Origin of the sequence: Peteryoungia wuzhouensis (assembly GCF_003205195.1) — a bacterium.
Lineage (GTDB): Bacteria > Pseudomonadota > Alphaproteobacteria > Rhizobiales > Rhizobiaceae > Allorhizobium > Allorhizobium wuzhouense.
The window spans coordinates 168,541-224,703 of the sequence record NZ_QJRY01000002.1 but is presented as its reverse complement, the minus strand read 5'-3'; the positions used below and the strand labels follow the sequence as shown (position 1 = coordinate 224,703).

General features: G+C 62.0%; 55 protein-coding genes (2 of these 55 cut by a window edge). 35 read left to right on the top strand and 20 right to left on the bottom strand.

The features are described from left to right. The 3 genes from DMY87_RS06965 to bcp all read right to left on the bottom strand — a co-directional run. Window positions 1-1,059: the 5' portion of a M23 family metallopeptidase gene (locus tag DMY87_RS06965; RefSeq protein WP_110790579.1), read on the bottom strand. Its footprint begins 240 nt before the window's first position; only the first 1,059 of its 1,299 coding nucleotides appear in the window; its start codon is at window positions 1,057-1,059; its stop codon lies beyond the left edge, outside the window. 142 nt (window positions 1,060-1,201) lie between these two features. After that, window positions 1,202-2,044 carry a ferritin-like domain-containing protein gene (locus DMY87_RS06960; protein WP_110790578.1) on the bottom strand — a complete coding sequence of 281 codons (843 nt, stop codon included), beginning with the start codon at window positions 2,042-2,044 and terminating at the stop codon, window positions 1,202-1,204. Further along, window positions 2,044-2,511 carry a thioredoxin-dependent thiol peroxidase gene (gene bcp / locus DMY87_RS06955; protein ID WP_110790577.1) on the bottom strand — a complete coding sequence of 156 codons (468 nt, stop codon included), beginning with the start codon at window positions 2,509-2,511 and terminating at the stop codon, window positions 2,044-2,046. Before bcp ends, DMY87_RS06960 begins: the two co-directional genes overlap by 1 nt. 122 nt (window positions 2,512-2,633) lie before the next feature. On the opposite strand from bcp, the gene DMY87_RS06950 reads away from it, so the two are divergent. Next, window positions 2,634-6,062: a hypothetical protein gene (locus tag DMY87_RS06950; protein ID WP_110790576.1), complete on the top strand. Its 3,429-nt coding sequence runs from the start codon at window positions 2,634-2,636 to the stop codon at window positions 6,060-6,062. A gap of 16 nt (window positions 6,063-6,078) precedes the next feature. Here the strand turns inward: DMY87_RS06950 and DMY87_RS06945 are convergent, their stop codons facing one another. Next, window positions 6,079-6,792: a cobalt-precorrin-6A reductase gene (locus tag DMY87_RS06945; RefSeq protein ID WP_110790575.1), complete on the bottom strand. Its 714-nt coding sequence runs from the start codon at window positions 6,790-6,792 to the stop codon at window positions 6,079-6,081. Further along, complete coding sequence (locus tag DMY87_RS06940) at window positions 6,782-7,912, bottom strand: cobalt-precorrin-5B (C(1))-methyltransferase (protein ID WP_110790989.1); 1,131 nt, start codon at window positions 7,910-7,912, stop codon at window positions 6,782-6,784. Before DMY87_RS06940 ends, DMY87_RS06945 begins: the two co-directional genes overlap by 11 nt. Before the next feature lie 107 nt (window positions 7,913-8,019). On the opposite strand from DMY87_RS06940, the gene cobA reads away from it, so the two are divergent. The 5 genes from cobA (at window position 8,020) to DMY87_RS06915 (ending at window position 12,701) form a co-directional block, all read left to right on the top strand. Continuing rightward, window positions 8,020-8,877 carry a uroporphyrinogen-III C-methyltransferase gene (gene cobA, locus DMY87_RS06935; RefSeq protein ID WP_205908151.1) on the top strand — a complete coding sequence of 286 codons (858 nt, stop codon included), beginning with the start codon at window positions 8,020-8,022 and terminating at the stop codon, window positions 8,875-8,877. Next, complete coding sequence (locus DMY87_RS06930; protein ID WP_110790574.1) at window positions 8,874-10,178, top strand: cobyrinic acid a,c-diamide synthase CobB; 1,305 nt, start codon at window positions 8,874-8,876, stop codon at window positions 10,176-10,178. The genes cobA and DMY87_RS06930 overlap by 4 nt, the downstream gene beginning before the upstream one ends. Next, window positions 10,175-11,179, top strand: a complete 1,005-nt coding sequence (gene cobD, locus DMY87_RS06925; protein ID WP_110790573.1) for a threonine-phosphate decarboxylase CobD — start codon at window positions 10,175-10,177, stop codon at window positions 11,177-11,179. The genes DMY87_RS06930 and cobD overlap by 4 nt, the downstream gene beginning before the upstream one ends. Further along, window positions 11,176-12,150, top strand: a complete 975-nt coding sequence (cbiB, locus tag DMY87_RS06920) for an adenosylcobinamide-phosphate synthase CbiB (protein ID WP_110790572.1) — start codon at window positions 11,176-11,178, stop codon at window positions 12,148-12,150. The genes cobD and cbiB overlap by 4 nt, the downstream gene beginning before the upstream one ends. Before the next feature lie 125 nt (window positions 12,151-12,275). Beyond that, complete coding sequence (locus DMY87_RS06915; protein WP_110790571.1) at window positions 12,276-12,701, top strand: L,D-transpeptidase; 426 nt, start codon at window positions 12,276-12,278, stop codon at window positions 12,699-12,701. 15 nt (window positions 12,702-12,716) lie between these two features. Here DMY87_RS06915 and DMY87_RS06910 read toward each other — a convergent pair whose 3' ends face one another. Next, window positions 12,717-13,442 carry a Crp/Fnr family transcriptional regulator gene (locus DMY87_RS06910; protein ID WP_110790570.1) on the bottom strand — a complete coding sequence of 242 codons (726 nt, stop codon included), beginning with the start codon at window positions 13,440-13,442 and terminating at the stop codon, window positions 12,717-12,719. Window positions 13,443-13,639: 197 nt separating this feature from the next. Between DMY87_RS06910 and hemN the strand changes: the two genes are divergently transcribed. The 8 genes from hemN (at window position 13,640) to DMY87_RS06870 (ending at window position 21,411) form a co-directional block, all read left to right on the top strand. After that, entirely contained in the window at window positions 13,640-14,989 is a 1,350-nt protein-coding gene (gene hemN / locus DMY87_RS06905; RefSeq protein WP_110790569.1) for an oxygen-independent coproporphyrinogen III oxidase, read from the top strand. Between the two features lie 105 nt (window positions 14,990-15,094). Further along, window positions 15,095-15,373, top strand: coding sequence for an acyl carrier protein (locus tag DMY87_RS06900; RefSeq protein WP_027675812.1), 279 nt, complete (start codon window positions 15,095-15,097; stop codon window positions 15,371-15,373). A gap of 27 nt (window positions 15,374-15,400) precedes the next feature. After that, window positions 15,401-15,874, top strand: a complete 474-nt coding sequence (locus DMY87_RS06895) for a 3-hydroxyacyl-ACP dehydratase FabZ family protein (RefSeq protein ID WP_110790568.1) — start codon at window positions 15,401-15,403, stop codon at window positions 15,872-15,874. 105 nt (window positions 15,875-15,979) lie between these two features. Continuing rightward, window positions 15,980-17,182, top strand: a complete 1,203-nt coding sequence (locus DMY87_RS06890) for a beta-ketoacyl-ACP synthase (RefSeq protein ID WP_110790567.1) — start codon at window positions 15,980-15,982, stop codon at window positions 17,180-17,182. A gap of 13 nt (window positions 17,183-17,195) precedes the next feature. After that, the gene (locus tag DMY87_RS06885) at window positions 17,196-18,485 is read left to right on the top strand and encodes a beta-ketoacyl-ACP synthase (RefSeq protein ID WP_110790987.1); all 1,290 of its coding nucleotides are present in this window, start codon (window positions 17,196-17,198) and stop codon (window positions 18,483-18,485) included. A 59-nt stretch (window positions 18,486-18,544) separates the two neighbouring features. Beyond that, window positions 18,545-19,573 carry a zinc-binding dehydrogenase gene (locus DMY87_RS06880; protein ID WP_110790566.1) on the top strand — a complete coding sequence of 343 codons (1,029 nt, stop codon included), beginning with the start codon at window positions 18,545-18,547 and terminating at the stop codon, window positions 19,571-19,573. A gap of 4 nt (window positions 19,574-19,577) precedes the next feature. Continuing rightward, window positions 19,578-20,507: a lipid A biosynthesis lauroyl acyltransferase gene (locus DMY87_RS06875; RefSeq protein WP_110790565.1), complete on the top strand. Its 930-nt coding sequence runs from the start codon at window positions 19,578-19,580 to the stop codon at window positions 20,505-20,507. Between the two features lie 166 nt (window positions 20,508-20,673). Next, a complete protein-coding gene (locus DMY87_RS06870) occupies window positions 20,674-21,411 on the top strand; it encodes a PAS domain-containing protein (RefSeq protein ID WP_110790564.1) in 738 nt (245 codons plus the stop codon). 57 nt (window positions 21,412-21,468) lie between these two features. Here DMY87_RS06870 and DMY87_RS06865 read toward each other — a convergent pair whose 3' ends face one another. Further along, window positions 21,469-22,014, bottom strand: coding sequence for a hemerythrin domain-containing protein (locus DMY87_RS06865; protein WP_245408845.1), 546 nt, complete (start codon window positions 22,012-22,014; stop codon window positions 21,469-21,471). A 236-nt stretch (window positions 22,015-22,250) separates the two neighbouring features. Here DMY87_RS06865 and ccoN point away from each other — a divergent pair, with 236 nt between their 5' ends. The 10 genes from ccoN (at window position 22,251) to DMY87_RS06815 (ending at window position 33,319) form a co-directional block, all read left to right on the top strand. After that, the gene (gene ccoN / locus DMY87_RS06860; RefSeq protein ID WP_110790563.1) at window positions 22,251-23,894 is read left to right on the top strand and encodes a cytochrome-c oxidase, cbb3-type subunit I; all 1,644 of its coding nucleotides are present in this window, start codon (window positions 22,251-22,253) and stop codon (window positions 23,892-23,894) included. An 11-nt stretch (window positions 23,895-23,905) separates the two neighbouring features. Beyond that, the gene (ccoO, locus tag DMY87_RS06855) at window positions 23,906-24,637 is read left to right on the top strand and encodes a cytochrome-c oxidase, cbb3-type subunit II (RefSeq protein ID WP_110790562.1); all 732 of its coding nucleotides are present in this window, start codon (window positions 23,906-23,908) and stop codon (window positions 24,635-24,637) included. Between the two features lie 10 nt (window positions 24,638-24,647). After that, window positions 24,648-24,800 (top strand): CcoQ/FixQ family Cbb3-type cytochrome c oxidase assembly chaperone, encoded by a 153-nt coding sequence (locus DMY87_RS06850; protein WP_062278494.1) that lies wholly within the window; start codon window positions 24,648-24,650, stop codon window positions 24,798-24,800. A gap of 3 nt (window positions 24,801-24,803) precedes the next feature. Continuing rightward, window positions 24,804-25,670 (top strand): cytochrome-c oxidase, cbb3-type subunit III, encoded by an 867-nt coding sequence (gene ccoP / locus DMY87_RS06845; RefSeq protein WP_110790561.1) that lies wholly within the window; start codon window positions 24,804-24,806, stop codon window positions 25,668-25,670. Window positions 25,671-25,845: 175 nt separating this feature from the next. Continuing rightward, entirely contained in the window at window positions 25,846-27,426 is a 1,581-nt protein-coding gene (gene ccoG, locus DMY87_RS06840; RefSeq protein WP_425353486.1) for a cytochrome c oxidase accessory protein CcoG, read from the top strand. Next, window positions 27,423-27,911 (top strand): FixH family protein, encoded by a 489-nt coding sequence (locus DMY87_RS06835; RefSeq protein ID WP_110790559.1) that lies wholly within the window; start codon window positions 27,423-27,425, stop codon window positions 27,909-27,911. The genes ccoG and DMY87_RS06835 overlap by 4 nt, the downstream gene beginning before the upstream one ends. A 2-nt stretch (window positions 27,912-27,913) precedes the next feature. Beyond that, window positions 27,914-30,223 carry a cation-translocating P-type ATPase gene (locus DMY87_RS06830; protein ID WP_110790558.1) on the top strand — a complete coding sequence of 770 codons (2,310 nt, stop codon included), beginning with the start codon at window positions 27,914-27,916 and terminating at the stop codon, window positions 30,221-30,223. Then, window positions 30,220-30,375, top strand: coding sequence for a cbb3-type cytochrome oxidase assembly protein CcoS (gene ccoS / locus DMY87_RS06825; protein ID WP_110790557.1), 156 nt, complete (start codon window positions 30,220-30,222; stop codon window positions 30,373-30,375). The genes DMY87_RS06830 and ccoS overlap by 4 nt, the downstream gene beginning before the upstream one ends. 99 nt (window positions 30,376-30,474) lie before the next feature. Continuing rightward, on the top strand, window positions 30,475-31,896 hold the full coding sequence (gene gndA, locus DMY87_RS06820) for an NADP-dependent phosphogluconate dehydrogenase (protein ID WP_110790556.1): 1,422 nt from the start codon (window positions 30,475-30,477) through the stop codon (window positions 31,894-31,896). A 244-nt stretch (window positions 31,897-32,140) separates the two neighbouring features. Continuing rightward, the gene (locus DMY87_RS06815) at window positions 32,141-33,319 is read left to right on the top strand and encodes a GGDEF domain-containing protein (RefSeq protein WP_165826167.1); all 1,179 of its coding nucleotides are present in this window, start codon (window positions 32,141-32,143) and stop codon (window positions 33,317-33,319) included. A gap of 61 nt (window positions 33,320-33,380) precedes the next feature. On the opposite strand, the gene DMY87_RS06810 is transcribed toward DMY87_RS06815, so the two are convergent. Beyond that, a complete protein-coding gene (locus DMY87_RS06810) occupies window positions 33,381-34,412 on the bottom strand; it encodes a LacI family transcriptional regulator (protein WP_110790554.1) in 1,032 nt (343 codons plus the stop codon). Window positions 34,413-34,861: 449 nt separating this feature from the next. On the opposite strand from DMY87_RS06810, the gene DMY87_RS06805 reads away from it, so the two are divergent. The 9 genes from DMY87_RS06805 (at window position 34,862) to DMY87_RS06765 (ending at window position 46,911) form a co-directional block, all read left to right on the top strand. After that, window positions 34,862-36,097: an ABC transporter substrate-binding protein gene (locus DMY87_RS06805; protein WP_110790553.1), complete on the top strand. Its 1,236-nt coding sequence runs from the start codon at window positions 34,862-34,864 to the stop codon at window positions 36,095-36,097. Between the two features lie 165 nt (window positions 36,098-36,262). After that, window positions 36,263-37,165 carry a carbohydrate ABC transporter permease gene (locus DMY87_RS06800; RefSeq protein ID WP_110790552.1) on the top strand — a complete coding sequence of 301 codons (903 nt, stop codon included), beginning with the start codon at window positions 36,263-36,265 and terminating at the stop codon, window positions 37,163-37,165. After that, window positions 37,158-38,102, top strand: coding sequence for a carbohydrate ABC transporter permease (locus tag DMY87_RS06795; protein ID WP_110790551.1), 945 nt, complete (start codon window positions 37,158-37,160; stop codon window positions 38,100-38,102). The genes DMY87_RS06800 and DMY87_RS06795 overlap by 8 nt, the downstream gene beginning before the upstream one ends. Window positions 38,103-38,106: 4 nt before the next feature. Then, window positions 38,107-39,195 carry an ABC transporter ATP-binding protein gene (locus DMY87_RS06790; protein WP_110790550.1) on the top strand — a complete coding sequence of 363 codons (1,089 nt, stop codon included), beginning with the start codon at window positions 38,107-38,109 and terminating at the stop codon, window positions 39,193-39,195. Between the two features lie 60 nt (window positions 39,196-39,255). After that, complete coding sequence (locus tag DMY87_RS06785) at window positions 39,256-41,715, top strand: beta-mannosidase (protein ID WP_110790549.1); 2,460 nt, start codon at window positions 39,256-39,258, stop codon at window positions 41,713-41,715. Window positions 41,716-41,776: 61 nt separating this feature from the next. Then, a complete protein-coding gene (locus DMY87_RS06780) occupies window positions 41,777-42,538 on the top strand; it encodes a sugar phosphate isomerase/epimerase family protein (RefSeq protein WP_110790548.1) in 762 nt (253 codons plus the stop codon). Window positions 42,539-42,564: 26 nt separating this feature from the next. Beyond that, complete coding sequence (locus DMY87_RS06775) at window positions 42,565-43,698, top strand: Gfo/Idh/MocA family protein (protein WP_110790547.1); 1,134 nt, start codon at window positions 42,565-42,567, stop codon at window positions 43,696-43,698. Between the two features lie 170 nt (window positions 43,699-43,868). After that, window positions 43,869-44,921: an L-glyceraldehyde 3-phosphate reductase gene (gene mgrA, locus DMY87_RS06770; RefSeq protein WP_110790546.1), complete on the top strand. Its 1,053-nt coding sequence runs from the start codon at window positions 43,869-43,871 to the stop codon at window positions 44,919-44,921. A 364-nt stretch (window positions 44,922-45,285) separates the two neighbouring features. Further along, window positions 45,286-46,911 carry a glycoside hydrolase family 43 protein gene (locus DMY87_RS06765; RefSeq protein ID WP_110790545.1) on the top strand — a complete coding sequence of 542 codons (1,626 nt, stop codon included), beginning with the start codon at window positions 45,286-45,288 and terminating at the stop codon, window positions 46,909-46,911. Between the two features lie 3 nt (window positions 46,912-46,914). Here the strand turns inward: DMY87_RS06765 and DMY87_RS06760 are convergent, their stop codons facing one another. The 11 genes from DMY87_RS06760 to DMY87_RS06710 form a co-directional block, all read right to left on the bottom strand. After that, the gene (locus DMY87_RS06760; RefSeq protein ID WP_110790544.1) at window positions 46,915-47,421 is read right to left on the bottom strand and encodes a hypothetical protein; all 507 of its coding nucleotides are present in this window, start codon (window positions 47,419-47,421) and stop codon (window positions 46,915-46,917) included. A gap of 222 nt (window positions 47,422-47,643) precedes the next feature. Continuing rightward, the gene (gene fghA / locus DMY87_RS06755) at window positions 47,644-48,477 is read right to left on the bottom strand and encodes an S-formylglutathione hydrolase (RefSeq protein WP_110790543.1); all 834 of its coding nucleotides are present in this window, start codon (window positions 48,475-48,477) and stop codon (window positions 47,644-47,646) included. 27 nt (window positions 48,478-48,504) lie between these two features. Continuing rightward, entirely contained in the window at window positions 48,505-49,152 is a 648-nt protein-coding gene (locus tag DMY87_RS06750; protein WP_110790542.1) for a DUF1345 domain-containing protein, read from the bottom strand. A 42-nt stretch (window positions 49,153-49,194) separates the two neighbouring features. After that, a complete protein-coding gene (locus DMY87_RS06745) occupies window positions 49,195-49,641 on the bottom strand; it encodes a YaiI/YqxD family protein (RefSeq protein ID WP_110790541.1) in 447 nt (148 codons plus the stop codon). Between the two features lie 4 nt (window positions 49,642-49,645). Then, window positions 49,646-49,945 carry a type II toxin-antitoxin system RelE/ParE family toxin gene (locus DMY87_RS06740; protein WP_110790540.1) on the bottom strand — a complete coding sequence of 100 codons (300 nt, stop codon included), beginning with the start codon at window positions 49,943-49,945 and terminating at the stop codon, window positions 49,646-49,648. Window positions 49,946-49,948: 3 nt separating this feature from the next. After that, the gene (locus tag DMY87_RS06735; protein WP_110790539.1) at window positions 49,949-50,200 is read right to left on the bottom strand and encodes a ribbon-helix-helix domain-containing protein; all 252 of its coding nucleotides are present in this window, start codon (window positions 50,198-50,200) and stop codon (window positions 49,949-49,951) included. A 77-nt stretch (window positions 50,201-50,277) separates the two neighbouring features. Next, window positions 50,278-50,730 carry a GNAT family N-acetyltransferase gene (locus DMY87_RS06730; RefSeq protein WP_205908150.1) on the bottom strand — a complete coding sequence of 151 codons (453 nt, stop codon included), beginning with the start codon at window positions 50,728-50,730 and terminating at the stop codon, window positions 50,278-50,280. Next, on the bottom strand, window positions 50,730-51,857 hold the full coding sequence (locus DMY87_RS06725) for an S-(hydroxymethyl)glutathione dehydrogenase/class III alcohol dehydrogenase (RefSeq protein ID WP_110790537.1): 1,128 nt from the start codon (window positions 51,855-51,857) through the stop codon (window positions 50,730-50,732). Before DMY87_RS06725 ends, DMY87_RS06730 begins: the two co-directional genes overlap by 1 nt. 105 nt (window positions 51,858-51,962) lie before the next feature. Beyond that, the gene (locus DMY87_RS06720) at window positions 51,963-52,586 is read right to left on the bottom strand and encodes a GNAT family N-acetyltransferase (RefSeq protein WP_110790536.1); all 624 of its coding nucleotides are present in this window, start codon (window positions 52,584-52,586) and stop codon (window positions 51,963-51,965) included. A 55-nt stretch (window positions 52,587-52,641) separates the two neighbouring features. Further along, window positions 52,642-53,913 (bottom strand): zinc metalloprotease, encoded by a 1,272-nt coding sequence (locus DMY87_RS06715; protein ID WP_110790535.1) that lies wholly within the window; start codon window positions 53,911-53,913, stop codon window positions 52,642-52,644. 108 nt (window positions 53,914-54,021) lie between these two features. Next, complete coding sequence (locus DMY87_RS06710; protein ID WP_110790534.1) at window positions 54,022-54,954, bottom strand: DMT family transporter; 933 nt, start codon at window positions 54,952-54,954, stop codon at window positions 54,022-54,024. Between DMY87_RS06710 and DMY87_RS24020 the strand changes: the two genes are divergently transcribed. Further along, window positions 54,945-55,220 (top strand): hypothetical protein, encoded by a 276-nt coding sequence (locus tag DMY87_RS24020; protein ID WP_133253006.1) that lies wholly within the window; start codon window positions 54,945-54,947, stop codon window positions 55,218-55,220. The genes DMY87_RS06710 and DMY87_RS24020 overlap by 10 nt on opposite strands. Window positions 55,221-55,287: 67 nt before the next feature. Next, window positions 55,288-55,725 (top strand): helix-turn-helix domain-containing protein, encoded by a 438-nt coding sequence (locus DMY87_RS06705; protein WP_110790533.1) that lies wholly within the window; start codon window positions 55,288-55,290, stop codon window positions 55,723-55,725. Between the two features lie 19 nt (window positions 55,726-55,744). Here the strand turns inward: DMY87_RS06705 and lipB are convergent, their stop codons facing one another. After that, window positions 55,745-56,163: the 3' portion of a lipoyl(octanoyl) transferase LipB gene (gene lipB, locus DMY87_RS06700; protein ID WP_110790985.1), read on the bottom strand. 298 nt of this gene lie beyond the right edge of the window; only the last 419 of its 717 coding nucleotides appear in the window; the start codon falls outside the window, past its right edge; it ends in the stop codon at window positions 55,745-55,747.

Sequence of the window (56,163 nt, the reverse complement as noted above, 5' to 3'; positions counted from 1 at the left end):
GCCACCGGAAAAACCTGCGGCCACGACCTTGCCGGCACCCGTGGTCCGGATCTCGGTGCCGGTCGGGGCACGAAAATCGATGCCTGCATGCATCGCGAGGCCACCGAAGAAGGGATCCGGCCGATTGCCGAAGCGGCTGGTGATGTCGCGGCCCGGAGCGGGGTTGGCAAAGGGCAGGCGGCGCGCTGTGTCGCGCACGGATTCCAGCCGTGTCAGGGCGGCATCCAGCTGGTTCAGCGAGGCGTTGAAGTCCTTTTCCGATCGCGGGGCGAGATAAGGTCCGCCGACGGCATCCTGCGTTTCCAGCGCCGCCTGTTCTTCAACCGGCACGCCTTGGCGCTTCAGGATGCCGGCGATTTCGTCGGCAGTGGCGGAGGCGCCGCTGGCAAGCTGGTCGATCCGTTCCAGTTGCTCGGCCTCGATCTCCTTGAGCGAAAGCGTCATGTGCGAAAACAGCCGATCGGCGCGATCGGCGACATTCTCCTGCGTCATCGGCACATAGCCGAGCGCAAGGCTGGACGATGTCGATGTTTCCTTTCGCTCGCCCTTGCCGAGCAAAGCTGCGAATGCCGGCGCATCTGCACCAATCAGCGATGCTTCGTCTCCCCCTGTTTTCGGCTTGTCTGCCGGTACCGGCCCGTCGCCAGGAAGTGTCGTTTCACCCGCCCCCTGCAGCAGTGCCCCTATGCGACCGTGGCGGGATGTCAGTGCCATCTGCTGTTCCAGCAGTTTTTCGACCTTGTCCTCCACCACCTGCTGGTCGAGCAGTTGCCTTGACGTGACACGGTCAACCTGGGCACGGAGCGCCGCGATCCGGTCTTCGTATTCGTGTTGCATGCGTGCCTGGCGCGCCATGGTGGCGCCGATCAGGTTGTCGCGCAGGACGAGATATGTGGTGGCGCCGAGGTAGCCGAGAGCGAGCGTGCCGAGAAAACAGACGGCGAGGAGGGTCATCCAGGGACGGATCGTCATGTGGCGAATGCGGTCGCCGCTGGCCAGAATGACGACGTGCTGCAGCTTACGTTTCCCGAAAACCTGGTTGTTCGATCCCGTCGCCACGCCTGTTTCCCTTCTCCTGCGACCCTTGCGCCGTTCTGGGCAAATGGCTGCATGACCGCGAGTCGTCTTATTTGGACTCGCTGAAACGATTACGCATTATTAGGGTTAACAAACATTCAATGGTGGGCGGGGCGTGCCTGCTTCAGGAGTTGTTTTTGGAGGAAAGCACCCTGTAGAAGGATGGCGTCAGCCCTGCTTCCGCGCGGGCCACATCGTTGAACGGCGCCTTCAACTGGCCACGAAAATTCGCCCGCACCAGATCCTGGAATGTTGCTGCCGGATCGCGCTTTGCGCGGGCGCAGAGGAAGCGGAACCACTTGGCACCGACGGCGACATGACCTTTCTCGTCTTCATAGATGATCCGCAGCACTTCTGCGCTTTCGAGATCGCCGGTCTGACGCATCTTGTCCTGTAAGGCGGGGGTCACGTCGAGGCCGCGTGCCTCCAGGATGAGCGGCACCACCGCCAGGCGGGCGGTGAGATCGTTGCGGGTCGAATGCGCCGCCTGCCACAATCCATCATGGGCCGGCATGTCACCGTAATCCGCGCCCAGCGTCCGCAGGCGGTCACGCACCAGCCGGAAATGTTTGGCCTCTTCATAGGCGACCTTCATCCAGCCGTCGAAGAACGAGTGCGGCACCGGTTCGCTGGCAAACCGCGCGACGATGTCCAGCGCCAGATCGACGGCATTCAGTTCGATATGCGCGAGTGCGTGGAGGAGTGCGATGCGCCCCGGCAGGGTGTGCAGGGAGCGCTTTTCCACCGCCTTGGGCGGCACCAGTTCCGGCTTTTCCGGTCGGCCAGGCCGATCGGGCATGGCAGGGTCGAGCGGCGATCGCAAGGACAGGCGCCGTTCCTGCCAGCGGATCGCTGCGGTTTGCGCAAGCGCCGTCTTCTCGTCGAGGTCGGCGCTCAGGATTGCGAGCGTCGCTGCCCCGCGCAGCGAGTGGAAAGGGGTGGCCGGCGGGGTCAGCGTATCGGACATCAGAGAGCCTGGGTCGCCTTCAGAACGGCCTCGGCATGGCCGGGCACCTTCACCTTGCGCCAGACCTCGGCAATCTTGCCCGATCCGTCGATCAGAAAGGTCGTGCGTTCAACGCCCATATACGTCTTGCCGTACATGCTCTTCTCCTTCCAGACGCCATAGGCCTCCAGAGCCGCATGGCTTTCGTCGGCGGCGAGCAGGACGGAGAGATTGTGTTTGGCGGCGAACTTGTCGTGGCTCTTCACCGAATCGGGCGAGACCCCCACCACCGTTGCGCCAATGGCCGCGAAATCCGGCGAAAGATTCGTGAAGTCAACGGCTTCGACGGTGCAGCCGCTGGTGTCGTCTTTCGGATAGAAATAGAGGACCAGCGGTTTGCCGGCGAATTGCTGGAGCGACACGGTGGCGCCACCACTGGCGGGCAGGGTGAAGTCGGGGGCTTTGTCCCCGGCAGTCAATTCCGTCATGGGATAACCTTTCTTTTGCCTGTTTTGTGGGTGATTGTCGGCGCACTCGATATATAGTCCGCTCCGAAGTCGTCCAGAGCGACTTGATAGCGGCATCGATCGACGGAGACAATCACCAGGACATGTCAGAGATCCGGGGCGAAAAGCTACGGTTTCGCAAGCGGGACATCGTGCCGCTGCATGCCCTCCCGTCCGCGCAGGTCGAGGATCCCCTTATCGTGCATACACCGCCGCCGCGCCGGTCGGTCCTGCGCCGGGTCCTGCGCGTGCTCGGCGGCCTGTCCGCTCTGTGGCTTGTGGTGCTGATGGGGGTCTACGCGGTGGTCGAGAGCGGAACGCTCGACCAGGCGCTTGCCCGTCGTGCCCAGGCGGTCCTCGCGGATGCTGTTGCACCGCATTTCCACGCCGAGGTCGGTTCCACCGAAGTGCGATTTTCCGCCAATATGGAGCTGACGGTCGAGGCGCATGATGTCACCCTGACCGAAGCCGATCTCGGACGCCAGGTTGCGCTCACGAAATCGGTCAAGTTCATCGTCGAGCCGCTGGCGCTGCTCGGCGGCCGTTTTTCGGTGCGCGAGGTGGTGAGCGACGGCATCAGCCTGGACGCCAGGCTGTTGCCGAAGCGAGAGCCGCTCGACCTGAACAAGGTGCGGATCGATTCGATGCCGGCCTTCCTCTCAGGCGCTTTTGACGAACTGGATCGGATCCAGGCCTTCTTTGCTCGTGGGGGGCTCGACCGGATGCGGATCGGCGGGCTGGAAGTGTCTGCCACCAGTGCCAGCGGCCGGCCGCTCACGCTTGCCATCGACGACATTGCCATGGAGCGCGGCGAGGACGATTCTCTGTCGATCTTCGGGGCGATTTCCGTCAACGGGCAGCAGACCGAGCTTACCGCGCTTACCAACAATGTCGAAGGACGGGCGCAGTCGCTGACGATGCGGGTCGCAGACTTCCGGTTGACCCCGTTCATGCTCCGTCGTTCGATGAATGGGGACCCGAGACAGGGCATCGACGGCTCGGCGGAACTGCTGTTGTCGGCAAAACGCGGGGGTGGCAGTGTGCCCCGCGCACTGTCGTTTGGCGTCAACATGCAGGGCGCCACCTTCTATTCCGATGGCCAGCCACAAGAGATCACCAACGCCAACCTCAACTTCGCCTACGACTTTGCCAAGGACACCGTCGAGATTGCCGACTCGAACGCCCAGCTCGACAAGACGATCCTGCCGATTTCGGGTGGACTGATCGATCTCGACCGGTTGCCTGAGGGCCCCGAATTCGGCAAGGGTTTCGGGATCGACCTTCTGGTTTCCAATGGACGCGCCGATGTCCCCGATGCCGGCGAGACGCCTTTTCCATTTTCGCTCAAGGGGTATGGTCGTTATCTGGTGGACGACAACATGCTGCAGCTCGACACGCTTGATGCGTCGACGCCGAACGGCAATCTTGACGGCAAGCTGCAGATCCGCTTCGGCGGCACCGGACCCGAAATTCGCTTCAATGCCGCCGTGGAGAACCTCAAGACGTCCGCGCTGAAGCAGCTCTGGCCCTATTGGATCGCCTCGAAACCCCGTCGCTGGGTTCTGCAAAACATCTTCGGCGGTGTCATTCCGCGTGGCACCATCGACGTGTTCATTCCGCAAAACCGCTTGTCGCTCGAGCCGCAAGCCGTGCGGCTCAATGTCGATGAACTGCGCATCGGGTTCGATATCGAGGATGCGCGCATGAACCTGACCGGCGAGATTCCGCCCCTGCGCGATGTCTATGGCCGGTTCGACATGGTCGGCGAACGGGCAGAGGTGAAGATCAAGTCGGCGGGATCCTATTTCCCGTCTGGACGTGTCGTGAAGCTCGATGGTGGCAGCCTCGTGCTGGCCAATGTCTATGACAAGCCGCTGATGGCCGATCTCGTCGTCGATGTCAGCGGGGCTGCAGACGCCATCGCCGAACTTGTCTCCGTCAAGCCGATCCAGGCGATGCAGCGAACCGAATTTTCGCCCGCTGATCTCTCAGGTCCGGTGACCGGCCACGCCGAAGCACGGTTCGGCCTGATCGATGACCAGTCGCCGCCGCCTCCGGAATGGACCGCAGCCGTCGTCCTTGATGGTGTCGATATCAAGAAGCCGTTCGACGGCCGCAACGTCACCGATGTCTCGGGATTGCTGGTGGTCGATCCGGAAGCGGCGCGCCTGGAGGGGACCGCAAAGGTCGAGGATGTCCCCATGGATATCCGTGTCACCGAACCGGTGCGCAAGGGGCCGGATGCCGTCGCACGGGAACGGGTGATCAGTGCCAAACTCGATGATGCCGCGCGCAACAAGCTGGTGCCTGGACTGAGCGGTATTCTCGACGGACCCGTCTCGGTCGAAATGACCTGGCTCGGAGATCGCAAGCAAGGGGTGTCGGTCGATCTTCGCTCGGCAACGCTGACCGTGCCGTGGCTTGGCTGGACGAAGGGGCAGGGGATTGGGGCCACTGCGAAATTCGATCTGACCAGCGACAATAACAACCAGTCGTTGATCGAGAATTTTGTTCTGGCGGGCGACGGGTTCGGCGCCAGCGGCGATCTTCAGATCAACCGCGACGGATTGCTGGCGGCGAATTTGTCCAAGGTCCGATTGGCGCCAGACGACAATGTTGCTTTGACCGTGCGCAACACGAAGGGCGTCTATTCCGTCAAAGCGAGCGGTAGCGCCTTTGATGCCCGTTCCCTCATCTCGAAGTTGAAGCAGCCGGAAGGCGGCGACGGTGGGGGGAGTGATGACGGCAACCGTTCAGGACCGTCCGTTCGCATCGAGGGAAAGATCGACCGCGTGGTCGGTTTTGGCAATGAAGCGCTGTCCGGCGTGTCGATCATCTATTCGGGCAGCAAGGGGCGCGTCAATGCGGTCGACTTCTCCGGCGTGACCGGCAGCGGCCAGGCGGTTGTTGCCAAGCTGCGCGCCCCCGAGGGCGCGCGCGAACTCGCCTTTACCAGCAGCGATCTTGGGGCTGTCGTGCGGTTCCTCGACGTCTACAATCGCCTGAGCGGGGGCCTCGCCAACCTGCGCCTGACGGAAATCCGCAGCGGCTCCTGGAGCGGCAACATCGATGTCCGCAATGTCCAGGTCAACAACGAGGAGCGGCTGCAGTCGATCGTCTCGACGCCTGCCGGGGCCGACGGACGCAGCCTCAACAGTGCCGTCCGCAAGGACATCGATGTGAGTTCGGCCAGCTTCCAGCGCGCCTTTGCCCGCATCTCGGTGGTCGATGGCACGCTGAGCGTGGAGAACGGCATCGTGCGCGGCGAGCAGATCGGGGCCACCTTCCAGGGCATCGTGCGCGATCGTTCCGGGCAGATCGACCTCACGGGCACCTTCATGCCGGCCTATGGGCTCAATCGCCTGTTTGGCGAACTGCCGGTCATCGGCGCGCTTCTCGGCAATGGCCGGGATCGCGGACTGCTTGGCATCACCTTCAAGCTGACCGGGGCGAGTGCCAAGCCGAACCTCGTGATCAATCCGCTGTCGATCATCGCCCCCGGCGTCTTCCGCCAGATCTTTGAATTCCGCTGATCTCCGCCCGGTTGGCTCAATCCCGTTCCAGCATGATAACTGGCAGCTCCAGTTGGCGCGCGGCGACGAGCTTGGCGTAACCAGCCGGTCCGCCTGAATTGCGGCAGACCAGATGGGTTACGCCATGGGCGGTGAACAGGTCGACCTCACGTGCCGGATCGCTCGCCGGCTTGCCCAGCACGAGACTGTAGTCGTTGATGGCGAACGCCACCTCCGGTGGGTCGACCATGCGGATCACGAAGCGGCAGTCCTCGCGGATCGAGAAGGCATCGAGATATTGCCGACCGAGCGCGAGAAAGACGGTTGCGCCTGGGGGCAGGGCGCGTGCCGCCGCTTCAAGCGACCTTACCGGCTGCCAGCGATCGCCCGGCTGTTTGCGCCAGCGGGGGCGCACACTCTGTTCGAGCGGCACACCTGTCATCGCGGTTGCCTTGATGGCGTTCTCGCTGATCCTTCGAGCAAAGGGGTGCGTGGCGTCAATGATCCGGTCATAGCCGTTTTCGCGGATGTGGTTCGCCAGTCCTTCCGCCCCGCCGAAGCCGCCGATGCGGACCTCGCCGACCGGGAGGATCGGATCGAGGGTGCGTCCGGCGAGTGAGGTGGTCACCGCATGCCCAGCCTCCACCAACTGGCTTGCAAGCGCACGCGCCTCGGCCGTGCCGCCGAGGATCAGGATCTTCTGCGGCCTGTCGCTGCCGGGCTGCGGATCGGTCGTGCCGTCACCTTGCATGGGCAATGATGATTCCGCTGCGGTCGATGACGATCACGTCGACCTCGACCGGCGCATCCCTGAGAACGGACAGGGCCGTGCGGCGAGCGCCTTCGGCGATATCTGAGGCGATGTCGATGCCAAGTTCGTTCATGATTCCAAGTACCTCCATTGCTGTGTTGGCATTTTGAATCCGCTCACGCATAGTTTGAGTCAGGTTTTCCGCGCAAGGCAATGAAAGAAAATGGAGATTGTCGATCTGACTGCGGCCGGAATGGAGGTCGAGCGCGCCCTGGGCGAGTTTGGCCATCTTGGCAAAACCGCCGGCGATAGTCAGGCGTGAAACCGGGTGAGCGCGCAGATATTTGAGCAACCCTCCGGCGAAATCGCCCATGTCGAGCAGCGCGCCATCCGGCAGGTGGTAGAACGCCTGAGCTGCCTTTTCCGAGGTCGATCCGGTCGCGCCGAGCACGTGCGTGAGGCCTTCAGCGCGGGCAACATCGATGCCGCGATGGATGGAGTGGATCCAGGCGGCGCAGGAAAACGGATGCACGACACCGGTCGTGCCGAGGATGGAAATGCCGCCGAGGATTCCGAGGCGGGGGTTCCAGGTGTCCTTGGCCAGCATATCTCCACCGGGGACCGAGATGGTGACTTCCACATCGGCCGCGATGCCATGTGCCTCGGCCAGCCGTTCGACTTCAGCCGCCATCATGGCGCGCGGCACCGGATTGATCGCGGCTTGACCGACCGGGATCGGCAGGCCGGCCTTGGTCACTGTGCCAACACCGTCGCCGGCCACAAAGCGGATGCCGTTTCCGGGAGCGAGCCGTCGCACGCTCGCGATTACGGTGGCACCATGGGTCACATCCGGATCATCGCCGGCATCCTTGACGATGCCCGCAAAGGCAGCGCCGCCATCGAAACCTTCGGTCGCCAGCGCGAAAGCCGGCGTTTCGCCGCGCGGCAGGGTGATCGTGACGGGGTCGGGAAAAGCGCCGGTCAGCAGGGCAGAGAACGCGGCCTTGGTCGCGGCCGTGGCGCAGGCACCCGTCGTCCAGCCGGTGCGCAAGGCGCTGCCTTCGGGCTTTTCCACCCGTTCGCCGTCCGGCCGTTCCTGCTGATGATCCGTGCTGCTCATGGTTTGCTTATAGGCGAGTGCCACGCGGTGCGGAAGGCTGAGGCGGTGGTGAGGCTGCGGAAAGCCGCCAAGCCACAATTGCAATTTGAAGGCCCGGAGCCTAGACCATGGGTATGAGTGACACGACGCGTCTTGCCCTGCCCATGTGCCTGCCGGCGATCGAGCCCGGCCATGTGTGGCTTGCGGGCGCCGGACCGGGCGATCCCGGACTTCTGACGCTGCTGGCCGCCAAGGGGCTGGCGGAGGCCGACGTCATCGTGCACGACGCCCTCGTCAATGAGGAATGCTTGAAGCTCGCGCGCACGGGTGCGATCCTTGAATATGCGGGAAAGCGCGGCGGCAAGCCGTCTGCCAAGCAGCGCGACATCTCGCTCCGTCTCGTTGAACTCGCCAAGGCCGGGCATCGGGTTCTGCGGCTGAAAGGTGGAGATCCCTTCGTCTTCGGCCGTGGTGGTGAAGAAGCCCTGACCCTGATCGAGCATGGCGTGCCGTTCCGCATCGTGCCCGGTATCACTTCCGGGATCGGTGGTCTCGCCTATGCCGGCATTCCCGTCACCCACCGCGAAGTCAACCACGCCGTTACCTTCCTCACCGGCCATGATTCCTCCGGTGTCGTGCCAGACCGGATCGACTGGGACGCGATTGGGCGTGGTTCGCCTGTTATCGTCATGTATATGGCGATGAAACATATGGGCCAGATTGCCGCCAACCTGATCGCTGCCGGCCGTCGGCCTGACGAACCTGTCGCGTTTGTCTGCAATGCGGCGACTGCCGATCAGACCGTTTTGGAGACCACGCTCGGCCGCGCCGAGGCGGACATGATCTCGGCCGGCATCGAACCGCCGGCCATCGTCGTGATCGGCGAGGTTGTCCGTCTGCGGCCTTCGCTCGATTGGCTCGGTGCTCTGTCTGGCCGAAAGCTTCTGCCCGACCCCTTCGCCGTGGATCGGAAAGACACGGCATGAGCGGGCTTCTGATCGCGGCCCCGTCCTCCGGTTCCGGCAAGACGGTGGTGACGCTCGGGCTGATGCGGGCGCTGTCGCGCCGCGGCGTCGTCGTCTCGCCGGGCAAGGCCGGACCCGATTATATCGATCCCGCCTTTCATGCAGCCGCCTCGGGCCGGACCTGTTTCAATTTCGATCCCTGGGCGATGCGAGCGGCCTTGCTGCGCGCCCAGGCCGCCCGGTCCTCTGACGAAGGCCTGCTGGTCATCGAGGCGATGATGGGGCTCTTCGATGGCGCCGCAGATGGCACCGGGAGCGCCGCCGATCTCGCCGCCCTTCTGGCACTTCCCGTCATCCTCGTGATCGATTGTGCACGAATGTCACAATCGGTCGCCGCCATCGCCACCGGCTTTGCCTGCTTCCGCCCAGATGTCCGGGTTGCGGGTGTGATCCTCAACAAGGTCGGCAGCGTGAGGCATGAAGGCATGCTGCGCGCTGCCTTGGCGGATACCGGCCTTCCGGTGCTGGGCGTGTTGCGCTCGAACCCCGATCTGCATCTTCCGGAGCGGCATCTCGGTCTCGTCCAGGCCAGCGAACACGCCGGTCTTGAAACATTTATCGAGGCTGCTGCGACGGCTGTGGAGGAAGGCTGTGACCTCGCCGCGTTGATGGCGCTTGCGAAAGGGTCAACTGGGTCTGCACCTCCTCCTGAAACGGCAACCGTCCCGCCACTCGCCCAACACATCGCCGTTGCCCGCGATATCGCCTTCGCCTTTTCCTATCCCCACCTGCTCGACGGTTGGCGGCGGCAGGGCGCAGAGATCTCCTTCTTCTCGCCAATCGCCGATGAGGCCCCCTCGACAGACGCGGGCGCGGTCTATCTGCCGGGTGGCTATCCGGAGCTGCATGCCGGCCGGATTGCGGGCGCGCTCACCTTCAAGGCCGGCATGAGCGAGGCGGCCACGCGTGGGGCGCGCGTCTATGGCGAGTGCGGCGGCTATATGGTTCTGGGGGACGGCCTTATCGATGCCGATGGCCAGGGCCATGCCATGCTGGGCCTGTTGCCGCTGACGACCAGCTATGCGCAGCGCTCGCGCCATCTCGGCTATCGCCGGCTCCGCTCGCTGGTACCAGAGATGTTTGCCGGTGCTTTCTCCGCCCATGAATTCCACTATTCGACCGTGATCTCGGAAGGCGATGCCGAACGCCTGTTCGAGGCTGAGGATGCGACGGGCCAGGCTCTTGGTGCGGTCGGCTTGGTCAGGGGCCGTGTCTGCGGGTCCTACATGCATCTGATCGACCGGATCGGAGAAGCCGCATGAGCGCGCCGATCCAGCATGGTGGCGGTCTGGCGGCTGCGGCGGACCTCTATGGCGGCCGGATCGAAGACTGGCTCGACCTGTCGACCGGCATCAATCCATGCCCGCCGCCGCTGCCCGAGATCTCCCCGCGCGCCTTCCACCGCTTGCCGGATCGGGAGCTAGAGCAGGCCGCGCGCCTCGCCGCCCGCCACTATTACCGCTCCGGCGAACGGTTGCCGCTGCCGGTCCCCGGCACCCAGTCCGTCATCCAGCTTCTTCCACGCCTTGTGCGCCCCGGCGCGCGTGTCGCCATTCTCTGGCCGACCTATGGGGAATATGCCCGCGTCTTCGAGCAGGCCGGTATGGCCGTCGATCGCATCGCCGATCTCGATTCCGTCACGCCAACCCATGGCCTCGTCATCGTCGTCAACCCGAACAATCCCGACGGGCGGGCCTATCCGCCGGAACGGCTCGCCCGACTGGCCCAGGATCTCGCCCGCGATGGCCGCTATATCGTCGTCGACGAAGCCTTCGGGGATGCGCTGCCGGAGCTCAGTGTGGCGGCTGCCACGCAGCGGAACCTCATCGTCTTTCGCTCCTTCGGCAAATTCTTCGGCCTTGCCGGCATCCGGCTCGGCTTTGTCATCGCCGACGATGATCTTGTCGCGCAAATTGCCGACTGGCTCGGTCCCTGGGCCGTATCAGGGCCGGCTCTTGCTCTGGCTGCCCATTTCCTCGGCTCCGATGTCGCGCCGATTCGAGCCGGCATCGCGGAACGGTGCGCTTCTCTCCATCGCGTCTTGCGCGGTACGGGCCTCGTCGTCCGTGGCGATGCCGGGCTTCTGACACTTGTCGAACATGCCAGGGCAGGGGAACTGCACACCCATCTCTGCCGTCACCACATTCTGACCCGCAAGTTCGATTACCGACCGGACTGGCTGCGCTTCGGATTGGCGGCCGATGAAGCGGGTGATCGCCGGCTTGCCGAAGCGCTTGCGATATGGACTAAGTCCGGCGCATGATCCATCTGCTTTTCCTCCTTGCCGCCCTCATTCTCGATCGTCTCGTCGGAGATCCGCCCTGGTTGTGGCAGCGGTTCCCGCATCCGGTCGTGGTTTTCGGCAAGGGCATTGATTTTTTCGAGACGCGGCTGAACCGGCCAACCTTTACCGCCATCGGCCGGCGCCTCAATGGTGTCGTGAGCATCCTCGTGCTTCTGGCGCTTGCCGCACTTGGCGGGGCGGCCCTTTCGCATCTGGCCCCGGCACTCGGTCTGTTTGGCGCTGTCTGTGAGATCGTCGTCGTCGCCGTCTTTCTTGCGCAAAAAAGCCTCGGCGATCATGTGCTTGCCGTGGCCGATGGTTTACGCATCGGCGGTCTGTCAGGTGGGCGCCAGGCGGTGGCGATGATCGTCGGGCGCGACCCGAACACGCTGGATACATCCGGCGTCTGCCGTGCGGCCATCGAAAGCCTGTCGGAGAATTTTGCCGATGGGGTCGTGGCGCCGGTCTTCTGGTATGCGGTCGCGGGCTTGCCGGGACTTCTCGCCTACAAGATGCTCAACACTGCCGATTCGATGATCGGGCACAAGAATGATCGATTCGTCGATTTCGGTTGGGCCTCGGCCCGGCTCGATGATCTCGCCAACTGGCCGGCTGCACGGCTTTCGGCGGGCCTGATCGCGCTTGCCGCATCGATCAGGCTCGGTGCTTCGGCGGGCCGGTGCTCGTTCTCGGCGGCATTGCGTGACAGCGGCCTGCATCGCTCGCCGAATTCCGGCTGGCCGGAAGCGGCCATGGCCGGTGCCCTCGATCTTCAGCTTGCCGGTCCGCGCATCTATGGCGGCGTGCGGGTGAGCGAGCCGATGATGCATGCCGGCGGGCGAAACGATGCCACGCTTGTCGATATCCATAGGGGAGTCTCCGTCTTCTATGCGGCCGGCAGCCTTCTGACCGCGTTGATCGGGCTTCTGGCGCTGCTCTCCTACGGCTGATCTCGTCATCGGTGCTGGTTCCGCCTCTGCTGACCCTTTTTGGGCAACCGGCTTCGTCGGATTTCCTTTTGGACGCCGGGATCTACACTGCTGCTGGGCAAAGGGGTGCCCTGGCGGGGGAAGGCATGCGCGCGATTGCGGCGTTGGGAGCATTGATCATTGCGGCTTCACTGCCGGTCATGGCTGAAGCGCGTTCTCTGGTCGCCAAAGTCAGCATTTCCGCGCAGACGATGACGGTGTCTGAAAACGGGATCGTTCTCTATCGCTGGAAGGTGTCGACCGGGCGTTCAGGTTATTCGACGCCGACCGGTTCCTGGCGTGCCAAGTGGGCCTCGCTTCATCATCGCTCGCGCAAGTATGACAATGCGCCGATGCCATATGCGGTGTTTTTTAACGGGGGCTATGCGGTGCACGCCACGTATGACGTCAAACACCTCGGGCGACCGGCATCGCATGGCTGCGTGCGGCTTCATCCGGACAATGCCGCGCAGTTTTACACGCTTGCGCGGCGGAATGGCCTCGGCAATACCCGGATCCTGATTTCCCGTTGAGCGGCTTGCGACGGCTCAGTCGATTCCGGCTGCGTCGCGCAGGCGGTCGATCTTCGGAACGATCACGTGACGATTGTTCTCGATGACGATGATTCCGTCCTTGCGAAGTTTGGTCATCTGACGGCTTACCGTCTCGATCGTCAGGCCGAGGAAGTCGGCGATATCGGCGCGCGAGAGCGGCAGGTCAAACGTTTGCGTCTTGCCGGTTTCGGGATCGATATGCGTTGCGATCAGATAGAGGAAGCTCGCCACCTTTTCCTGTGCGGTCTTGCGGCCCAGCGTCAGCATCCAGTCGCGGGCCTCATCCAGCTCCTTCAGGGACTGGTTGTGCAGCTTGCGCTCCATATCCGGCACTTCGCCGACCATGCGGTCGATGACATTGCGCGGAAATGTGCAGATCTCGGTATCGGTTGCGGCTTCCGCCGTGATCGTGCTTTCGCCGAGGAAGGGGCGGCCGAGAAAATCGGGGGCAAATTGCAGGCCGACGATCTGCTGACGGCCGTCCGCCATCATTTTCGACAGCTTGATCACGCCCTTGAGAATGTTGCTGTAGCTGCCGACGGTTTCGCCCTGTCCGATCACCTCGTTGCCAGCTTCGATGCGGCGGCGAATGGAGTGCCGATTGAGTTCGCCCAACTGGCTCGCTGTCAGAACCGAGCAAAGTCCGCCATGACGCGCCTCGCAAGAGCGACAGACGGCCGGCGCTTCGCATTCCGGCAGGTGCTTCAGGTAAGTGTCCATTGTGTCATGCCGCCCCGTCGTGCCCGTCGGTGGTTTTGCACCAGCCAACGGCGACCCATATGGCCGTTTCGGCCTCTGAGTTTCTCAAAAACTCTACTCAAGAAATGTATCAGCAAATTGATCGAAGTCAAAGGCTGCCGTGTCGCAGGCCTCTATCTTTGGTCGCAGATCGAGATCGTTTCGAGGCATCCACCGTCATGCAGAATTCACTCCTTGCCAGATATTCCGGGGCCGTGCCGCGCTACACGAGTTATCCCACCGCACCGCATTTCCACGAGGGCATCAATCCGGGTGTGTATGCCGACTGGCTGGGGTCGATCACCGGTGACCAGCGGCTCTCTCTCTACCTGCACATCCCCTATTGCGATCGTCTCTGCTGGTTCTGTGCCTGCCATACCAAGCACACATTGAAATATGAGCCGATTACGATCTACCTGGAATCGTTGAAGAAAGAAATTGCCGCTGTCGGCGGCCTGGTGTCGCAGGACGCCTTGGTCAGCGCGGTGCATTTCGGCGGTGGATCGCCGACCATGCTGCGGCCCGAGGATCTCATCGGACTGATGGCGGCGCTGCGCGAAGCCTTCCATTTTGCCGAAGACGTCGAGATCAGCGTCGAGATGGATCCGAACGATCTCGATGAGCCGCGCTACGATGCGCTGGCCGCGATCGGGATGACGCGGGCCAGCCTCGGCGTTCAGGACTTCCACCCAGAGGTGCAGCGCGCCATCAACCGGATCCAGACCTTCGACCACACGAAATCGGTGGTGGATGCAGTCAGGGCGCGTGGTGTGCATTCGGTCAATTGCGATATCCTTTACGGCCTTCCGCACCAGACCGAAGAGACCCTTGCTGAAACAGTGCGCGACATTCTCTCGCTCGCCCCCGATCGCATCGCGCTTTTCGGCTATGCCCATGTGCCGTGGATGAAGAAGCATCAGACGATGATCAGGCAAGAGGTGCTGCCGGGCATTGAGGCGCGGTTTGCCCAGATGAACCTTGCGGCCCGCATGCTGGTTGAGGCCGGCTACGAACCTGTCGGCATCGACCATTTCGCCCGGCCGACCGACAGCATGGCGGTGGCGCAGCGGGAAGGGCGCCTGCGCCGCAATTTCCAGGGTTATACCGACGATACGGCCGAGGCCCTGATCGGGCTTGGTGCATCCTCGATTGGGCAGTTGCCGCAGGGCTATGTGCAGAACATGCCGGCAACCGGAGAATACCAGCGCATGGCCGACAATGGCGGCCTGGCTGTGGTGCGTGGGGTTGCCGTCACCGACGACGACCGGATGCGCCGTCGGGTGATCGAGGAGATCATGTGCCGCTTTGAGCTCTCCTTCGATGCCCTGCGCCAGGAATTCGGCACGGCTGTCGAGGAGATCGTCAGGGAGGCCCGTGCGTTCGCCCAGTCGAACCAGGACGACATCTGTCGTCTGGACGGTGATCGCTTCGTCGTCACGGAGGCCGGACGGCCATTCGCGCGCACGATTGCCGCCGTCTTCGACAGCTACCTCTCGAACGGCAAGGGGCGCCATTCCATTGCTGTTTAGGCAACACCTCAGGGGCAAATGTCGCGGTCGCGAAAAACGACCATTGGCATTTCCCTGTGTTTTCCCTATGTGGAACACAGAATTTGAGACATATGAGGTACTGGCGTGACCGCTACATTCGACAAAGTTGCAGACATCATCGCAGACACCAGCGAAATCGATCGCGAGACGATTACGCCTGAGAGCCACACGATTGATGACCTCGGCATCGACAGCCTCGATTTCCTCGACATCGTTTTCGCGATCGACAAGGAATTCGGCATCAAGATCCCGCTCGAGCAGTGGACGCAGGAAGTCAACGAAGGCAAGGTCTCGACCGAGGAATACTTCGTCCTGAAGAACCTCTGTGCCAAGATCGACGAGCTGAAGGCCGCCAAGGGCTGATCCGTCTCCAGAAGGGCGGATGTCTTCATGCTGCTTGAATATTTCCAGATGATTGACAAGGTCGAGAGCGTGGATCTCGGCCTTGGTCGTTTGAAGGCCCAGTCGGTCGTGCCGATGGAAAGCCCCGTTTTCGAGGGCCATTTCCCCGGCATGCCGCTTGTGCCCGGCGTTCTCCTGATCGAGACCATGGCGCAGGCCTCGGGCATGCTGTTGCTCGCGGTCAAGGATTTTTCCGCCATGCCCTTCCTGATGTCGGTCGATGGCGCCAAGATGCGCACTTTCGTCGAACCGGGCGCCGTCCTCGATATCGAGGCGGAGCTTGAGCATGACGGGTCGGGATTTGCCGTCACCAAGGCGAAGATCACCAGTGCCGGCAAGAAGGTCTGCGACGCCCAGCTGAAGCTGCGCACCGTGCCCTTTTCCGAGGTGCCGCTCGCGCCGATCGTGCGCAAACGTGCCGAGGAAGTCGGCCTGATCGCCGCCATGGCTGCCCAGGGCTAAAGGCCTCACAGCTGCGCTTTGGCGCAATCGCCTCTTGACCTTGGGGCCTTATTCGGGAAAACCCGCTTTTTAACGTCGGCCCTCATGCCGGCGAGAGGATTGCATATGGTCAAACAGCCGAATGATGTGGTGATCACCGGGATTGGCATTGTTACCTGCCATGGAACGGGCAAAGAGCCGCATATCGCCCTTCTGTCGTCTCCCAAAGCGCCCGAACCGGTGCTGGAGACGGAGAAGTTCAAGCCCTACGTCGTGCACCGCCTGCCTGAGATCGACTGGTCGGCCCAGATCGGGCGCAAGGACCAGCGACAGATGGAAAACTGGCAGCGCCTCGGCGTGTTCGCTGCGGGCCTCGCGCTCGACGATGCCGGCATGAAGGACGATGTCGAGGCCTGTGGCTCGATGGACCTGATCGTGGCGGCAGGCGGCGGCGAGCGTGACATTGCCGTCGACAGCCTGATCGTGGACGAGGCGCTGAAGCGCAATGACCGCGAACGGCTGCTGATCGAGAAGCTGACGACCGAACTTCGCCCGACACTTTTCCTCGCGCAGCTCTCCAATCTGCTCGCCGGCAACATCTCCATCGTGCACAAGGTGACGGGTTCGTCGCGCACCTTCATGGGTGAAGAATCCTCCGGTATTTCCGCCATCGAAACCGCCTTTGCCCGCATCAAGGCCGGCCAGTCGACCCATACGCTGGTCGGCGGAGCCTTCATTGCCGAGCGCGCCGACATCCTGCTCTTGGTCGAGGGTATCCGGGCCCACCAGACGGGGCCCTGGCAGCCGCTCTGGTCGCGTGATGGTGAGAACGGTGGCGGCATGATCCTGGGCACGGTCGGTGCCTTCCTGGTGCTCGAATCCCGTGAACATGCCGAAGCACGTGGCGCGCATGTCTATGCCGTCCTCGATGCCGTCGAAGGCGATCGCGGCAATCGCGACGAGGGCAAGCTTGAGAGCCGCCTTAATCGCATTGTGCCCGAGGCGTCGGCGCTTTCTGCAGACGATACGATCATCTTCTCCGGTGCGTCGGGCCTTGCCGAACTGACGCAACGTGAGAAGGCTTCCCTTGCGGAACGCTTCCCCGGCATGCCGGTGCGCGGCTTTGCCGGCTCGATCGGCCATTCGCTCGAAGCGCAGTTCCCGGCAGGTCTTGCGCTCGCAGCGCTTGCCATCGATTCCGGTGCGGTCGTGCCCGCCTTCGATGCCGCCCATGAGACCGCGCAAGCCACCGCCGCCCGGCATGCCATCGTGACGACCGTCGGTTACGTGCGGGGCGAAGGCCTCGCCGTGCTCTCGGCCGATGCGTGAAGAGGATCGATCGATGACTGACACCCGCTTCAAGGATCATCTCGGCCGCCCGATCGTCGCCGTCACCGGCATGGGCGTGATCACCTCGCTCGGCCAGGGGCTTGCAGACAACTGGGCGAAGCTCACATCAGGCCAGTCCGGTATCCATTACATCAAGCGCTTCGAGACCGAGGGCATGTCGACCCGGATCGGCGGCACGGTCGATTTCATCGCTGTGCCGGCCAATAATGCGGTCGAGCGTTCCTATGCGCTGGCGCGTGAAACCACCATCGAAGCGCTGGCTCAGGCCGGCCTCAATGGTGACTTCAATGGCCCGCTCTTCCTTGCCGCTCCGCCGGTGGAGCCGGAATGGCATGACCGCTTTGCGCTCGCCGAGCGCGCGCCACCGTCAACCGAACCGGGCGACGCGTATGTGCGCTTCCTCGCCGCGATGCGCGAAAAGCCGGATCCGGTCTTCCTCGAAGCCGTACAGTTCGGGTCGATCTCAGAGCGGCTGGCCGACAAGTTCGGCACGCGCGGCCTGCCGGTGACGCTGTCGACGGCCTGTGCCTCCGGTGCGACCGCCATCCAGCTCGGCGTCGAAGCGATCCGCCAGGGCCGCACTAACAGGGCACTGACCGTTGCCACCGATGGTTCGATCAGCCCGGAATCGGTGATCCGCTTCTCGCTGCTCTCGGCGCTGTCGACCCAGAACGATCCGCCGGAAAAGGCCTCGAAGCCATTCAGCAAGGAACGCGACGGTTTCGTCATTGCGGAAGGGGCGGCAACGCTCGTGCTGGAATCCCTGGAAGCGGCTGTCGCCCGTGGCGCCAAAGTGCTCGGTGTGATCAAGGGCTGCGGCGAAAAGGCCGACTATTTCCACCGCACCCGCTCGTCTCCGGACGGCGGGCCGGCGATTGCCACGATCAAGGCGGCACTGGCCGATGCGGGTCTGTCGGAAGATGCCATCGGCTATATCAACGCCCACGGCACCTCGACGCCGGAGAATGACAAGATGGAATATGGCGCGATGCTGTCGGTTTTCGGTGACCGGCTGAAGGACGGCATTCCCGCCTCATCGAACAAGTCGATGATCGGCCATACGCTGACGGCGGCCGGTGCCGTCGAGGCCGTCTTCTCCATCCAGACCATGCTGACCGGCACGTTGCCGCCGACGATCAACTACGCCAATGCCGATCCGTCGATCGTGCTCGACGTGGTGCCGAATGTGAAGAGGGAGGCCTCGGTTTCGGCCGTTCTCTCCAATTCCTTCGGTTTCGGCGGCCAGAATGCCAGCCTTGTCATGACGCGGGATCCGGCGTAATCCGCCCCGCATTCACCTTTTAGACCTGAACTGACGCCCGATGGGCGGGGATCCACCACATGCGCGCATTGCAACTCGTCGAAGACCGCAAGCTTGAAATCGTCGACCTGCCGGAGCCGGACGCTCCGGGTCCCGGCGAAGTGACGCTGCGCGTCAAGGCGGTGGCGCTCAACCACATCGACGTCTGGGGCTGGCGCGGCATGGCCTTTGCCAAGCGCAAGATGCCGCTCGTCATCGGGGCCGAAGCCTCTGGCGTTGTCGAGGCGATCGGGCCGGGCGTTGGCAATATCCTGCCGGGGCAGCTTGCCGCGATCTATGGCGCCCGCACCTGCGGTCTCTGCAAGCCCTGCCGCGAAGGGCGCGACAATCTCTGCGAAAACGTCTCAGGCGTGCACGGCTTCCATCTCGACGGCTTTGCCCAGGAAAAGATCAATCTGCCGGCCCGCCTGCTCGTTCCGGCCCCTCCGGGCGTCGACGCGATCGGTGCAGCCCTCGCTCCGGTCACCTTCGGCACCGTCGAGCATATGCTGTTCGACAACGCCAAGCTCGAGCCGGGTGAAACCATCCTCATCCATGCCGGCGGTTCCGGTATCGGTACGGCGGCCATCCAGCTTGCCAAGAAGATCGGCTGCACCGTGATCACCACCGTCGGCTCCGACGACAAGATCGAACCGGCCAAGGCGCTCGGTGCCGATCACGTCATCAACTATCGCACTGACCGCTTCGAAGGTGTCGTGCGCAAGATCACCAAGAAGAAGGGCGTCGACGTCGTCTTCGAACATGTCGGCAAGGACACCTTTGCCGCCTCCATGTTCTCGTTGAAACGCGGTGGGCGTCTGGTGACATGCGGTTCGACCTCGGGCGTGTCGACCGAGGTCAATCTGATGATGCTGTTCCAGCAGCAGCTGAAATTGCTCGGCTCCTTCGGCTGCCGCATGGAAAACATGGCTGACGCCATGCAGAAGATGGCGCGCGGTCTTGTGCATCCTGTCATCGACACGCAGGTCTCCTTCGACGATATCGACAAGGCGCTTTCCCGGATGGAAGGCCGCCAGGTGTTCGGCAAGATCATCCTGAAGATGGATTGATCCCGTGCGGATGTTCATCACCCGGATCGTGCTCTTTCTGCGCAAGGCCTATCACTGGACTGTTGCGCAGGCGGCTTTCGGGTTCTTGACCGCGCTCAAGGTGCTTCCGGCCGGTGCGGCGATCAATTTCGCCGACCGGCTGATGCGCTGGATCGGCCCGAAGACCAAGCGGCATCACCTGATGCAGGTCAATCTGCGCAACGCTTTTCCGGAAAAATCAGAGGAAGAGCGCGAGACAATCGCACTGGCGAGCTGGGGCCATATGGGGCGGCTCGTGGCGGAATACGTCTTTCTCGACCGTCTGTTCGATTTTGACCCGAAACGGCCGGGCGAGGGCAGGGTCGACGTCTCGGGCGTCGAGCAGTTCCTCGATCTCCGCGACAATCCTCGACCCTTCATCGTCTTTACCGGCCACACGGCAAATTTCGAGCTGCTGCCGGTCGCAGGCGCCGCTTTCGGCCTCTACGTCACTGTGCTGTTTCGTCCGCCGAACAATCCCTATGTCGCGGAGAAGGTGTTCAATTTCCGCAAGAAACGGATGGGCAAGCTTGTGCCTTCTCACGCCGGCTCCTCCTTTGCGCTGGCGCGCCAGCTGGAGCAGGGCGGGGGTGTCGGCGTGCTTGTCGACCAGAAATTCAAGAAGGGGGTCGAAACCCGTTTCTTCAACAATCCGGTTCGGACCAATCCGCTTCTTGCAAAGCTCGCCCGCCAGTTTGAATGTGAGGTCTATCCCGCGCGCTGCATCCGGCTTCCCGGCAACCGATTCCGCCTCGAAATCGAACCGGCCATCAGCCTGCCGCGCAATGCAAAGGGCCAGATCGACGTCAACGCGACGTCGCAGGTGCTCAACGACAAGGTCGAATCATGGGTGCGGGAGTTTCCGGAACAGTGGCTGTGGTACCACGACAGATGGGACATTAAGGGCAAGATTTAACCCCTCATTTTTGGCAGATATAAGCGTTTCATACGCAACATTTTTTGGGCTGGCCGTTTCACGGCACCTGCGGCGATTGAAGGTGATGCCACCTCATGTTACGGCACCGCACAGGAACTGTGTGACGGCGCGTCGATGTTTGTCACACTGATGCGTGAGGTGGTGGATGTCCATTGGCGAATTCCGAGATGTAAATCTGCGCCTGTTGTCAGACGCGGTGTCGGTGAAGAATCGTCAGTTGCAGCAGGCGATCCGGAACGGAAACGATGAGTTGGTCAGGGCGCTCGACCGTGAAATCGATCCTCTTCTGACGGAACTGATCAGTTACCGGGCGAGCCATACGGATGACATCTACCTGCAGATGCGTCTGGTGACGACATTCCTTCGGGAAGACGCGGACGACCGCGCCTGCGTGCTTCGCCATGCCTCCACGCTTTCCTTGCTGGTCGAACGCTATTTCGGACCGCGCCGCGGGCATGCCGCGACCGCAGTCTGGTCACCGGCCGCAATGGACGCGCCGGTTGCCGATGACGAAGAGATGCTGAACGAGACCATCCTCAACAATCTGCCCGAGCGGATTGCCGTGGTGACGCGCGACTACCGCTACCTCTTCGCCAATCCGCCGATGGCACAGATGCTGGGTGCCGCCCAGATGGATCTGATCGGGCAGAGTGTGTTCGAGGTTCGCCTTGAGCCCGAAGTCCGCGAACCCATGCGCGAGGCGCTGGATCTGGCGTTCTCCGGCCGAGTGGGGGCGCTCTCCGCCGTGTTCCGTTCTGCTATGGATGGCCGGATCGTGCTTCGCGCACGCTATAGTCCGTTGCGGGCAGCGCAGGGACTGGTCAGCGGCGCCGTGCTGACTTTCGGCGATGCAGCGCCGATGGTCGGTGATATCGCGGCCTGAGCCTGATCTGGGCAATCTGCCTGACACGGAAACCGGTCAGCGGACAGATGCCTTTGGCTACAGCATGCCTTCCTGGCCCACTCCCATCAGCAGATGTTCGCGTTCGAAGGCGATGTGGCGTCTCAGCCCTTCGAAGAAACCTCGCAGCATGTAGCCGACAGCCTCCATGTTGACGGCGGCGCCTGAGCCCAGCCGCAGCAGCGCGTCGGTCAGTTCCTCCGCAAAACACTCGTCTTCGCAATGTTCGAACTTCAGACGTTCGAGCGTCGTGGAGAGGTGGTCGTTGGCTTCCGGACGTGCCTGCAGGTGCGGGAAGAGCACCGTTTCCTCATAGTGGTGAATGCCCTTGATCAGGGGCCCCAGAGCCTTCGCTGCATAGATGCATTTCTGCCTGTTGACGCTCGCCGGCAGGGAGTCGGCGATGTCCTCGAGCTCCTGGCAGAGAGCGAGCTGCTCTTCATGGGCCCGGTAAAGCCAGTCGAGCGTGCGCTGCCCCGAATCGAGACGGGCATTTCCGGTCTTCGCCTCGGTCGGGCCGGCCGAATATGTGGTCGTGGTGGTGAGCATGTCCGATTTCTCCAACGGCGTACCGATCAGCAGCACGCCCGCACTCCTAGACACGCGTGCCGGGCCATTCCGCGATTGCTCCCGAACCTGGCCCGAGAGCCCGCAAACCCGGATGCGAAGCAGAAGGTCGCGAATTTTAGGAGAAGCCGCATTGACTTGGATCAAGGTGGTTTGCCCCTGCCGATGCGAATGGTGCAGTCGACGCGAGAGGATTCTCCTTCGGGAGCGGATACCTCGCGATGAGATCAGCAAGCCGTTGGGGGATTCCAACAATGAACTATACTGTCGAGACTTTGGTGATGGCGGTCCTCGCCTTCGCCGCGCTGCTCGGGGTGGCCTTCACCCATGACAGCCTTTTCGCAGCCCATATGTGGGTTGCCTTCTTCGTGCTCACCGCCGGCACGATCGTGATGCTTCGGCGGATGACGTTCGCACCGACCACGGCTGGCGCTTCCGCCAATGTGCAGGTGAAGGCGTCCCAGTCGGAGTATTTCGATGAAGTCGTCCGATACGGGGTTATCGCTACCGTGTTCTGGGGCGTTGTCGGTTTTCTCGTCGGCGTCGTCGTGGCGCTGCAGCTGGCTTTTCCCGATCTCAACATCGAGCCATTCCTGAATTTCGGCCGCCTGCGTCCGCTGCACACCTCGGCCGTCATCTTTGCCTTCGGCGGCAATGCCCTGATCGCCACGTCTTTCTATGTGGTCCAGCGCACCTCGCGTCAGCGCCTGTTCGGCGGTTCGCTCGGCTGGTTCGTGTTCTGGGGCTATCAGTTCTTCATCGTCATGGCTGCCACCGGCTACCTGCTGGGCATCACCCAGGGCCGTGAATATGCAGAGCCGGAATGGTATGTGGATCTCTGGCTGACCGTCGTCTGGGTCGCCTACCTGATCACCTTCATGGGCACGATCATGACCCGGAAGGAAAGCCATATCTATGTGGCCAACTGGTTCTATCTCGCCTTCATCGTCACCATCGCGATGCTGCATATCGTCAACAACCTGGCGATCCCGGTCTCGTTCCTCGGTGTGAAGAGCTACTCGGTCTTCTCCGGCGTGCAGGATGCGCTGACGCAGTGGTGGTACGGCCATAACGCCGTCGGCTTCTTCCTGACGGCAGGCTTCCTCGGCATGATGTACTACTTCGTGCCCAAGCAGGCCGGTCGCCCTGTTTATTCCTACCGCCTGTCGATCATCCACTTCTGGGCCCTGATCTTCATGTATATCTGGGCCGGTCCCCATCACCTGCACTATACGGCTCTGCCGGACTGGGCGCAGACGCTCGGGATGGTCTTCTCGATCATGCTTTGGATGCCCTCCTGGGGCGGCATGATCAACGGTCTGATGACGCTGTCTGGCGCCTGGGACAAGATCCGCACCGATCCGATCATCCGCATGATGGTTATCGCCATTGCCTTCTACGGCATGTCGACCTTCGAAGGCCCGATGATGTCGATCAAGGCCGTCAACTCGCTCAGCCACTATACCGAATGGACCATCGGTCACGTTCACTCGGGCGCACTCGGCTGGGTCGGCATGATCTCCTTCGGCGCGATCTACTACCTGACGCCGAAGCTCTGGAACCGCAACCGCCTCTACTCGCTGCGCCTGGTCAACTGGCACTTCTGGCTCGCCACGCTCGGTATCGTGGTCTATGCCGCCGTGCTCTGGGTTGCCGGTATCCAGCAGGGTCTGATGTGGCGCGAATATGATGCCCAGGGCTTCCTGGTCTACTCGTTCGCCGAATCGGTTGCCGCCATGTTCCCCTACTACGTCCTGCGCGCAGTCGGCGGTGGCATGTACCTGCTCGGCAGCCTGATCATGGCCTACAACATCCTGATGACCATCCTCGGCTATGAGCGCCAGGAAGCCCCGATCCCCGGATCGGTTGCTCCCGCCGCCCTGCAGCCGGCTGAATGAGGAGGGCTCCCATGTCCATTCTTGATAAACACGCAATCCTCGAGAAGAACACGAGCCTTCTCTTCCTCGGTTCGCTTCTGGTGGTCACCATCGGCGGCATCGTCGAGATCGCCCCGCTCTTCTATCTGGAGAACACCATCGAAAAGGTGGAGGGCATGCGTCCCTACTCGCCGCTCGAACTGGCCGGCCGCAACATCTACATCCGTGAAGGCTGCTATGTCTGTCACAGCCAGATGATCCGGCCGTTCAAGGACGAGGTCGAACGCTACGGACACTACTCGCTGGCTGCGGAGTCGATGTACGACCATCCGTTCCAGTGGGGCTCGAAGCGCACGGGCCCCGATCTCGCCCGTGTCGGCGACCGCTATTCGAACGAATGGCACGTCCAGCACCTGACCGAGCCGCGCGACGTCGTGCCGGAATCGATCATGCCGAGCTATTCCTACCTGAAGGAGACCCCGCTCAAGGTCACCAATGTCCAGATGGATCTGAAGGCAAACCGCATGGTCGGCGTGCCTTACTCGGATGAAATGGTCGAACTGGCGGCGGCCGATCTGGCCGCTCAGGCCGATCCGAATGCCGATACGTCGGGACTTCTGGCCCGCTATCCCAAGGCCAAGGTCGGCGACTTCGACGGCAACCCGGCCCAGCTCTCCGAAATGGATGCGCTGGTCGCCTATCTGCAGATGCTCGGCACGCTGGTGGACTTCTCCACCTATGACGACGCCACTGGCTACCGCTGAGGAGGGACCCATGGAAACCTATACCGCCATGCGTCACTTCGCAGACAGCTGGGGCCTGCTTGCGATGGCCCTGTTCTTCGCCGGCGTCGTTGTCTTCACACTCCGCCCCGGCGGCAAGAAGTCGGCCGACGACGCGGCCAGCATCCCTCTCAAGGAGGATTGAAAAATGGCAGACCAAAAACACATCGACGAGATCAGTGGCGTCGAAACCACCGGCCATGAATGGGATGGCATTCGCGAACTCAACAATCCGATGCCGCGCTGGTGGGTCTATACCTTCTACGCGACCATTCTCTGGGCGATCGCCTATACGGTGTTCTACCCGGCCTGGCCGCTTCTGACCGGCAATACCAAGGGGCTGCTCGGTTATTCCAGCCGCGCCGAGGTGGCACAGGAACTGGCGGCTGCCAAGACGTCGCAGATGGTCTATCTGGACAAGATCGCAGCGCTGCCACTCGACCAGATCGTTGCTGACAAGGAGCTCAACCAGTTCGCCATTGCCGGCGGTGCCGCCGCCTTCAAGGTCAACTGCGCGCCTTGCCACGGCTCGGGTGCCGCCGGTGGTCCCGGCTATCCGAACCTCAACGATGACGACTGGCTCTGGGGTGGGGATCTCGAATCGATCCACACCACGATCGCCCACGGCATTCGTTACGATGGCGATCCCGACACCCGCGTCTCGGAAATGCCGGCCTTCGGCGAAATCCTCGACGCCGAGCAGGTCAAGCAGGTTGCCGCCTATGTCATCAGCCTCACCGGCACGCCGAGCGATGCCGCCCTGGTCGAACCGGGCAAGACGGTGTTCGCGGAAAACTGCGCCTCCTGCCACGGCGAAGACGCCAAGGGCGGACGGGACTTCGGTGCGCCTAACCTCGCTGACGCCATCTGGCTGAAGGTCGATGGTGAAGCCGGAATTGCTGCCCAGGTGCGCCAGCCGCGCCACGGGGTAATGCCGGCCTGGACCGCGCGTCTGGGGGATAGCACGGTCAAGCAGCTGACCGTTTACGTCCATTCGCTGGGCGGCGGCGAATAAGCCTGGACGGGATCAAACACTGCGGGCCGCATCCTCGATGCGGCCCGTCTTCGTTTATTGATATCGATAATCCTATGTATTGCGACGCTTCGCCGCTGCTTGACTTAAGTCAAGGCGGGGTGGCGGGCGAGGTGGGACAAGGCGAACATCAGAAGAGGGTTCTCCTGCCATGAACATGCATGCCGATCAGAACAAGGCCGTCGATCCGGTCGACGTCGAAAGACACGAGGCCGAGGCGGTCATGTCCGCCAAGACCCGCCGCCCGCTCTACGAAGCGCGCAAGAAGATCTTTCCCAAACGGGCCAATGGGCAGTTCCGGCAGTTCAAGTGGATCGTCATGGCGATCACCCTCGGGATCTACTACCTGACGCCCTGGCTGCGCTGGGACCGTGGTCCCTATGCGCCGGACCAGGCCGTGCTGATCGATATCGCTCATCGGCGCTTCTATTTCTTCTTCATCGAGATCTGGCCGCAGGAATTCATCTATGTTGCCGGCCTGCTCGTCATGGCGGGTTTCGGCCTCTTCCTGATTACCTCGGCGGTCGGCCGCGCCTGGTGTGGCTATACCTGTCCGCAGACCGTGTGGGTCGATCTGTTCCTGGTCGTCGAGCGTTTCATTGAAGGCGACCGCAATGCCCGCATCAAGCTCGAAGGCGCAACCTGGACCTTTGACAAGATCTGGAAGCGGGTGACGAAACATGTGGCCTGGATTGCCATCGGCGTCGCGACTGGTGGTGCATGGATCTTCTATTTTGCGGACGCGCCGTCTCTTGCCGTCGAGTTCTTCACCGGCCAGGCCGATCCGGTCGCCTATATCACCGTCGCGATCCTGACTGCCACGACCTATGTCTTCGGCGGGCTGATGCGCGAGCAGGTCTGCATCTACATGTGCCCCTGGCCGCGCATCCAGGCCGCCATGCTCGACGAGAAGTCGCTGGTCGTGACCTATAACGACTGGCGCGGCGAGCCGCGCACGCGGCATGCCAAGAAAGCGATTGCGGCCGGCGAAGCGGTCGGCGATTGCGTTGACTGCAATGCCTGTGTCGTCGTCTGTCCGATGGGTATCGACATCCGCGATGGGCAGCAGCTCGAATGCATCACCTGCGCGCTCTGCATCGATGCCTGCGACGGCGTCATGGACAAGATCGGTAAGCCGCGCGGCCTGATCGCCTATGCCACGCTCGAAGAGTATCAGGCAAACATGGCGCTTGCCACCAACGACAACACCACGTCGGTTCAGCCGGCCAATGTCCGCAATGCCGACGGCTCGTTCTCCGACAAGATCCGCCACTTCGACTGGCGCGTGATCTTCCGCGCGCGTACACTGCTCTACATGGGCGTGTGGAGCGCGGTCGGCATCGGCCTTCTGATCTCCCTGGTCGGCCGGGATCGGCTCGAACTCAACGTCCTGCACGATCGCAATCCGCAATTCGTGCTCGAATCGGACGGATCGATCCGCAACGGCTACACGGTGCGCATCCTCAACATGATCGCCACGCCGCGCGAGATCGAAGTGTCGCTCGACAGCCTGCCGGAGGCGGTCATGAAGATCAACGGCGTCAACGAGCCGCCGGCCCGCACCTTCACCGTTTCCGTCGAACCGGATGAAGCCACAACGCTCAAGGTTTTCGTCACGTTGCCGGCCGCCTACGTCAAGACCGCGACCCAGGAGGTCACCTTCGTGGCGAAGGACAAGGACAGCACCGAGCAGGACACCTATTCCGCCATCTTCAATGCCCCGGGAGCCAAGAAATGACCGCCAGAACCGCCAAGCCGTTCACCTTCACCGGCCGCCATATGCTGGCCGTCATGGTCGCCTTCTTCGGCGTGATCATCGCAGTCAACGTGACCATGGCCTATCTCGCAACGTCGACCTGGAGCGGGCTCGTGGTCCAGAACACCTATGTCGCGAGCCAGCAGTTCAACGGCAAGACCGAAGCCATCCGCCAGATGCTGGCAACGGGCATCAACGGTGAACTCGCCGTCAAGCGCGATGGCATCCGTTATCACCTGACGCTCCCGGGCAATGTGCCTGTCGTGGCCGACAGCGTGATCGCGCATTTCAAGCGCCCTGTCGGCGAACACCAGGATTTCGAGCAGGTGCTGACACCCGCCGGCGATGGCGTCTATCTCGCAGACCGCGACATTCTTGCCGGCAGCTGGATCGTCGAGATCAAGGCCGAGAAGGACGGAAAGCTGATCATGCACGAAGCCCACCGGATTGCCGTTTCGGGAGAATGACGATGAGTTGCTGTGCAGCCGGATCGGAAGGGGCGCTCGATATCGAGCGGGCAGGGCATGCGCTGCCCTCCGCCGAAGAATTGAAACTGTCGAGCCGCTCGGTCGGACCGGGCCTCTGGCAGGTCGATCTCAGTGTGCCGGCCGTTCATTGCGGCACCTGCATCACGACGGTCGAGCACGCCCTGAAAGCCCTGCCGCAGGTCGAGCGTGCCAGGGTCAACCTGTCGACCAAACGCGTCTCTGTGGTTTGGAAGGAAAGCGTCGACGGGGTGGAAACCGATCCGGTCTCGCTGCCACGCGCCATTGCCTCCACCGGCTACGAATCGCATCTGTTCACCGCAGCCGAGGAGGCTTCCGATTCCCTGCGCAATCAGTTGATCCGGGCGGTGGCCGTCTCCGGCTTTGCGGCGACCAATATCATGTTGCTCTCCGTCTCGGTCTGGTCGGGCGCGGATGCCTCGACCCGCGACATGTTCCACTGGATCTCGGCGATGATTGCCGCACCGGCGCTGATCTATGCCGGCCGGTTCTTTTACCAGTCCGCCTGGAGCGCGGTGAAACACGGTCGCACCAACATGGATGTGCCGATTGCGATCGGCATCACGCTCTCCTATGCCGCCTCCCTGTGGGAGACCGTGCACCACGGTGAGCACGCCTATTTCGATGCCACGGCCTCGCTCCTCTTCTTCCTGTTGATCGGCCGCACGCTCGACCACGTCATGCGCGACCGGGCCCGCTCGGCCATTTCGGGCCTCGCGCGCCTGAGCCCGCGCGGAGCCATGGTGATCGGTGAGTTTGGCGTGCAGGATTACCGCGCCGTCGAGGATATCAGGATTGGCGACCGGATTGCGATTGCGGCCGGTGACCGGATACCCGTCGATGGGATCGTCATTTCAGGTGAAAGCGACCTCGATGTCTCGATCGTCAACGGCGAAAGCGCGCCTCAGTCCGTGCGCCCTGGATGCGCCGTGCAGGCGGGCACACTCAGCCTCACCGGGTCGCTGACGATTTCGGCAACCGCGACCGTCACCAATTCCTTCCTGGCCGAGATTATCCATCTGATGGAGGCGGCCGAAGGGGGAAGGGCGCGTTATCGGCGCATCGCCGACCGCGCCGCCCAGTTCTATTCGCCTGCCGTGCATCTGCTCGCCATCACGTCCTTCGTCACCTGGGGTCTCTACGACGGCGATTGGAAACATGCGATGATGGTTGCGATTGCCGTCCTGATCATCACTTGCCCCTGTGCGCTGGGTCTTGCCGTGCCTGTGGTCCAGGTCGTGGCCGCCGGGCGGCTGTTCAAGGCGGGCATCATGGTCAAGGACGGTTCGGCCATGGAGCGGCTGGCGCAAGTCGATGCAATCGCCTTCGACAAGACCGGTACGCTGACGCTTGGGCGCCCGCGTCTGGTGGAGGGGCCAGCGGTCTCGGCGGACGCCTTTGCTACCGCTGCAGGGCTTGCCGCGCATTCCCGCCATCCCCTGTCGCGGGCGCTGTGGAACGCCTATACGCTCCAGCCGCGCAGCTTCGACGGTGTGCGTGAGGTGCCAGGGGCCGGGGTTGAAGCCGTCACCTCTGAAGGCGTCTGGCGGCTTGGCCATCGTGCCTTTGCCTGCGGCGAGGCCAGGACCGATCTGGTTGCCAAGCCATATTCCGAAGTCGTCTTGTCACGAGATGGTGCCGAAATCGCGACGTTCCACTTCGAGGACATCCTGCGCCCGCGCGCCCAGCACTCAATTGCTCAGCTGAAGGCATCCGGGTTCCGGCTCGGCATCCTCTCGGGCGACCGGGCAGTCGTGGTTGCCAAGATTGCCCGCGAACTCGGGATCGACAGCTGGCGTTCGGGTCTCAATCCGCGTCAGAAGGCCGAGGCCTGTGCGGAGGCCGCAGCCGAAGGTCGAAAGCTTCTGATGGTCGGCGACGGCATCAACGATGCGCCAGCGCTCGCGGCAGCCCATGTGTCCATGGCCCCTGCCACCGCCGCCGACGTCGGGCGCCAGGCGGCCGACTTCGTCTTCATGCGCGACGGGCTCGACGCCGTTCCCTTTGCCATCGAGGCGTCGCGTCGCGCCGGTCGCCTGATCCGGGAAAATTTTGCGCTCGCCATCGGTTACAACGTGATTGCCGTTCCGATCGCATTGCTCGGCTATGCCACCCCGTTGATCGCCGCGGTCGCGATGTCGACGTCGTCGATCATCGTTGTTGCCAATGCGCTCAGGCTCAACAGTCTGGCGCTCGATGAGCCGCAGTCAGATATCGGAGACGGCGAGCAAAGTCGTGCCGCCGCCGCCATAGGCCCGAGGCTTGCCGCATGAACATGTTGATCTTCCTCATTCCGATCGCGCTCTTTTTGGGCGGTCTCGGCCTCTTCGCGTTTCTCTGGTCGTTGAAGAGCGGCCAGTATGACGATCTCGACGGTGCCGCCTGGCGGGTCATCACCGAGGACGAGGACCATCCTGCCGGGTGATACGGTCTGTTTACCGCCTGATCAAGAAATGCTCTTGCCGCCCCGCATTCATGATGCGACAAAGCGCCTTCTAATCGATTTGAATGCGGAGGTCGCGTTATGCAGCAGGCGGAAATCGGACTGATCGGACTGGGTGTCATGGGCTCCAATCTGGCGCTCAACATTGCCGAAAAAGGCAATCGGATTGCGGTCTTCAACCGGACTCCCGCCCGCACGGACGAATTCCTCGGCGAAGCCGGCGATCTTGCGGACCGCATCATTGGCTGCCACACGATCGAAGAATTCGTCGCGGCCATTCGCCCGCCTCGGCCGATCATCATCATGATCAAGGCCGGTGAGGCCGTTGACCAGCAGATGGCGGCCCTGATGCCGCATCTCGCCCAGAACGACATCATGATCGATGCCGGCAATGCCAATTTCCGCGACACCGTCGCCCGCTTCGAAAAGCTTGCCGGAACCGGCTTCACCTTCATCGGCATGGGCGTGTCCGGCGGCGAAGAAGGTGCCCGCCACGGCCCGTCGATCATGGTCGGCGGCACCGAGGAGAGCTGGAAGCGCGTTGAACCGGTGCTGACCTCGATCGCCGCCAAGTTCAATGGCGACCCTTGCGTCGCCTGGCTCGGCACCGATGGCGCCGGTCACTTCGTCAAGACGATCCACAACGGCATCGAATATGCCGACATGCAGATGATCGCCGAAGTCTACGGCATCCTGCGTGACGGGTTGAATCTGTCGGCCCAGGAGATCGGCGAGATCTTCGGCCAGTGGAACAAGGGGCGCCTCAATTCCTACCTGATCGAGATCACCGAAAAGGTGCTGAAGGCCACCGATCCGGAAACCGGCAAGCCCATGGTCGATATCATCGTCGATGCCGCCGGTCAGAAGGGTACCGGCAAGTGGTCGGCGATCGAGGCGCAGAACCTGGCGGTGGCCGCCAGCGGCATCGAAGCTGCCGTTGCCGGCCGTGTCCTGTCGTCGCTGCGCGAAGAGCGCATGGCCGCTGAAAAACTCTTCGGGCTGCCGGCGCTTGCCGAGGCGCCTGAGGACAAGGCGGCCTTCATCGCTGACCTCGAAAACGCGCTGCTCGCCGCCAAGCTCGCCGCCTATGCGCAGGGCTTTGCCGTGATGTCGGCCGCGTCCGCCGAGTTCAACTGGTCGCTGCCGATGCCGACGATCGCCCGCATCTGGCGCGCCGGCTGCATCATTCGCTCGCAGTTCCTCGACGAGATCACCTCGGCCTTCACCAAGGACCCGAATGTACCCAACCTCGTCGTGACGCCGGCCTTCGCCGCCATGGTCAAGGAAACCGACGGCGCGCTTCGTCGCGTCGTTGCCCATGCCGCGCTTTCCGGCCTGCCGGTTCCGGCGATCGCGTCCGCGCTCTCCTACTTCGACACCTATCGTCGTGGCCGGGGCACGGCGAACCTCATCCAGGCGCAGCGTGACTTCTTCGGCGCCCATGGGTTCGATCGTCTCGATGGCAAGGACATTCACCACGGTCCCTGGGCCGGTCAGTTCTGATCCAATATCGATCACATGTGATTCGCGGCCCGTCCCCTCAGGGGCGGGCTTTTTTGCTTGCGATACTACCGAACACAGTGCGCAGCGGGTGCGAATTGGTGCAGCACGTTGTGCGTGCAGCGGAAAATAGCGGGAAGAAGCTGCTCTGGCTCAAATCCTAACGATCGCATTGATCAGTGGTTAAGAACTGCGCCCTAGCGTTGTCGTGCGGTTAATGTCGTCGCACGCAATCGAGGCTTTCTCTATGTCATTTTTAAACATCCCGAGCATCATGTTCAGCGGTTTCGTGGTGCAGGCGGTGATGAGTTTTCTTTTCTGGCGCAACTGGCGCACGGAGCCGCAGCGCCAGGAGTTCCTGGTCTGGTCGGCCTCCTGCGGCAGTGCGGCGATCGGCCTGCTGCTCATGGCATTTTATGCCGGTAGCTATAGCCTTGGCAGCGTCACCATCGGGCCGGGGCTCGTGCTGATGGGGCTTGCGCTGGCGTGGCAGGGGCTCCGTCGTTTCGATCATCGTTCGGTTGACCTCAATCTTGCTTCCGCCGGCCCGCTCCTGTGGATGGCGCTGACGACGATTGTGCCGATTTTTCAAGAAGATATTGCGGCGCGCCTGGCCCTGTCCGGCGTGCTGACGGCGGCCTATGCAGGTCTGGTCGTCTACGAGCATCGGCTGTCGGTGCGCGAAGAGCATCTGCCGGCCCGCCGTATGATCATGATGTGGTTTGCCGCGCATGGTGCGGTGGCGCTGCTTGCGGTTCCGGCCGCCCTGATCTGGCCTGTGGCGGGCGAGGGCAACCCGACCCTCTCGCAACCGATCTGGTACGGTTTGTTTGCAGTGGAACTGCTGCTGCATGGCGTCATTGCCGGTATTGCCGCCTATCTTCTCATCAAGGAGAGGCTGCAACTCGAAAGCCGCTGGGCCGCGTCGACGGACACGCTGACGGGCCTCGTCAATCGCGGGACGTTTCTCGAAATGCTGCAGACCCTGTCCGTCAAGGTTCGCGGCGAGGGAGCCTTCCTCTATGTCGACGTTGACCACGTCAAGCGGATCAACGATCGTTTTGGCCACTCCGGCGGCGATCACGTTCTGAAGACTTGCGCCGATCTCATTGCGCGGGAACTGCCGCAACACGCGCTTCTCGGCCGTCTCGCCGGTGCGGAATTTGCGGCCTATATCCCGTTCTGCGATCTGGAAAAGGCGGAAGCGCTCGGCCATGTGATCTGCGAGAGCGTCGCGCAGCAGATCTTCACGCTCGGCGATGCCCTCGTCAGCGTCACGGTCAGTGTCGGCGTTGCTCATGGCGCGATGCAGGTGACGCCGGACGAGTTGCTGAAGCGTGCCGATGCGGCCCTGCATTCGGCCAAGGTCAACGGCCGCAATGCCGTCGTCGTCTGGCACGAGGGTGACCGCCCGTCCTATGCATGAGAGGGAGCGGGCAGGGGATCCTCCCTGCCGCTTTCGTGTCAGCCGCCCGCAGGCAGCCGCATCAGTCCCAGCGTGGCTCGCTGATGCTCTGTAACAGCTGTGGTTCCACACCGTCGATGCGGGCGATGACCGCCTTGGCGAGTTCGCGACCGGCCTGGCGGACATCCTCGTGAACGGTAATGATTTCTGGTCGGATCCATTTGAGGATCGGCGTGCTCTGTTTGGCGACCAGGTCGAGGTCGCGGCCGATCCGCAGTCCGGCCGCTTCGATCCCGGCATTGGCGGCAATGGCACTGCTGCCGGATGACGAGATGATCCCGTCGGGCGCGTCCGGTCCGCTCATCAGGTCCTGAACCCGTGCGCGGATCTGGTCGAGTGGCGCATCGATATTGATGTGCAGCGGCACTTCATCAGCGCCAAAGGCCTTCAGGCCACGCATGAAGCCAGTGAATGTGTGCTCGTAATAGGTCAGCTTGCTCGGCGGCGGCAGAAGCGCGATCCGGCGGCGGCCCTTGTTCACGAGGCGCTCGACCGCGGTGTAGGCGAATGCCTCGTTGTCGAAGTCGTGATAGGGGTGAGCCTCGCGCGTGTTGGTCCGCCCATGGGTGGCGAACGGCATGTTCTGCTCCATCAGCAGCTGCACCCGCGCGTCGTCGGGTTCGGTGCGCGAGATGATCACGCCGTCGGCGGACCCGGTCTCCAGGATGTACCGCACCGGCAACATCGGATCCTTGGTGTGGGCATGGGGTGTGACCACGATGTGGTAAGGCGTGCCGGACAGGACTTCCGAGATGCCGACCACCATCTGGTTGGAAAAGCCCAGGATCTCCTCGTCGATGCCGAGAACCAGCGCGATGACATTGGTCTTGCCGGTGCGCAGGCGCACGCCAGCGCGGTTCGGCTGATAGCCCAGCTGTCGGGCAACCATGCGCACGCGTTCTTTCGTTTCCGCGCCGATGTCGGGCGCATCCTTGAGCGCACGTGACACGGTCGTTATCCCGAGACCGGTCATGAAGGCGATCGTCTTCAGCGTCGGCCGTTCCTTCGGCGTCGCTGACCGATCCGTGAAGCCGTTGCCCTGATGTTCTGTCATCGTGTTCCCGCCACTCGCATAAGCCACGCTTATAATTGGCTTTTCTCCGACTGCAAACCCGCCGTCCCGAAGCTCCTCCCGATCGGGCAGGGGAAAAATCTGAAACGATACAGTCGTTTTGTCGAGCCTTTTCTTATGTTGCGCTGCGAACCTGTTCAACCAGAGGTGTGATCTCAATCACCTGTCCAAGGGCATCGGGTTGGGGAATCGCGTTCTGCTGTTATGCAGCATATTTTTCCGATTTTACGGCTAATTGCTTCTGATAAATGTGAAAAAATTCCATTGCACTGCAGCATTGCTGACTCTTTTCACGCCGTGCCTTCACGAAGTCCGACGGGCTTGAAGAAGGGTGCGCGGCGGCTAAAGATTTTTTTATCCGTTGCACGGTTGCGCTCCAAAAATCTTTGACATAAGTTTTTCCGGCAACGTTTCAGTGAGGGAGGAGACTCATGAATTACCGTAGCTTCGCGGCAGCTTTGGCCGCAACCGTCGTCATGCCGTTCGCAGCGGCGCAGGCAACCGATCTCGAAGTCACGCATTGGTGGACGTCCGGCGGCGAAGCCGCAGCTGTCGCCGAGCTCGCAAAGGCTTTCGACGCCACTGGCAACAAGTGGGTCGACGGCGCCATTGCCGGTTCCGGCGGCACCGCACGTCCGATCATGATCAGCCGCATCACCGGTGGCGATCCGATGGGCGCCACCCAGTTCAACCACGGCCGTCAGGCCGAAGAGCTGGTGGAAGCAGGCTTGATGAAAGACCTGACCGCCGTCGCCGAGAAGGAGAAATGGAAAGAGATCATCAAGCCGGCGAGCCTGCTCGACAGCTGCACGATCGACGGCAAGATCTACTGCGCCCCGGTCAACATCCATTCCTGGCAGTGGCTGTGGCTTTCGAACCCGGCCTTTGAAAAGGCTGGCGTGCCCGTGCCGAAGAACTGGGACGAATTCGTCGCAGCCGCTCCGGCTCTCGAGAAGGCCGGCATCATTCCGCTTGCCGTCGGTGGCCAGCCCTGGCAGTCCGCCGGTGCGTTTGATGTGCTGATGGTCGCCATCGCCGGGAAGGATACCTTCTACAAGGTGTTCAAGGACAAGGATGCCGACGCCGCAGCCGGCCCCGAAATCGCCAAGGTCTTCAAGGCGGCCGACGATGCCCGCAAGATGGCCAAGGGCTCGAACGTGCAGGACTGGAACCAGGCCACCAACCTCGTGATCACCGGCAAGGCTGCCGGCCAGATCATGGGTGACTGGGCGCAGGGTGAATTCGCGCTCGCCGGCCAGACTGCCGGCAAGGACTACACCTGCCTGCCAGGCCTCGGTGTGAACGAGATCATCTCGACCGGTGGTGATGCCTTCTATTTCCCCGTCCTGAAGGACGAGGCAAAGTCGGCCGCACAGGACGTTCTCGCCGCCACGCTTCTGGCGCCGGCAACGCAGGTCGCCTTCAACCTGAAGAAGGGTTCGCTTCCGGTTCGTGGCGACGTCGATCTGGCGGCTGCCAATGACTGCATGAAGAAGGGGCTCGACATCCTCGCCAAGGGGAACGTGATCGAGGGAACGGACCAGCTGCTCTCGGCCGACAGCCAGAAGCAGAAGGAAGACCTGTTCTCCGAGTTCTTCGCCAATACGTCCATGACCGTCGAGGATGCGCAGAAGCGCTTCGTCGACATCATCGCTTCCGCCGACTGATCGCGGGTGATGTGACCGGCCAGGGGTGACCCTGGCCGGTCATTGGCCATTATCGACCGGGTGGGGCGCTAAAGCCCGTCCGCCGGCTGTGTGCGGGATGCGTGTGCGTGTCAGCGTGACGGCCTTGGTGCGATCGCCCGTGTCCAGGACGAGGAGGACTGACCCATGGCGAGCACGTCGCATGCCGGTCGACCCAGCAAATTGTTTCGCAATCTCAATGCCAAGATTGCTTCCATTCCGATGGTTCTGACCGCGCTGGTCATTTTCCTCGGAGGTACCATCTGGACGGTGGTTTATTCCTTCACCAATTCGAAGCTCCTGCCGCGGCTGAAGTTCGTCGGCTTCGATCAGTATGATCGTCTCTGGGATGCCCCTCGCTGGGTCATGTCGATCCAGAATCTGGCGATCTACGGCATTCTGTCGCTGATCTTCAGTCTGGTGATCGGCTTCGTGCTCGCCGCCCTGATGGACCAGAAGATCCGCTTCGAGAATGCGTTCCGCACGATCTTCCTCTATCCCTTTGCGCTCTCCTTCATCGTCACCGGCCTCGTCTGGCAATGGATCCTCAACCCGGATTTCGGGGTGCAGTCGATCGTCCGGTCGCTGGGCTGGGAGACCTTCACCTTCAATCCGCTCTATAATTCCGACATCGTCATCTACGGCATCCTGATCGCCGGGCTGTGGCAGGGCACGGGTCTCGTGATGTGTCTGCTGCTCGCAGGTCTGCGCGGTATCGACGAGGATATCTGGAAGGCCGCGCGCGTCGACGGCATCCCGATGTGGAAAACCTATCTGTTCATCATCATTCCGATGATGCGGCCGGTCTTCATCACGACCCTCGTCATCATCACCTCGGGCATTGTCCGCCTCTATGACCTCGTCGTCGCTCAGACCAGTGGCGGCCCTGGCATCGCCTCCGAAGTGCCGGCAAAGTACGTCTACGACTACATGTTCCAGGCGCAGAACCTCGGCCAGGGCTTCGCCGCCTCCACCATGATGCTGCTGACGGTTGCCATCGTCATCATCCCCTGGGCCTATCTCGAATTCGGAGGAAAGAAGCGTGGCTAATCCCGGTTCCCTCAACACCGCCGCCGCCGGTTTCGATGCCGTTTCCGATCGCATGGGCACAGGTCCGCGTGGCGCCAAGCCGAAGCGCACCTTTTCCGGGCGCAACATCATGCTCTACGGATCCCTGATCTTCTTTGCGATCTACTATCTGATCCCGCTCTACGTGATGATCGTGACCTCGCTGAAGGGCATGCCGGAAATCCGCCTCGGCAATATCTTCTCGCCGCCCGTCGAAATCACCTTCGAGCCCTGGGTCAAGGCCTGGGCCACCGCCTGCACCGGCCTCAATTGCGATGGCCTGTCGCGTGGCTTCTGGAACTCGGTGCGCATCACCGTGCCCTCGACGCTGATCTCGATCCTGATCGCCTCGGTCAATGGTTATGCGCTCGCCAACTGGCGCTTCAAGGGGGCCGAACTCTTCTTCACCATCCTGATCATCGGCGCCTTCATTCCCTATCAGGTGATGATCTACCCGATCGTCATCGTGCTGCGCGAACTCGGCATCTACGGCACCCTGACCGGCCTTGTCATCGTGCACACTATCTTCGGCATGCCGATCCTGACGCTGCTCTTCCGCAACTACTTCACCTCGCTGCCGGAAGAGCTTTTCAAGGCAGCCCGCATCGACGGGGCAGGGTTCTGGCAGATTTACCTCCGGATCATGCTTCCGATGTCGCTGCCGATCTTCGTCGTCGCGATGATCCTGCAGATCACCGGGATCTGGAACGACTTCCTGTTCGGCGTCGTCTTCACCAGGCCCGAATATTACCCGATGACGGTGCAGCTCAACAATATCGTCAACTCGGTTCAGGGCGTGAAGGAATACAACGTCAACATGGCCGCAACGTTGCTCACCGGCGCCGTGCCGCTCATCGTCTACTTCATTTCCGGACGCCTGTTCGTCCGGGGCATCGCCGCCGGCGCAGTCAAGGGTTAAGCTCATGTCGCACAGTGTATCGATCAAGGACCTCTCGTTGAGCTTCGGCGCCGTCAAGGTGCTGGAAAACCTCAATCTCGACATTGCCGAAGGGGAGTTTCTCGTCCTGCTCGGCTCGTCCGGCTGCGGCAAGTCCACGCTTCTCAACTGCATTGCCGGTCTGCTGGAGCCGACAGACGGACAGATCTTCATCAAGGGCAAGAACGTCACCTGGGAAGAGCCCAAGGACCGCGGCATCGGCATGGTCTTCCAGTCCTATGCGCTTTACCCGCAGATGACGGTTAAGAAGAACCTGTCCTTCGGCCTGCAGGTCGCCAAGATGCCGAAGGACGAAATCGAAAAGCGTGTGCAGCGCGCCGCCGACATCCTGCAGATTGGTCCGCTGCTCGACCGCAAGCCCTCGGCGCTCTCGGGTGGCCAGCGCCAGCGCGTCGCGATCGGCCGTGCGCTGGTCCGTGACGTCGATGTCTTCCTGTTCGACGAGCCGCTGTCCAACCTCGATGCCAAACTGCGCTCGGAGTTGCGCGTCGAAATCAAGCGCTTGCATCACAACCTCAAGAACACGATGATCTACGTCACCCATGACCAGATCGAGGCGCTGACGCTGGCCGATCGCATCGCCATCATGAAAAGCGGCGTCATCCAGCAGCTGGCCGATCCGGGCACGATCTACAACCGACCCAACAACCTCTTTGTCGCCGGCTTTATCGGCTCACCTTCGATGAACTTCCTGCATGGCGAACTGATCAACGAAGGCGGACAGGTGTATTTCCGCACCCATGACGTGCTGTTCTCGTTGAACGGTTATGTCTCGGAAGAGCCGCTGGTCGGCGGACGCAAGGTCATCCTGGGTGTCCGGCCGGAGCATATCAGGGTCGATGAGGAAAACGGCATCACCGAGCTTCACGAGGCGACCGTCGATATCGAAGAGCCGATGGGCGCCGACAACCTGCTCTGGCTCAAACATGCCGGTCATACGCTGTCCGTGCGGATTGGCGGGACCCGCCGCTACGCGCCTGGCGCCAAGGTTCGCCTCGGCTTCGACATGAGCGTGGCCTCGCTGTTCGACGCCAAGACCGAAGAGCGCATCTGACGATCTCCCCACGTCCCGGCCTTGGCCGGGGCGTCTTTTTCTTCTGCAAGGACGACTGGAATGGACTCGACGGCAAGCGGCGGCCTCATCAATCTTCACGGCGAATGGCAGCTTTCGTCTGCGGATGGCGAACACGGAGTGGCCATGGCCGTTCCCGGCGACGTGCATTCGGCGCTCGCGGCGGCCGGCGTCATTCCCGATCCCTATTTCGGACGCAACGAGGATGTCGTTCAATGGGTTGCCGAGCGTGAGTGGTCGCTGGAGCGCCGGTTTGCGCTGTCGGACGTCTCCGGTGACTGGTATCTCGACATCGACTATCTCGACACGGTCGCCGTCGTCTTCGTCAACGACGTGCCGGTGCTGTCTGCCGACAATTGTTTCCGCCGTTATCGCCCCGATGTAACCCAGGCCTTGCTGCCGGGTGAAAACACGATCCGCATCCACTTTCATTCCAACATCACGGCCGGGGCCGAGCGCCAGGCGCGGCAGCCCTTCTACATCCCCTATTCGACCGGCAATTGCCCGATCCCGAACGGCAATATGTTGCGCAAGCCGCAATGCCATTTCGGCTGGGACTGGAACATCGCCATCGCTCCCTTCGGTGTCTATGGCACGCTGTCGCTGAAGAAACTCGACCCGGCGCGTATCGAGCATGTGGAGAGCGAGCAGGTTCATCATGCCGATGGCCACGTGGAGCTCAAAGTTACCGCTACCATCTATGCGGCAGAGCCCGCCGTCGTGGCCGTGCATTTTGCTCTCGATGACGAGCGCGTGCGCCTCGATGTCGGCATTTCGGCCGGTGAGACCAAGGTGGTGCATGTTTTCGAAATCGAAAACCCGCGTCTCTGGTGGCCATTGGGCTCCGGCGAACAGGCGCTGTACACGCTGACTGTCGACCTGCCGGGCGAAACTGTCACGCGCCAGATCGGACTGCGCACCGTCGAACTTCTGACCGATCCGGATGAAGCGGGCAGCCGCTTCGCGCTCAAGGTCAATGGTCGCGAGATCTTCTGCCGCGGCGCCAACTGGATCCCGGCCGATGCGCTGTTTTCGCGTTCGTCCGAGGAGAAGACCACCGACCTCCTGAACTCGGCCGTCGCCGCGCATATGAATATGATCCGCATCTGGGGCGGTGGCTTCTACGAGGCCGACTGGTTCTACGATCTCTGCGACCGGCTCGGCCTGATGGTCTGGCAGGACTTCATGTTCGCCTGCAATCTCTACCCTTGCACCGAGGACTTCCTCGACAATGTCGCCCACGAGGTCGAATACCAGGTCAAGCGCCTCTCCAGCCACGCCTCGATCGTCATCTGGTGCGGCGACAACGAGCTTGTCGGCGCGCTCACCTGGTTTCCCGAATCCCGCGACAACCGCGACCGTTACCTCGTCGCCTATGACCGGCTCAACCGCACCATTGAGCAGGGGGTCAAGAAAACCTTTCCGCAGGGCATCTGGTGGCCGTCGAGCCCGGCCTCCGGCTATCTCGACTACGGCGATGCCTGGCATGCCGACGGTTCCGGCGACATGCATTACTGGTCGGTCTGGCACGAGAACAAGAGTTTCGATAATTACCGAACTGTCAAACCGCGCTTCTGCTCGGAATTCGGCTTCCAGTCCTATACCTCGCTGCCTGTCATCGAGAGCTTCGCCGACAAGGCCGACATGAACATTGCCTCGCCTGTTATCGAGCTGCACCAGAAGAATGCCGGCGGCAACGAGCGCATTGCGGGCACCATGTTCCGCTATTTCCGCTTCCCCAAGGATTTTGCCAATTTCGTCTATCTGAGCCAGATCCAGCAGGGCCTCGCCATCAAGACGGCTGTCGAATACTGGCGGTCGCTGAAACCGCATTGCATGGGTACAATCTACTGGCAGCTCAACGACACCTGGCCGGTCGCCTCCTGGTCCAGCCTCGATTACGGCGGCAGCTGGAAGGCCATGCATTACATGGTGCGTCGCTTCTTCCAGCCGGTCGCGGTTGCAGCCATTCCCGCAGAGGACGGCACGAGCATTTCTCTCTCCATGGTGAACGACACGCTGGACGCCGTCACGATCGACGCCAATCTCTTCGTGCTGACGCTGTCGGGCGACCGCATTCCTCTCAAAAGCGTGCAGGGCGATTGTGGCCCTGACGCCGCCGACGTGCTGGTCACGCTTGATGCCAGCGAAATCCCGGCCGACGGCTTGCTCGCCTGGAGCTTCATTGCCTCCAACGGCATGAGCGGGGAGGGGCATTTCCTCAATGGCACCTACAAGTCGCTCGATCTTGAACCGTCACGTCTCGAAACCACGGTTGTCCCGACGGTCGACGGAGGTTTCGAGATCACGGTTACGGCCCATGGTCTGGCGCTCTTCGTCATGCTCGAAAGCCAGACTGCCGGCCGTTACTCCGACAACGCCTTCGACCTCTCGGCCGGTGAGAGCCGCCGCATCTATTTCACCCCGGCGGCAGCGCTACCCGCAGGCACCGTACCGGATTTCCGCATCTACGATCTCTACACCTGCCAGTCGGCGGACTGACAGCCATCATGTCCAAGGTCCTGGGCGCCCGATCCAGGACCAAACGAGGAGGAGACTACCCATGACGACGCTCGGCTTCCAGCTCTACAGCGCCCGCAATTTCCAGCCCTTCAGCGGCATCTATCCCAAACTCAAGGCCGCTGGTTACGGTGAGGTCGAAGGTTACGGCGCGCTTTACGCCTCGCTTGCCGATGGCGAACTTGATGCCTTCCGTAAGGAACTCGACCAGAACCACCTCACCATGCCGACCGCGCATTTCGGCCTCGATATGATCGAGAATGATCCTGCCCGCGTCATCAAAATTGCAAAGACGCTCGGCATCGAGGCGGTCTACTGCCCCTATCTGATGCCCGACCAGCGCCCGACGGATGCGAGTGGCTGGTTCGCCTTCGGCCAGCGCCTGCAGGCCGCCGGCAAGCCGCTGCGCGATGCCGGCCTCGTCTTCGGCTGGCACAATCACGATTTCGAGTTCGCCGCATTGCCGGATGGTTCGACACCGCAGGAACAGATCTTCGCCGGCGGTCCCGAGCTCGACTGGGAGGCCGATATCGCCTGGGTTATCCGTGGCAAGGCCGATCCCTTCGCCTGGATCGAAAGCTACGGCGAGCGCATCAGCGCCGTGCATGTGAAGGACATCGCACCGGCGGGGGAAAATACCGATGAAGATGGCTGGGCCGATGTCGGCCATGGCACCGTCGACTGGAAGGGGTTGATCGCGGCGCTCAAATCCACCCGCGTCAAGCACTTCGTCGTCGAGCACGACAACCCCAAAGACATCGACCGGCTGATCACCCGCTCGATCGCATCCTTCAACACCTACTAATCCATCGCAGCAAGCAGGACATTTCCATGGCACGCGAACTCGGCGTCGGCATCATCGGATGCGGCAATATTTCCACCACCTACTTCTCGCTGGCGCCGCTGTTTCGCGGTTTGAAGGTCGTCGCCTGCGCAGATATCAACATGAATGCGGCGCAGCTGCGCGCCGAGGAATATGGCGTCAAGGCGCAGACGATTGACGAGTTGCTCGCCAATGACGAGGTCGACATCGTCGTCAACCTGACGATCCCGGACGCGCATTATCCGGTCTCCAAGCGCATCCTGGAAGCGGGCAAACACGTCTATTCGGAAAAGCCGCTGGTTCTCTCGCTCGAACAGGGCGAAGACCTGCGGGCCATCGCCAAGGCCAAGGGGCTGTCGGTCGGCTGCGCGCCGGACACCTTTCTCGGCGGCGCCCATCAGCTGGCGCGTGCCTATATCGACAAGGGCGGCATCGGCCGCGTGACGTCAGGCACCTGCCACGTGATGAGCCCCGGCATGGAGATGTGGCATCCGAATCCGGACTTCTTCTTCCTGCCCGGCGGCGGCCCGATCCTTGATCTCGGCCCCTATTACATCGCCAACCTGATCAACCTGATCGGTCCGGTGAAGCGGGTTGCAGCTCTGACCTCAATGGCCAACGAGACACGCACGATCACCAGCCAGCCGCGCAGTGGCGAAGTGATCCCGGTCAAGACACCGACCAACATCCATGCACTCCTCGAATTCCAGAACGGAGCGACCATCACGCTATCCGCCAGCTGGGATGTCTGGAGCCATCGCCACGCCAATACCGAACTCTACGGCACCGAAGGCTCGCTCTACGTGCCCGATCCGAACTTCTTCGGCGGCGTCGTGGAGGCCTCCGGCCGCAACAAGGATATCCAGCCGCTCGAAGCCTGGGACCATCCCTTCGGTCGCAACAACCAGGAAAGCCCGCAAGGGCCGCGCGCCAACTACCGCACGGCCGGCCTTGCCGACATGGCGGTCGCGATCCTCGAAGGTCGCGATGCCCGCTGCTCGCTCGATCGCACCCTGCACGGCGTCGATGTGATGGTGTCGATCCTCAAGTCCGGCGAGACGGGTGAATTCGTGACATTGTCGACAACCTGCACCCAACCGGCGGCTCTGGGTATCGACGAAGCGCAGGCTCTGCTTAGATAAGGTTCGTGTCTTAGCCCCTCATCCGGCTACCGCCACCTTCTCCCCGTTAAACGGGGAGAAGGCCAGTGCGGTCGGCGTCTTGCCCCCTTCTCCCCGCCTGCGGGGAGAAGGTCCCGGTAGGGGGATGAGGGGCAATCATGCGACCATGACCTTCTGGGAGAGAACCATCCATGACCTATACCCCCGCCGAAAACCGCTATGAGCGGATGACCTATAATCGCTGCGGCAAGAGCGGGCTGAAGCTGCCGGCGATTTCGCTCGGCCTCTGGCACAATTTCGGCAATGACACGCCGCACCAGACCAAGCTGGCGATCTGCCGCAAAGCCTTCGATCTCGGTATCACCCATTTCGATCTGGCCAACAATTACGGCCCGCCGGCAGGCTCCGCCGAGGAAGCCTTCGGCGAGATCCTGAAGACCGATTTCCATGGGCTTCGTGACGAACTGATCATCTCGTCCAAGGCCGGCTACAACATGTGGCCCGGCCCTTATGGCGAATGGGGTAGCCGCAAATATCTGATCGCCTCCTGCGACCAGAGCCTGAAGCGCATGGGTCTCGATTATGTCGACATCTTCTATTCCCACCGCTTCGACCCTGACACGCCGCTCGAGGAAACCTGCGGTGCGCTCGATCACATCGTACGCTCAGGCAGGGCGCAGTATGTTGGCATTTCCTCCTACAATTCCAAGCGCACCCGCGAGGCCCATGCCATCCTCAAAAGCCTGGGCACGCCGCTTCTCATCCACCAGCCCAGCTATTCGATGATCAATCGCTGGATCGAGGAGGACGGCCTGATCGACACGCTCGAAGACCTCGGCGTCGGCTCGATCGTCTTTTCGCCGCTGGCGCAGGGCATGCTCACGTCCAAGTATCTGAACGGCATCCCCGAGGGCACGCGTGCGGCGCAGGACAAGTCGCTCGATCCGGGCTTCCTCAACGATCGCAATATCGAAAATATCCGTGGCCTCAACCGCATCGCCGAGAAGCGCGGCCAGACGCTGGCGCAGATGGCGCTGTCCTGGGTCCTGCGCGGGGGCCATATCACCACCGCTCTGATCGGCGCATCCAAGCCGAGCCAGGTCGAGGATTGCGTCAAGGCGATCGAGACGCCCGATTTCACGGCGGAAGAGCTCGCCGAAATCGACGTCTTCGCCAGGGATGCCGACATCAACCTCTGGGCAGCGTCCGCCGAGCGCAAGGGCCCGCCACGGAAGAAGAAGTGAAGAAACACCCTGCCCTTGAGGGGGAGGGTCGGAGCGCAGCTCCGGGGTGGGGTGAGGTGTAGGAGTTTCGCGTCATAGGCTGACGTGGAACTCGCATGGATCACCCCCACCCGCCGCTTCGCGGCAACCTCCCCCCTCAAGGGGGAGGTGGACACAGCGGCCAGCGACTAATCTCCCCCTTGAGGGAGAGAACGGGATTTCAGCAGCTTAGCGTCAGCTAAGTGCTGGAAATCCCAAGAGAGGGGCTTGTCAGTCAGGCAACCCCTCTCCTGAAAAATCTAGGGCTTGAGCCTTCGGCTAAAACCCTGATTTTTCTTGCTCTCCCGCAGGGGGAGAGGCAACTGCGGAGGAGAAACCACACGCCATGATCATCAACCCCATCCTGCCGGGCTTCAATCCGGATCCGTCGATCTGCCGCGTGGGCGACGACTATTACATCGCCACCTCCACCTTCGAATGGTTCCCAGGCGTGCAGATCCACCATTCGCGCGACCTCGTGAACTGGGCGCTTGTCACCCGCCCGCTCAACCGCGCGAGCCAGCTCGACATGCGCGGCAATCCTGACAGCGGTGGCGTCTGGGCGCCGTGCCTCTCCTATGCCGATGGCCTCTTCTGGCTCGTCTATACCGACGTCAAACGCTTCGACGGCTCGTTCAAAGACGCGCACAACTACATCGTCACGGCGCCTTCGATCGAGGGCCCCTGGTCCGATCCGATCTATGTCAATTCCTCCGGCTTCGACCCCTCGCTCTTCCATGATGACGACGGGCGAAAGTGGTTCCTCAACATGCAGTGGAACCACCGTCCCGAAGCGCGCAACACCATCGGCCATGCCAAGTTCGACGGCATTCTCCTGCAGGAATGGGACCCGAAGACGAAGCGTCTCACTGGCCCGATCAAGAACATCTTCGAGGGCAGCAAACAGGGCCTGGTCGAAGGCCCACATCTCTTCAAGCGCAATGGCTGGTACTACTTGACCACCGCCGAGGGCGGCACCGGCTACGACCATGTCGTCACCATGGCGCGCTCCCGCTCGATCGACGGCCCTTACGAGATGCACCCTGCCACGCATCTCATCACCTCGAAGGACAATCCGGAGGCCGTGCTGCAACGCGCTGGCCACGGCCAGTATGTCGAGACGCCTGACGGCCAGGTCTACCACACCTATCTCTGCGGCCGCCCCATGGCGCCGAAGCGCCGCTGCACGCTCGGCCGCGAAACGGGCCTGCAGAAATGCGTCTGGAGGCAAGACGGCTGGCTCTATCTCGAACAGGGCGGCGTCGTGCCAGCCGTCGAGGTGCCGGCACCCAACGGCGCCATCAAGCGCGAGGAACCCGTCGAGATCGTCAGGACCTTCGATAGTCCCGACTTACCATCCGAATTCCAGTGGCTGCGCACGCCGCAGCCCGAGCGCCTGTTCAGCCTGACCGAGCGGGCAGGGCGCCTGCGCCTCTTCGGTCGCGAAAGCATCGGCTCCTGGTTCGAACAGTCGCTGGTCGCCCGCCGCCAGGAACATCACCGTTTTCGCGCCGAGACGCGGCTCGAGTTTTCGCCCGAAACCTATCAGCAGGTCGCGGGTCTGACGCATTACTACAACCGCTACAAGTTCCATGCGCTCGGGATTTCGACCGACGAGAAGCTCGGCCGCTCGCTGATCATCCTGTCCTGCCCGGGCAATTATCCCTCCGGCGATCTCACCTTCCCTGTTGGCATGGGCCAGCCGATCCCCGACGGCGCCATCGATCTTGCCATGGAGATCACCGACAACGACCTGCAGTTTTTCTGGCGGGCCGCAGGCGAAGGCGCATGGCAGGCCATCGGACCCGTGCTCGACGCCGGCGTCGTCTCCGACGAAGGCGGTTTCGGCGAACACGGCTCGTTTACCGGGGCGTTTGCCGGCATGTTCTGCTTCGACATCACGGGACAGGGCCGACCGGCGGATTTCGAGCGGTTCGTCTATCGGCGGGGACAAGGAAAAGTGATCCAGTAGATATCATCGTGGCCTATGTTTGAAGTCGTGCAATTTGGGCTCCAGCCATTCTGCAAGTAGGTTAACTTGGCCAATAGCCGTCTCAAGATTCTCACGCGAGACAATTAAGCAGGGGTCGTTCCAGGTGACCTCTGAATCGTTCTCTGAAAAGATATCCCGCTCATAATCACTTATGAAAATTGGTCGGGGATGCTTCTGTTTCCATTTATCTGAAAGCGTGGGCCGCATTTCGTCGATGCGACTTGCATGTTGCGCGTCATTGCGGGCCAAGACAATTTGTTCGAGGATGGCAAAATCGGAGGGACATTCATCCCAGTCCAAGCGCAGATAGTGTCCGAAACAGGTCTTGAAACCTGCGATAAAACCCTGATTCCGAAATTCGGCGCTCAACTGCGCACCGCATCTTGTACCAATGATTTTGTCCCAGGTATTTAGATAGAGCTTTAGGGACTCAGATAGCATCGAAATGCACAGACTTCCCAAGACATCTACTGACGTGTCTGCATCCATCCACTCTTCAAGGTACTGAGGCTCTCCGTCCTCGCTGTAGTACGGAATGTATGGCGCGGCACCGTTCTCGATGTTTTCTTTTTTTGCTCGAATGGCTTTGAGGCCTCGTCGTAAAAGCGAAGAATAAATTTAGTTCTCTCTTTTAAGAACCACAGTACGTCCATGCATTTGGCTCCTGTCAGAACTCTCTAGTTCGACTGAATTGCAGGGGTGAATGCGGTTTTACCCAAGCCGCGCCGCATGCCACTTCAAATGATCATCCATGAAGGTCGAAATGAAGTAGTAGGAGTGGTCGTAACGCTCGTGCATGCGCAGCGTCAGGCTGATGTCCGTGCCCTTCACCGCCTCTTCGAACTTCCACGGCGCGAGCCCGGTTTCGAGAAAACTGTCGGCCTTGCCCTGATCGATCAGGAACTCCGGGAAACGCGCGCCGTCCTCGACCAGCGCGCATGCGTCGTATTCGCGCCATTTCGTCCGGTCAGCGCCGAGATATTTCTCGAACGCATCCTGCGTCCAGTCGGCGGTCAGCGGATTGACGATCGGGGCAAAGGCCGAGCAGCTCTTGAAGCGCTGCGGGTTCTTCAGCGCAATCGTCATCGCGCCATGGCCGCCCATGGAGTGGCCGAAAATGCCCTGGCGGTCCATGTCGGCGCGAAACTGTTCGGCGATCAGGTCCGGCAGCTCTTCCGTGATGTAGGAATACATCTGGAAATGCTCTGCCCAGGGCTTTTCGGTGGCATTGAGATACATGCCCGCACCCTTGCCCATCTTCCAGTTGGTCAGTTCGTCCGGCACGTCATTGCCGCGTGGGCTGGTATCCGGGCAAACCACGATCAGGCCGAGTTCGGCCGCCAAACGGCGGTATTCGCCCTTTTCCATCACATTGGCATGGCTGCAGGTGAGCCCCGAGAGATACCAGAGCACCGGCCGCTTCTCGGTGATCGCCTGGGGCGGCACGAAGACGGCGAAGGTCATCTCGGTGCCGGTCGCTTGCGACTGGTGCGAGAAGACGCCCTGCATGCCGCCAAAGGCGGTGTTCTGGGAAAGGATGTTCATGGAAAGCTTCCTTGTCTTGGGAATGGGTCAGCCGGCCAGCGATACGGCTGCATTGACGGCGGCGGCCACCAGCACTGTGTTGAAGAAATAGGAGGTCGTCGCGTGCACGAGGTTCAGCTTGCGCATCGAGGTCGAGGTGATCACGACGTCGGAGGTCTGCGCCGTCATGCCGATGACCAGCGAAAAGTAGAGAAAGTCATGGCCACAGGGCTCGGGCGTCTGCGGAAATTCCAGGCCGCCGCGATGGGCCGCCGGCGTGCGGCGATGCGGTCGCCAATAGACATGGGCGTAATGCATGGCCGCCATGGTGTGGATCGTCAACCAGCCGAGCACGACGGCTGCGACCGCCAGAGCCAGTTCCGATATGCCGGGCTTCTCCGCGCGATTGAGCGCCAGGAACAGCGCCCCGATCGCCGCGACGATCGCGAGCGTGGTCACACCGAGAATGACGAAGGCCGGTGCATCGGCCACGTCGGCCCGCTGTTTCAGATAGGCGGGCGTGAGCCGACGAAGCCGCAGGAAGGACAGCGCCAGATAGACCGTAAAGAAGAGGATCGCCGGCAATTCGATCGTCACCGATGGTTCGTAGACCACGACGAAGGGCAGGGCGGCGAGTGCCACGGCGCCGGCCACCATGAAAGAGCGGTAGCGATGATCGAGAACGGAATTCATCATGTTTTCAAAGCGCCACGCTGCCGGCCCGCCCAGGGAGAGGGTCTACTTCTTGATCCGGCGGCAGAGCCTGTCAAGCGTTTCCAGGAAAGCCGAGCGGTCACGCGGCGAGAAGGCGGCGTTATAGCCCTTGCTCTCGCCGGTCTCGCGCAAGTGGGCTCCGAGATCGCGCATGGCGGTTGCCATGCCGATATTGGCCTTGTCGAAGATCCGCCCCGTCGGCCCGGTCACCTGTGCACCAGCGGCCACACAGCGCCCGGCCAGCGGCACGTCTGAGGTGACCACGATATCGCCTTCGCCGCAGCGCTCGGCGATCCAGTCATCGGCGGCATCGAAGGCGCCGGAGACGATGACGTTCTTCACCATCGGATCGCGCGAGGGACGCAAACCCGAATTGGCGACGAAGGTCACCGGCAGGTCATGCCGCTCGGCGACCTTCAGGATTTCCGGCTTCACCGGGCAGGCATCGGCATCGACATAGATTTCGGGCATGGGATCAGTCGTCAAAGAATCTGCGATAGTCTCGCGCCGCATGCAGGAGACGGATGAGTTCGATGCCGTCACCGGTGTCGAGCGGCTGGTAGATAATCAGGTATCGGCGGAAGGGGAAGAGGCGCATGGACGGATAGCGGTTGAATCGCCTGCTCCCGAGATGCGGACGCTCAGCCAGCAACCGGCAGCAGTCCTCAAGTTCGGATAGAAGGCGATCGGCTGCGTGTTCGTTATCAGATGCGATGAAAGCCCAGGTGGCATAAAGGTCCTCGACGAAGAGTGGCCGCCGTAGGATCAGAGCCATGGCTTACCGCCGCTTCCGAAATGCTGCGATCAGATCTTCGGCAGATTCCATCGCAACTGCGGGACCACTTTCGAGTCCGCGAGCCGCTTCGTGTTCCAGATCAGAGAGAAACTGGGCACCGTCCGCCTCGCGTTGTTCAAGCAGGTCAAGGCTGTAGCCGATGACATCGGTCGTTGAACTGAAACGACCCGATTGGACCAGTCGCTTAACCAGGGCTGCTTGTCTATCATCCAACACAATTCGGTCATGCTTCATGGCATCAACTCCTGGCGGTGGGGCAAGTGTAGCAGGTTTTGCCGCCACCAGCCACAGAGCTGGATCCCGGCGTAAACCTATCCCCGCCTGAGCATATCCACATGCGGAATGCCATCCTCCAGATATTCCTCCGAAATAACCTCGAAGTCGAGCGACCCGTAGAACTTCTGCAGATGGCTTTGCGCCGAGATCTCCATCGGCTCGCCGGGATAGCGCTTCTCGACCTCGGAAATCGCCTCGCGCATCAAGGCTTCGCCCAGTCGCTTGCCTCGGTGGTTCGGTGACACCGCGACACGGCCGATGCGGGGATGATGCTCCGGCTTGGGGCGCCAGAGCCGTGCGCAGGCCAGCAGGTCATCGCCATCCAGCAGCCTCAGATGCAGGCAGTCGATATCGTTGCCATCCAGCTCCGGATACGGGCAGTGCTGCTCGACGACAAAGACGTCGACGCGCAGCTTCAGCATGGCATAGAGGTCGACGGCGGAGAACGCGTCCATCCTTCGCACGTCGACCGTGTAAGGCACAGACATCAATAGACCACGACGCCCCTGATGCTCTCGCCCTTGTGCATCAGCTCAAAGCCCTTGTTGATGTCTTCGAGCGGCATGGTGTGGGTGATCATTGGGTCGATCTGGATCTTGCCTTCCATGTACCAGTCGACGATCTTCGGCACGTCGGTGCGGCCGCGCGCGCCGCCAAAGGCGGTGCCCATCCAGTTGCGGCCGGTGACCAGCTGGAAGGGGCGCGTCGAGATTTCCTGGCCGGCACCGGCGACGCCGATGATGACGGACTTGCCCCAGCCGCGATGCGAGCTTTCGAGCGCCTGGCGCATCACCTTGGTATTGCCGGTGCAGTCGAAGGTGTAATCGGCGCCGCCGATCAGGTCGTTGCCGCGCTTGGTCAGGTTGACGAGATAGGGCACGATGTCGTCACCGACTTCCTTCGGGTTGACAAAATGCGTCATGCCGAATTTTTCGCCCCAGGCCTTGCGATCCGGGTTGATGTCGACGCCGATGATCATGTCGGCACCGGCAAGCCGCAGCCCCTGAAGCACGTTCAGACCAATGCCGCCGAGGCCGAAGACGATGGCCGTCGAGCCGATCTCGACCTTGGCCGTGTTGATGACGGCACCGATGCCGGTCGTGACACCGCAGCCGATGTAGCAGATCTTGTCGAAGGGTGCGTCCGGGTTGACCTTGGCAACCGCAATTTCCGGCAGAACGGTGAAGTTCGAGAAGGTCGAGCAGCCCATGTAATGGTGGATCTTGTCCTTGCCGATCGAGAAGCGGCTCGTCCCATCCGGCATCACGCCCTGGCCCTGGGTTGATCGAATCGAGGTGCAGAGATTGGTCTTGCGCGAGGTGCAGGAATAACATTCGCGGCATTCCGGCGTGTAGAGCGGAATGACATGGTCGCCCTTCTTCACCGAGGTGACGCCCGGGCCGACATCGACCACGATACCCGCACCCTCATGACCGAGGATTGCCGGAAAGAGGCCCTCCGGATCGGCGCCCGAGAGGGTGAAATCATCCGTGTGACAGATGCCTGTGGCCTTTACCTCGATCAGCACTTCGCCCGCGCGCGGGCCCTCCAGCTGCACGGTCATGACTTCCAGCGGCTTGCCAGCCTGGGTGGCAACAGCGGCGCGAACGTCCATGGTGTTTCTCCCTGTTTGATTTGTCGACACAGAGTCTTGCACGGCCATGCTCCCAGGCTCAAGGGGGCAGGCCGGCTTTTGTTAATAGTCTGATTTTTCAGCCTTTCAGCCGGGTCTCGTTTCAATGAGGGGTACGTGTCTGGCCGCATCGCGGCGCATCTTGCCGGTCAGGCGCGGGTCTTCGGTCACCTCGACAAAGGTGGCGTAGGGGGTAAAACCGGAGCGGCGGTAGAAGTCGATCGCGGCCGGATGGTCGAAGTGGCAGGTGTGCAGCCACAAGCGGGTGATCGGCTTTTCCCAGGCTTTTGCCAGTGCCTCGTTCATCAGCCAGCGACCGGCCCCTTTTCCGATCGCCTCCGGCACGAGGCCGAAAAACACCAGTTCACATTCGCCCTGATTGCTGAAATCCAGTTCCAGCAGGCCGGCGGGGCGTCCATGCTTGCAGGCGGCGTAGATCTCCCGGCCCGGTTCGTTCAGTTTGCTTCGCAATTCGTCGTCGCTCATCAGCAGACGCGAGACCCACATCCAGTCTTCGCCGACCGCGCGATACAGGTCGCGATAGGTATCGAGTGCGACGTCGGTCCAGCGCACCAGCGTCATGTCCGGTGGCCCTGATGTCTCGGACAGGGTCGGCGGCGCGCGCATGTCGAGGCAGGTCACGACATTGGCGATGGTGCCGGGGGGCAGGGCGGAGTAGCCGAGCGGCAGGGGAGGATTTTCACTGTGCATGCCCCATAGGACCGGGGCCGCGCAGGCCTGTCAAGCCTTTGTCATCGCTCATGGATCAGCCGAACAGGCGCTCGCAGGCATAGATCACCGCATAGGCGTGCATGGCAAGCGCCGCATAGTAGCCGAAGCCGGTCATCAGCCGCTCTGCCGGCGTCATGGGCACCAGTTCGTCCCTGGGTTTGGCGCCCTTCGTTCTGATGAGGCTGAGCAGCGTGAAGACGACAAGTCCGATGACCAGGGTCGAGGGCGGCAGCCCGATCCGCCAGCCGGTCCACAAGATCACGCCAGTGACGCCGAAGCTCGCCAGCGCCAGCATGGTCTGGTTCTCGAAGACCTGGCGCAGAACCTGACCGCCGTCGAAGCGATATGTGGGCAGGAGGTTCAGCAGGTTGAAAGCGCCGAGAATGACCAGGAAAACGAGGATCGGCCCTTCCGTCCCGGCCGCATGGGGCAATCCGAGGACCGATTGGTGTGCTGCCACGAGGACCGGGACGAGGAAGCCGGAGACGCCGGCGCCCATGAGAGCGCAGGTCGCCACCTCGAACAGCGTGTTATAAGGCCGGCCGCCGACGGCAACGCCTCCAAGAAGCGGCACGAAGATCATGCGGGCGCTCGGATGGCCGAAGGCGCGATAAGCGATCATGTGACCGAGTTCGTGCAGCACGATGACGAGCGTGAGGAAGGTCGACATCATCAGCCCGGTCATGGTCAGGCCGAAGAAGGGCCAGAGCAGCAGCGTCGAGAGAACGACCAGCAGCGTCTGCCAGAGCGGATGTTCGAGATGCGCAAGTGCTGAACCCTGGCGTCCCTCCACATGGTCGCGCAGGGCCGCCAGTTCCCGGCGCAGCAGCAAATAGCGGAAGAGATAGAAGGCGAGGCCGCGATAGGTATCCGTCTGTTCGACGGTCACCAGACTGCCGGCGGCTGTCCGCTCGACCAGGCGCCTCTCGCTGAACCCGTCCCAGAAGGTCTGATCGAGCGTGCTGTCTGCGACGACCCTGAGCTCGCAGGAAAAGCTGCCGCCTGCCGTCATCGAGGCACGGTCGACGGCCATGGTGCGACGGCTCGGACGACCGTGGCGGTCGGGATGGCGATAGGCGAATTCGACGAGGTCTGGATGACCCTCGACAGGGGAGACGGAAATCACACTTGGATGCCAGGACGCGAGATCGCCGGCCGGCCGGGTGATGTTCCACACGTCTTCGGCACGTTCACGGATCGTCTGGCGCACACGCAGGGTTCGACGGCCGAGCGGAGCCGCCATCAGGAGCCAGAGGAGGCCCAGATTGACGGCAAGCAAAAACACTGCGGCCTGGTGCGTCGCCAAATTCCGGTCTCCCGATTGTTTGAAGGAAGGCTCAATCTAGGGGCACCGCGTTAGAAACCGGTGTAGATATTCGTTCAAATATTAGGGGTTTCTTCTGGATCTGGCCGATCAGGAACTGGGGGCGATCGCGATGGCATCGGCAGCGCGCTTTTGCTCTCGCCACAGGATGAAGAGCCCTGACCCGACGATGATCAGAATCCCCAGCCATTTGGAGAGCGTCGGAAATTCACCGAACAGCACGTAACCGAGAATCACGGCGGCGATGATCTCGAAATACTGGAAGGGCGCGAGCACCGACAGCGGCGCCAGACGGAAGGCCCGCACGACCAGCAGATGGATATAGCCCGATATCGTGCCGAGCAGGATCAGCAGGATCCAGGCAAGCGGCGAGGCCGGCAGGGACGCTACGAAATCGACATCGCCCACACGCGATCCCACCATCATCGCGAGGCCCATGAACACGGTGCCGCCGATGCCCGCCATGGTTTGCATGGTCATCGGTGAATCCGCCTCGCCGATGGCGCGGTTCAAGAACATGTAGAGCGCGTAGAGGAAGGCACAGGCAACCGGCAGCAAGGCCGTCAGGCCAAAGATCTGGTAGCTCGGCTGGATGACGATCATTGCGCCCCCGAAACCGACGGCGATCGCCGTCCACCGCCGCCAGCCGACTTTTTCTTTCAAGAACACGGCCGAGAGTGCGGTCAGGATGAAGGGTTCGACGAAATAGATGGCGAAGACATCCGCCAGGGGCATGTATTTGACCGCCATGAAGAACATCAGGCTGGCGGCCCCGTGGATCGCGCCGCGCAACAGGTTGATCCATGGCCGTCTGGCAGAGAGGGCTCCCGGTCCATAAAGCAGCACCAGCAGCGGCAGCACCGACACCATCTGGAAGAAGAAGCGATAGAAGGTGATCTGACCCGGCGACATGCCCTCGACATTCGCCATGTATTTGGCGATTGCATCCATGATTGGCAGGATCAGCATGCAGTTGGCCATCAGGACCATGCCGCGCACGGGATTGGACGGTGATGGCTGCATGGCGGGCCTTCAATATGGCTGGTGGATGGGGTGCCGAAGCACGCAGAGGCCACCAAGCACAAGCCGCCTTTGCGTTCAAGGCGATCGCCCTGGGTTTCGGCCTGCGGGAAAAAAGATGCTTCCGCTGGAAATTCTCGGGAACTTTTTTCACAGTTGTTCGTTTCCGCCCCTTTGCGATCGTCGCCGGAGACCCGTCCGACGCCGGTTTCACGCATATCCGTGGCGCGCCGACGGCGGTTGGACCTTCAATTCTGGCGTATCCTTGAATTGGGATGCGAAAGTGAGGGCCGACGGCCACCCCGGCGGGCCTTGCGACCGAAGAGGAGATGGCCGATGAGCGCCCGCAGGAATTTCGCCCGCATGACCGATTGCAGTGACGACACACTCGGTGGGCGCCTGTCTATGGCACGCGACACAGCCGGCCTATCACTCGCCGATGTCGCCAATCGGGTCGGCGTGCGCAAGGAAAGCCTGCTCTCCTGGGAGGCCGACCGGGCCGAACCACGCCCGTCCAAACTGATTGATCTCGCCGGCATCCTCGGCGTCTCGCCGATGTGGCTGATGACCGGCCTCGGCGCCGGTCCGATCGAGGAAAGCGCGGACCTGCCGCTTGAGGCACTGCGCATGCAATTGCAGAGGCTGACGGATGCCCATCAGGAATGCGGCAGGCTGATCGGCGACATCAGCCGACAGATCGACCGGTACGAGGCGAAGAATGGAGGCGAGGCTGCGCAGCGCAATCTTGATGGTCCGATGATGGGCAGGGCCTGACGCCGCCGAACCTCTCCTTTCAGTCGGCCGAGACTGTCGGTCCAAAAACCTCTTCGAAGGCTTCGCGGAGCCGCATATCGACATCAGCCATCATGACCGGCAGGCCGAGATCGACAAGGCTCGTGACGCCATAGGCAGATATCCCGCAGGGCACGATCCCGGTAAAATGGGTGAGATCCGGCTCGACATTGATCGACAGGCCGTGGAAGCTCACCCATTTGCGCAGGCGGATTCCGAGCGCTGCGATCTTGTCTTCGGCCATGCTGCCATCGGGAAGCAGGGGGCGCTCCGGCCGGCGCACCCAGACGCCGACACGATCCTCGCGGCGTTCGCCCCGGACATTCATGCTGTCCAGCGTGCGGATGACCACTTCCTCCAGCGCGGCCACATAAGCGCGCACGTCCTGGCGCCGGCGCTTGAGGTCGAGCATGACATAGG

What these genes read in the sequence shown, in the direction of transcription:
- DMY87_RS06960 (WP_110790578.1), bottom strand. Translation starts at nt 2,044, where the DNA reads ATGTCCGATACGCTGACCCCGCCGGCCACCCCTTTCCACTCGCTGCGC.
- bcp (WP_110790577.1), bottom strand. Translation starts at nt 2,511, where the DNA reads ATGACGGAATTGACTGCCGGGGACAAAGCCCCCGACTTCACCCTGCCC.
- DMY87_RS06950 (WP_110790576.1), top strand. Translation starts at nt 2,634, where the DNA reads ATGTCAGAGATCCGGGGCGAAAAGCTACGGTTTCGCAAGCGGGACATC.
- DMY87_RS06945 (WP_110790575.1), bottom strand. Translation starts at nt 6,792, where the DNA reads ATGCAAGGTGACGGCACGACCGATCCGCAGCCCGGCAGCGACAGGCCG.
- DMY87_RS06940 (WP_110790989.1), bottom strand. Translation starts at nt 7,912, where the DNA reads ATGAGCAGCACGGATCATCAGCAGGAACGGCCGGACGGCGAACGGGTG.
- cobA (WP_205908151.1), top strand. Translation starts at nt 8,020, where the DNA reads ATGGGTATGAGTGACACGACGCGTCTTGCCCTGCCCATGTGCCTGCCG.
- DMY87_RS06930 (WP_110790574.1), top strand. Translation starts at nt 8,874, where the DNA reads ATGAGCGGGCTTCTGATCGCGGCCCCGTCCTCCGGTTCCGGCAAGACG.
- cobD (WP_110790573.1), top strand. Translation starts at nt 10,175, where the DNA reads ATGAGCGCGCCGATCCAGCATGGTGGCGGTCTGGCGGCTGCGGCGGAC.
- cbiB (WP_110790572.1), top strand. Translation starts at nt 11,176, where the DNA reads ATGATCCATCTGCTTTTCCTCCTTGCCGCCCTCATTCTCGATCGTCTC.
- DMY87_RS06915 (WP_110790571.1), top strand. Translation starts at nt 12,276, where the DNA reads ATGCGCGCGATTGCGGCGTTGGGAGCATTGATCATTGCGGCTTCACTG.
- DMY87_RS06910 (WP_110790570.1), bottom strand. Translation starts at nt 13,442, where the DNA reads ATGGACACTTACCTGAAGCACCTGCCGGAATGCGAAGCGCCGGCCGTC.
- hemN (WP_110790569.1), top strand. Translation starts at nt 13,640, where the DNA reads ATGCAGAATTCACTCCTTGCCAGATATTCCGGGGCCGTGCCGCGCTAC.
- DMY87_RS06895 (WP_110790568.1), top strand. Translation starts at nt 15,401, where the DNA reads ATGCTGCTTGAATATTTCCAGATGATTGACAAGGTCGAGAGCGTGGAT.
- DMY87_RS06890 (WP_110790567.1), top strand. Translation starts at nt 15,980, where the DNA reads ATGGTCAAACAGCCGAATGATGTGGTGATCACCGGGATTGGCATTGTT.
- DMY87_RS06885 (WP_110790987.1), top strand. Translation starts at nt 17,196, where the DNA reads ATGACTGACACCCGCTTCAAGGATCATCTCGGCCGCCCGATCGTCGCC.
- DMY87_RS06880 (WP_110790566.1), top strand. Translation starts at nt 18,545, where the DNA reads ATGCGCGCATTGCAACTCGTCGAAGACCGCAAGCTTGAAATCGTCGAC.
- DMY87_RS06870 (WP_110790564.1), top strand. Translation starts at nt 20,674, where the DNA reads ATGTCCATTGGCGAATTCCGAGATGTAAATCTGCGCCTGTTGTCAGAC.
- ccoN (WP_110790563.1), top strand. Translation starts at nt 22,251, where the DNA reads ATGAACTATACTGTCGAGACTTTGGTGATGGCGGTCCTCGCCTTCGCC.
- ccoO (WP_110790562.1), top strand. Translation starts at nt 23,906, where the DNA reads ATGTCCATTCTTGATAAACACGCAATCCTCGAGAAGAACACGAGCCTT.
- DMY87_RS06850 (WP_062278494.1), top strand. Translation starts at nt 24,648, where the DNA reads ATGGAAACCTATACCGCCATGCGTCACTTCGCAGACAGCTGGGGCCTG.
- ccoP (WP_110790561.1), top strand. Translation starts at nt 24,804, where the DNA reads ATGGCAGACCAAAAACACATCGACGAGATCAGTGGCGTCGAAACCACC.
- ccoG (WP_425353486.1), top strand. Translation starts at nt 25,846, where the DNA reads ATGCATGCCGATCAGAACAAGGCCGTCGATCCGGTCGACGTCGAAAGA.
- DMY87_RS06835 (WP_110790559.1), top strand. Translation starts at nt 27,423, where the DNA reads ATGACCGCCAGAACCGCCAAGCCGTTCACCTTCACCGGCCGCCATATG.
- DMY87_RS06830 (WP_110790558.1), top strand. Translation starts at nt 27,914, where the DNA reads ATGAGTTGCTGTGCAGCCGGATCGGAAGGGGCGCTCGATATCGAGCGG.
- ccoS (WP_110790557.1), top strand. Translation starts at nt 30,220, where the DNA reads ATGAACATGTTGATCTTCCTCATTCCGATCGCGCTCTTTTTGGGCGGT.
- gndA (WP_110790556.1), top strand. Translation starts at nt 30,475, where the DNA reads ATGCAGCAGGCGGAAATCGGACTGATCGGACTGGGTGTCATGGGCTCC.
- DMY87_RS06815 (WP_165826167.1), top strand. Translation starts at nt 32,141, where the DNA reads ATGTCATTTTTAAACATCCCGAGCATCATGTTCAGCGGTTTCGTGGTG.
- DMY87_RS06810 (WP_110790554.1), bottom strand. Translation starts at nt 34,412, where the DNA reads ATGACAGAACATCAGGGCAACGGCTTCACGGATCGGTCAGCGACGCCG.
- DMY87_RS06805 (WP_110790553.1), top strand. Translation starts at nt 34,862, where the DNA reads ATGAATTACCGTAGCTTCGCGGCAGCTTTGGCCGCAACCGTCGTCATG.
- DMY87_RS06800 (WP_110790552.1), top strand. Translation starts at nt 36,263, where the DNA reads ATGGCGAGCACGTCGCATGCCGGTCGACCCAGCAAATTGTTTCGCAAT.
- DMY87_RS06790 (WP_110790550.1), top strand. Translation starts at nt 38,107, where the DNA reads ATGTCGCACAGTGTATCGATCAAGGACCTCTCGTTGAGCTTCGGCGCC.
- DMY87_RS06785 (WP_110790549.1), top strand. Translation starts at nt 39,256, where the DNA reads ATGGACTCGACGGCAAGCGGCGGCCTCATCAATCTTCACGGCGAATGG.
- DMY87_RS06780 (WP_110790548.1), top strand. Translation starts at nt 41,777, where the DNA reads ATGACGACGCTCGGCTTCCAGCTCTACAGCGCCCGCAATTTCCAGCCC.
- DMY87_RS06775 (WP_110790547.1), top strand. Translation starts at nt 42,565, where the DNA reads ATGGCACGCGAACTCGGCGTCGGCATCATCGGATGCGGCAATATTTCC.
- mgrA (WP_110790546.1), top strand. Translation starts at nt 43,869, where the DNA reads ATGACCTATACCCCCGCCGAAAACCGCTATGAGCGGATGACCTATAAT.
- DMY87_RS06765 (WP_110790545.1), top strand. Translation starts at nt 45,286, where the DNA reads ATGATCATCAACCCCATCCTGCCGGGCTTCAATCCGGATCCGTCGATC.
- DMY87_RS06760 (WP_110790544.1), bottom strand. Translation starts at nt 47,421, where the DNA reads ATGGATGCAGACACGTCAGTAGATGTCTTGGGAAGTCTGTGCATTTCG.
- fghA (WP_110790543.1), bottom strand. Translation starts at nt 48,477, where the DNA reads ATGAACATCCTTTCCCAGAACACCGCCTTTGGCGGCATGCAGGGCGTC.
- DMY87_RS06750 (WP_110790542.1), bottom strand. Translation starts at nt 49,152, where the DNA reads ATGATGAATTCCGTTCTCGATCATCGCTACCGCTCTTTCATGGTGGCC.
- DMY87_RS06745 (WP_110790541.1), bottom strand. Translation starts at nt 49,641, where the DNA reads ATGCCCGAAATCTATGTCGATGCCGATGCCTGCCCGGTGAAGCCGGAA.
- DMY87_RS06740 (WP_110790540.1), bottom strand. Translation starts at nt 49,945, where the DNA reads ATGGCTCTGATCCTACGGCGGCCACTCTTCGTCGAGGACCTTTATGCC.
- DMY87_RS06735 (WP_110790539.1), bottom strand. Translation starts at nt 50,200, where the DNA reads ATGAAGCATGACCGAATTGTGTTGGATGATAGACAAGCAGCCCTGGTT.
- DMY87_RS06730 (WP_205908150.1), bottom strand. Translation starts at nt 50,730, where the DNA reads ATGTCTGTGCCTTACACGGTCGACGTGCGAAGGATGGACGCGTTCTCC.
- DMY87_RS06725 (WP_110790537.1), bottom strand. Translation starts at nt 51,857, where the DNA reads ATGGACGTTCGCGCCGCTGTTGCCACCCAGGCTGGCAAGCCGCTGGAA.
- DMY87_RS06720 (WP_110790536.1), bottom strand. Translation starts at nt 52,586, where the DNA reads ATGCACAGTGAAAATCCTCCCCTGCCGCTCGGCTACTCCGCCCTGCCC.
- DMY87_RS24020 (WP_133253006.1), top strand. Translation starts at nt 54,945, where the DNA reads ATGGCTGCATGGCGGGCCTTCAATATGGCTGGTGGATGGGGTGCCGAA.
- DMY87_RS06710 (WP_110790534.1), bottom strand. Translation starts at nt 54,954, where the DNA reads ATGCAGCCATCACCGTCCAATCCCGTGCGCGGCATGGTCCTGATGGCC.
- DMY87_RS06705 (WP_110790533.1), top strand. Translation starts at nt 55,288, where the DNA reads ATGAGCGCCCGCAGGAATTTCGCCCGCATGACCGATTGCAGTGACGAC.